The sequence below is a fragment of the Empedobacter sp. ULE_I140 genome (assembly GCF_053482575.1).
This window is the reverse complement of the sequence record NZ_JBQMTX010000001.1, coordinates 2,364,529-2,422,199: the sequence shown is the minus strand read 5'-3', so window position 1 is coordinate 2,422,199 and position 57,671 is coordinate 2,364,529. Positions and strand designations below refer to the sequence as shown.

The window sequence follows — 57,671 nt, the reverse complement described above, 5'->3', positions numbered from 1 at the left end:
AAATCTGGTCGGATGTAATGTGTCCGTTCTGTTATATCGGAAAAAAACATTTTGAACAAGCTTTAACGCAAATTCCTTATCAAGATAAAATACAGGTTGAATGGAAAAGTTTTCAGTTAAATCCTGATTTATCAAAAACTGAAATTACTTCTGTCAATGATTATTTAATCAAAACAAAAGGAATTTCGGAAGAACAAGTTTCGGCAATGAATAATCAATTGGCTGAAATGGGAAAAGTTGTTGGAATTGATTTTCAACAACAAAATTCTAAAGTTGTCAATACGGGTGATGCTCACCGATTGATTCATTTTGCGCAAGCGAATGGAAAAGGTTCGGAAGCAGAAGAAAGACTTTTTAAAGCGTATTTTACAGAAGGTAAAAATGTAGCTGATTATGAAGTTTTGGCTGAATTGGGAGAAGAAATTGGTTTGAACAAAACCGAAGTTCTTGAAATGCTAAATTCTGATGCAAATGTTTTTGAAGTTGCTTCGGATATTTTAGATGCGCGTAATATAGGTGTTTCTGGCGTTCCGTTTTTCGTAATTGACCGTAAATATGCACTTTCTGGTGCTCAACCAGTCGAGTATTTCGTTTCTGCTTTGACACAAGCTTACGAAAAAGATCATTTGGACCAACCACAAAATGGTGCTTCTTGTGATGTAGACGGAAATTGTGATTAATACAATTTGCAAATAAATATAGAAAAGGACTTCAATTGAAGTCCTTTTTTTCGTTTTATATTGATTGATAATTTTCTAAAAATTGTACAATTTTTTCTGCTAATTGATTTTTATGAAAAGAGCTTTTCAAAGTTTTATATTCAATATCAGTCAACAGAAGATCATTCGTTCAATTTTAATTTTGGGCGAAGAATTCAACGACCAGCTTTTTGGGAATTAAATCCAAATAAATGGTATAGTAATCCTATTTCTTACACAGAAGGAAATCCTTTTATGCAACCAGCTTTTGTGTATAATTTCGAGTTAAGTTATGGATTCAAAGATTATTTACAAGCAAAAGTTTATTATCAAAATATACAAGATGATTTTGGTCAAATTGCCTTTCATCAAGAACAAGAATTGGATGGAAAATAGAGAAAAAACAAAAAATCTCAGAGCAAAATACTCTGAGATTTTTTTATGTCTAATTCTTCAATGCTTCAAAAATTTTATCTGCTATTTTAGGGTAATTACTTTCGTTTGTTAATATTTTTCGGTCATCGTCATTTGTCAAATAACCGATTTCAATCATAATAATTGGAACTTGTGAATCTCGTAATATTTTCGAATTTGTTTCAACAATTCCTAAGTTTTCAAAACCTAAAGAACTTATACTTGTTCCAATTTTTTCGCCAAGTATTTTACATTCTTCGAAAGTAGGATTCAATGGAGAAAGGTGAATTTCTGTTCCTTTTTTCGAATCTTTTACATTATAATTTGCGTGAATTGATAAAACCAAATCAGGTTTTATTTCATTAATCATTTTCGCACGACTTGTATTGATAATTTGTTCGTCACCTTTTCTCAATAATACAAAATCAATATCTGTAAAAGGATTTTTTTCTTGAATAATTTCTGCAATTTTCAGCGCAATATCTTTTTCCTGAAATTCATCTTTTTTTACGCCAGTATCTGTTCCTCCATGTCCAGCGTCCAAAAGGATTACGCGCTTTGTAGAAAGTGTTTTATTTTCGATAAAATTTGTTTGTGCAAAAAGACTTGTTGTTAAAATTAAACAAAAGATCTGTAATAGTTTTTTCATGGTTGTTCAGATTAAATTGACCAACTTTAAGCAATAATTGTGCTTATTTTTCTAAAAAAATGGTTAAAAAAACTTTTTTTAAAACAAACCTCGCGCTTTTATCTCTAAATATTTATTGATTAAGTTAATAGACAATTCTTGTGGTTCGCAGTAAATCGTTAAAATCCCGAATTGATGCAAACGATTTATGATTAATTCTTTGTCGTAATTAAACTTTTCGGCAATTGTTTGATCGTAAATATCAGTAGTAGTCTTTGCTTTCTGATGATTAAGTTTTTTCAATTCCGAATTTTTAAATAGAATCAAAACGACAACATGCGATTTTTTAATCAATTTCAGATATGGTAATTGACGTTCCAAACCATCAATTGTTTCAAAATTGGTATAAATAAATAAAAGCGATCGTTGCGTTAATTTTCGTTTGATATAGGCATACAATTGTCCAAAATCACTTTCCAAAAAATCAGTTTGTACATTGTATAATTTCTCCAAAATCAATTGCATTTGATGATTTTTTCTATCCGCAACAACGTGATCTTGAATTCTTTTATTAAATGTTATTAAACCTGCTTTTTCATTTTTTTGAAGTGAAATATTTGCGACAACTAAGCTAGAATTGATTGAATAATCCAACAATTTTAAACCATCAAAAGGCATTCGCATCGTTCTCCCTAAGTCAATTAACGAATAAACAGGCTGCGATTTTTCTTCCTGAAATTGATTGACCATCAGTCGATTTGCTTTTGCCGTTGCTTTCCAATTGATTAAACGATATTCGTCACCAATCGTATAATTTTTTATATTTTCAAATTCTGTATTTGTTCCAATTTTTCGAATCCTTTTCATTCCAAATTGATTCTGTAACTGAGCGGTAGAATATAATTGAAACTGTTTTAATTGCAAATAAGAAGGATAACAAGCAATCGAAATTGGTTCGTTTATTTTGATCTTTTTCTCAATCAATCCAAAAACAGAAATAAATACATTTGTTAATCCAAATTTATATGAACCTCGTTCTGTTGGTCGAATTTTGAAATCAAATTTAGTATTTTGACTACTTTTAAATCGTTTTCTAAACTGAAAATCTCTTAATTGTAATTGAACAGGAAACTCTTCTATAATCCTTACATTTAGAGGGAATTGATAATGATTTGTTACGAAAAGTTCCAATTCATTTTCATCACCATTTGAAAGTCGTTCTGGATAATTTCGAAGAACTTCAATGGAAGTTTTAGGAATATAAACCAAAAATATTTCGACAATAACACTGACGATAAAGACAAGTGTCAAAATCTTTGCAATAATGTAAATAGTAGATAGAAAAAATGCAATCACATAACAAAATGCAATGAATAATCCCGCATAAAAAAAGCGATTGGTAAGAAATAAGCTTCTGAAAAATTTCATTAACGAGGAATTTCTACGCGATCAATAATTTGCTGAATAATATGTTGTGTTGTAAAACCTTCCATCTCTTTTTCAGGAACCATCACAACGCGGTGTCCCAAAATTGTATGCGCAATTTGCTTGATATCTTCTGGAATCACAAAATCGCGTCCATTCACCGCTGCATTTGATTTTGCAGCATCTAAAATCGCGATAGAAGCACGTGGCGATGCACCCATATACAAGGTTTGATCGATTCTGGTTTGATGAACAATTGTCGCAATATACGTAATCAACGCTTCGTGTACGAAAACTGATTTTATGCGATCTTGGAACTCAATAATTTCATTTCCTGAAATTACTTTTTCTACCAACGTTTCTTTGTCAATATTTTTGCGTTCTTGTTGTTCTTTCAATAATTCAATTTCACTTTCTAACGAAGGATATTTGACATAAATCTTAAACATAAAACGATCCAATTGTGCTTCTGGTAAGCGATACGTTCCTTCTTGCTCGATTGGATTTTGAGTTGCAAAAACTAGAAAAGGAGCTTGTAAAGGATAAGTTGTTCCATCAACCGTCACTTGTTTTTCTGACATCGATTCGAATAAAGCCGCTTGAGTTTTTGCAGGCGAACGGTTAATCTCATCAATTAAAATAATATTCGAAAAAATTGGTCCTTTTTTGAACTCAAATTCATTGATTTTAGAATTTAAAATAGACGTTCCAATCACATCAGAAGGCATTAAATCTGGCGTAAACTGAATTCTACTAAAACCAGAATCTATCGTTTTTGCCAACAATTTTGCCATCATTGTTTTGGCAACTCCAGGCAAACCTTCTATCAGAGAATGTCCGTTAGAAAGCAAAGCCAAAATTAATTGATCGATAATATCATCTTGTCCGACAATTACCTTTTTCAATTCATTTTTTACAGTTTGCATTTTATGTTGTACATCCGAAAAATCGACTCTATTTTCGAATGGTTGATATGTATTTTCGCTCATTAGATATTTGCTTTTTGTTTATAGTTTTCGATGATTTGATACACAATTTTCAAATCGTGTTCATTTGGTTGATTTTTTTGATAAATATTTTTCAGAATCGTGAATTTTTCAAGACATTCTTCTTGGCTCAAATTTGCTTTTTGTGCAACAATTTCAATGAATTGTTTGTTTGTAATATCGTCTGTTTCGATTAAAAATGTTTTTCTCAATTTGTATAAAAAATAATCGATTTTCTTTGAAACAATGTCTTTTACTTCGCCATTTTCTTGGTATAAAGAGGAAATTGTCTTAGCAAATTCGACGGTATGATTTTCTTCTTTGGTATAAATTGGAATGATGCGTTGTTCGCGTTTGCTTCTAAAAATTAAAAAGAAGAAAAGTAAAACCAATAACGTAATCCAAGCAGCTTTTAGAGCTGGTTCGCTCATTATGAAACGCATCATTGATGAACTTCCTGCATAAGTTTTCGAGGTATTGTACCAAAAAATAGTTTTCCCTTTCAGTGGTTCTAAAACTGATTTAGCATAGAAATAACTGTCCTCATTTAACAAATAATAATTGGTAAAATAAAGCGGTTCTGCGTGATATAAATAATAACCTTTATAATTTTTTGGTTTGATTTTTAAATAATTTGGGTAAGCCTTATCTTTATAAGTAATTGTTCCAAAAATTTCAGAATCATTTGTGATATCGCTAAAATAGTGATGTTCGATTTCTTTTTTCTTCTTTATTTTGAACAATTTATTTGTTCTAAGTTCAAAATTATCATTAATATTTATTGTCTGATTGTACAAGATATTCTCTTCAGATTCCGTAGAATCAGTTGTTGGCGTATCTGTAGAATACGTTTCTTCGTTAATATCTTCTTTTCCATTTGTGTCATCACCAAAATTGTCATAATAATCTGCAATCATCACAATTCCACCATTTTCGGCAATTTTGCTCAATAAATTTTTAGAAACTGTATCAAAATAAATTTCAGAACCGAGCACAACAACTGCATAATCTTTTGCTTTTTTAGGATCAATTTTTAATTCAGAAAGTTTTTCCAAATCTTTCATTTTCCCATTAGATAACTTCCCAAGTTCTTCGTGCATAATAAATAATCCGTACGGATCTTTACTATTTTGATAAAGGCTTACATTCCATGATTTAGGAAGCTTATAACGAAGTTTTGAGAAAGAAAATATAAAAATTCCGATCAATAAAATAGCGCCTAATAGAATACCTAATTTCTTTTTCATGAGGCTAAATATTGGTTAAACTGATTGAAATTTGTCTTGAATTCGTGGTATTTATTTTCATCAATTTTAAATTCTCCAAACCAAACTTGATTGAAAATTTTAGTATTTTGATTGAATAAAATCTTTGATTTTTCGTCTTTTATTTGATTGATAAATTGTTGATTTGTTTTCTTCGGATCCCATTCAATCCAACCTTTTTTATCTAAATTTTGTAGATTTTGATAATGCAAATAACGAATTGCTAAAGCAAAATTTTGTTCTGTTTCTGCTTTATTGATTAATGAATTCAAATTAACTTCGGCTAAATTTTCTTCGATAAAATCAAAATCAGATTCGTCATATAATTTTTTCGAATTTCGTTTAAGAATTCCACCATTTTTGTAAATACGTGTGGCAAGAAAAATTAAGAATAATCCAATTACAAAATAGAAAATGATTTCCCAAGGTAAATAAGAGAGAAATCTAAAAATACCTTCGATTATTTTTGAGAAAAAGCCAGGTTCGAATTCTTTTTTAGGTTTTGGAACATCATTATAATCAAATTCTTTTCCAGCATATTTTTCTTTGAATGCTTTAAATTCTGCTGTTTTTTCTTGTGCAAAAACAACGAATTGAATTAATAATAATGTAAATGTAAAAAATAGTCTAAATTGTTTCATTCGATTCTAAAGTTTGATTGAACGAAAAAGTTTTTTGTCTATTTTTTTGAATCGGATAAATGATGTAATACCAAATAATTAAGATTAATGAAAGGATTATTACCAATAAACTCAATACAATATTAACATCATATAAACGCGTAATAAAACCTTCGATAAATCCAGCTATAATAAACATTGGAACAGTGCTTAATAAAATCATTACCGCTTCTTTTGCTTTGATTGTGAGTGATTTTTTTCGCGATAAAGTTTTTGGAAACATAAAGCCATTTCCAAGCATTAATCCGCAAGCTCCAGCAATAATAATCACCGAAATTTCGATTGTTCCATGCATCCAAATTGCTGACATTGCCTTTCCCAAAACGCCTTCTTTGAAAAACATATAATGAAATGCACCTAACATAATTCCGTTCGAAAATAGAATATATCCTGATCCAATACTGAAAAATAATCCTAATGTAAAAGCAAAAAAAGCAACACGAATATTGTTGATGGTTATAGCTAATGTAGAGCCAGTCTGACTTCCTGATTTGTAAATTGCTGCAGGATCACCTTTTTTGATGTTCATTAACGTTTCGTCTACATATTGATTTCCTAAAATTAATCGTGTAAAATCTGGATCGAAATGCGATGATAAAACGCCAATTAAAACCGCTAAGGCAAAAATTAAGAATGAATACAACAACATTTTGTGATTTTTGTAGACTACATTTGGCACATCTTCTTTGAAAAATTGCACAAATTGATTCCCAGAAGTTCGTTGATCTTTGTAAATTGACTGATGCGCAAATAAAGCTAACTCGTTCAAATAATCTTTTGTCTTACTTTTTGGGTAATAAGTTTGAGCAAACGCCAAATCATTTGTAATTTCGATGTAGTTTTTTGCTAAAATATCTGGATGAACATCAATTTTATTTTTCAAATTATGTTCAATATCAGACCATTTAGACTTATTTTTATCAATAAAATGCGCTTCTCTCATTGTAGAGTAGTTGTTAGTGAACCAAATATATGAATAAACTTTTAGTCAATACACCTCAAAAAGTGCAAATTGCTTATAATATTGCACCACTTGGAAAACGTTTGCTTGCGTATATCATCGATATGATTATCCGAATCATATTAGTCTACGGTATGTATTATTTCTCTGAGTTTATTCCGAATAGAGACGAATGGTTTCGTATGGGAATTTATAGTATAATAGGTTTTATATTTTTACTTTATCCGTTGGTTCTCGAGATTTTAATGAAAGGGCAAACAATTGGAAAATGGATTATGAAAATTCGTGTAATACGAATGGACGGAAATCGTGCCAATAATTTTGATTATTTCTTGCGTTGGGTAATTGGAAGTGTCGAATTGTTTTTATTTACTGGACTTATCGCGTTGATAACGATGATTATAAATAAAAATGGTCAACGTTTAGGTGATATTGTTGCGAATACATGTTTGATTGATTTGAATCCGAAATTAGCTTTATCACAAACTATTTTCGCTGAAGTTTCTGAAACCTATAAAATTCGTTTTCCCGAAGTTTATCGCCTGTCTGATCGTGATATTAATATTGTAAAAGAAAATTTTACGTCTGCATTAAACAATAATAATTATGATATTTTATTAAAATTAACGCGAAAACTGGAGGAAATAATGGAGGTGAAAAGTGATGGTTTAGGAAATATTGATTTTATTCAAGTGGTGATTCAGGATCATTATCATTACCACAAAGACAAGTAAACAGTATCTTTGCAAAAAATAAAGAATAAAATGAATTGTCCTTGTTGTTCTGGAAAAGTATATGCAACTTGTTGCGAACCTTTTCATTTGAATATTGAATTGCCAAAAACTCCCGAAGAGTTGATGCGTTCTCGTTACGCTGCTTTTGCAATGGTTTTGCCTGAATATTTAGTTGATACAACACATTCTTCTACGCAAAAAGATAATGATTTTAGTGATATCGAAGATTGGGCAAAATCGAATAAATGGTTAAAGTTAGAAATTGTTTTTGCTAAAGATAATAAAGTTCGATTTAGAGCTTATTACCAAGACAAACAAGGTGAAATCTACGAACATGATGAACTTTCTAGGTTTGTGCAAGAGAATGGCAAATGGTTTTATGTAGATGGCGAGTTTTATTGATTTTTAAAAATAAATTCAGAAAATATTATTTCAAGCGAAGTCTAGAAATTAAAAAAAATGGATATTTTTTTTGAGCAATTACTTTTACAATTCCTTCAATTTATCCTGAATTTCTGTATCATAAATTTCTAAAAAACGTTCGTCATAAGGATAAGTATCTTTGAATCCTTTCTTAATCAAAACTAAGCTTTTATTGTAATTTATTTTTGCAGAATCTTTCCAACTTTATTTTTGAAAGAAAAGTAAAGTATTGAAGCGAGAATTATCACTACAACAATAGTTAAATAGATAAAATAATTAATGTATTTCATTCTATCTAAGATATGTAAACTTTTTGCATAAAAAAACTCAATCCATTGAATTGAGTTTTTTGTTTTCTATTTAAAATATTGTTCTGCTTCTAACACGCTTTCTGGTCGACCTACGTCGATTAAAATTCCGCCAGAATGATCAAAACCAATGATAGATTCAGTTTTCATCAAGTCCATATAAACTTTCATGATAGAAAATTTACCTTTCTCTGTAATTTTATCAAATAGAGTAGGAGAAATAACATGAATTCCACTAAAAGCTAAATCTTTGCAATTGTCTAAAGAATCTACAGCTTTTATTTCTTCTTCTGTTTTCAGATTTCGCCAACCTTTTAATTCATTTTGTTCATTGAAAAATAGTTTACGAGATGAATTTCGATCAGAAACTGCTAACGTTACTAACGCTTTGTTTTCTTGATGTGCTTTGATAAATTTAGCAAGATTTAGATCTGTTAAAATGTCCACATTCATCACCAAAAAATCTTCCTCGAAATTAGCTTTTGCTTTAACCAAACCACCACCAGTTTCAAGAACTTGATCTGTTTCATCTGAAATAGTAATTTCAATTCCGAAATAATTATTATCTTCTAAAAACTCAATGATTTGATCTGCAAAATGATGCACGTTAATCACGATTTCATTAATTCCGAAAGATTTCAAATATTCTATATTTCGTTGCAAAAGAGGTTTTCCATTTACAACTGCTAAAGCTTTGGGATGGTTGTCAGTAAATGGTTTTAAACGAGTCCCAAGACCCGCTGCAAAAATCATTGCTTTCATATTAATACGCCTCGTTTATCCAATTTTTTTCTTCTTGCACAATATGATGTAACGTAACTTGCGCTTCTGGAAATTTCTCTTGAATATGTTTTGCAGTCGCATCAGCAGAATAAACTGATCGATGTTGTCCGCCTGTGCAACCAAAATTAATTTCTAAATTCTCGAAACCTCGTTGCAAATAATCTTCGATCGAAATGTCAATAATTTGAAAAACACCTTCTAAAAAAACTGCAATTTTAGTTTCTGTTTTCAAGTATTTTTTAACCTCTTCGTCGCGCCCTGTTTGTGTTTTATATGCCTGAATTCGACCTGGATTTAGAATTCCACGACAATCAAAAACGAAACCACCACCATTTCCAGTTGGATCGGTTGGAATTCCTTTTTTATACGAAAAACTACGAACGTTGATGTTTAATTTAGCCATTTATTTTATGATTTATGCGTTCTAACGTTTCTGGAAGAACAAGGATTTTTATAATATGTTTTAATTCTGGATAATTTTGTAATATAGGATAATCGATTATTGATTCTAAGTTTTTAAGCCCAAATGAAATACTTTCTAAAAAGTGTTTTTTACGTTCAATAATTCCTCTCAAACCATAGGTTCCTAAAACTTGTAAAAGTCGAGCAACTACACAATATTCGTACGATTGACGAAAATCTATTGGAACTAAAGTTGGAATTTGTTTGGTTAATTCTTGGTAATAAAATTCGTATAATTCTTTTTTAAATTCAAATGGTAAATTGGCTTTTGCTTGCCAAATTAACGAAACCAAATCATAGACAACAGGTCCATATAAACCGCCTTGATAATCGATAAAATAAGGTTCGTTTTGATGAATCATAATGTTGCGCGTTTGGAAATCTCTGAACACAAAACCTTGTGGCGAAAGTTTATCAAATTGAGACGCAAAACGATCAAAATCTTTGATTAATTTTCCTGCATTGTAATCAATTCCTAAGACATCTAAAAAGTAAAAATTAAACTGAAATAAATCTCTTAAAATTAATGTTTTATCTAATTTTGGATACGAAAAAGTATGATTAAAATCGATTTTAGTTGCACCTTGAATTTGAGCAATTGCTAATTTTTCTAATGTCTTAAAATAATAAGGTTTTGCTTTTTCGAAATCATTCAAGACAATATTCATCAGTGTTTCGTCTCCTAAATCTGTTTGAACATAGGTTGCAAAATCTTCTGAAACTGAAACAATTTCTGGAATATTATTGATGACTTTTTTTAAATCTAAAGAGAACTGAATAAATACTTTATTTTCTTCAATATTAGAGCTTTCAGCCAAAATATACGACTGATTTTGATCAAAAAATCTCGAATATACTCGAGCTGAACCTCCTCCTGAAAGTTGAGTTAAACTTTCAATTGCTTTTTGAGTAAAGTTTTCTTGCAAAAATTGAGCTGTAGTATCGTTCATCAGAATATTTTGCGAAAGTTACGCATATCAAAAATGATTTAAAAATATTTGTTTGCTGTAACTTTTTTCAAAATGCTGCATCTATTTAGTAAAAGAGAAACTAATATGAAAAAAATAGCACTTATTATCGCAATGATTTCGTTACAATCATGTATTACAGTAAAAGTTAATGCAGATGTTGATTCGAATAATTTTTATAGAAAAGTGGATAATCCAAATATCAAATCGCAAGGAACTTTTTTTGACAAAGGAGTGGGGGATTCGAAATGGTCGAATTCGAATGGTGATAATTGGACAAAAGCGAAGTTTGAAGATGCTTCTGGAACGAGTTATATCAAGCTAAATGTTTCGAAAAGTTTAACTGCTAATTTTCATTCGAATATTAAATTAGAAGGCGAAATGATTTTTGAAATTGTAGATCAAAATAATGAAGTAGTGTTTAATCGTCAACTTACAAATTCGAAAGAAGAAAATTTTACAGTTGATTTAGCAAAAGGTGATTATCAAGTTCGTTGGAATTCTACGAATGCAACTGGAAGTTATTTTTTGGAATGGAAACAAGATAAATAACATAAATTTTAGCATATTTTTTGGTCGATCGATTACTTTTTTGATGTATTTTTAGAAAGATTTTAAATAAGTAATTATGTCTTTAATAGATGATTTGAAATGGCGTTACGCTACAAAAAAATATGATCCGTCTTTAATTGTTGAAGAAGAAGACGTTAAAAAAATTGTTGAAGCAGCTCGTTTAGCACCAACTTCATCAGGTTTGCAACAGTTCAGAATTTTAGTTATTAAAAATAAAGAATTGCAACAAAAAATTGTTCCAATTGCCTATGATCAGCAAGCGATTGTAGATTGTTCGCATTTATTGGTTTTTGTAGCTTGGGATCGTTATACAGAAGATCGTATTGATGCAATTTACGATTATACAACGGATGAGAGAGATTTGCCAAGAGGTCGTTTTGGTTCGTATACAGATAAATTGAAAGGAATTTATTTGCCTCAAACTTCTGAAGAAAATTTTGCACATACAGCTCGTCAAGCATACATTGGATTAGGTTTTGCTCTTGCTCAAGCAGCAGAATTGAAAATTGATAGTACGCCAATGGAAGGTTTTGATAATGCTGAATTGGATGATTTGCTTGATTTGAAAGAAAAAGGAATGCGAAGCGTTTTAATGCTTCCTTTGGGATACAGAGACAGTGAAGATTGGCTAGCGCCAATGAAAAAAGTTAGAAATCCGATGAAGGATTTTGCTACGAAATTATATGAATAACAAAAAAGCTTTCTCAATTTTGAGAAAGCTTTTTTATTGAATCTATTTTTACAATCCCAACATTTTTGGACCTTGTTCAAAAACAACATCAACTGGAATGTTTTTTGTTTTCAAGACATCTAAATCTTTTTGTAAATCGTCGTGAATAATTCCTTTATCAGCATATAATTTTTTTACACCATCATAATCTCCATTTCCTTGAAGTGTCAAAATTAATTCTGATAAACCATTCATTGCTTTTTCCATTTTAGCTACATTTACTCTGTAACGTCCATTTGTAGTTTTTTCGAAAGCTCCATTTTCAGCAAAATAGTTAAACGCAATCATGTTTGCTTGTCCGTGTGCAGAACTTGCTCCAAAACGAACTGAACGTAAGATTCCAGCCAAGAAAGTCACAAAATAATCTTCTTGTGTTCCTGTCAATTCACCTTTTTTCAACAATTGATTCACCATATACAAACCAAGAATATCAGCTTTTCCTTCTTCTAAAGCTGAATTAGCTTCTTTTAAAGCATCGCGGACAGAACCTTTTTCATTTACTGTATTTTTGATTCCTAAACCATGCGCCACTTCGTGAAACATCACATTAGAAAAGAATGCATCAAATTTGATGTTTTTCTGTTGGCTTTCATCAATCAAAGCAGTTGCAATTGGGGCAAGAATTTTATCAAATTTCGCTTTCATAGCATTTTTTAATTGCAAACGGCGCGTTCCTTTTTCTAGTTGAACTTTTTCATCATTTGGTAAATTAATCGCAATTGTTTTTCCAGCAGCGTTACAATCTCCCGCATAATACACCACATCATACGCATTAAGATCCGAATCAGTTCCAGGAATTTCTTTTTTGTAATTTGCAGAAACAGGTAAATTCTTCTGTAATTCTGGTAAATATTGAACGAATTTTGCCAATTTTTTCGACCATTCAATATCTTTTACTAAAATATATGCAGAATATGAAGTTTTATATCCAAACAATTGATCTTCGTAATTTTCAATCGGACCAACCACCATATCAATATTTGCATTTTTCATATCCATCCAAGCCAAATCACTTGCATAAAAATCATCGCTTATCAAAGCTGCAGCACGTAATTTTAAATATTTTTTAAGCCCAGCATCTTCTGCTAATTCTGATGCTTTTGTTAAATATTCAGCGGCTTTCGATAATTGATTTTTGAAATTTTCGTGGTATGGAATCGAATATAATTTTCCTTCACGATTACGACGAATAATTGAGTAAGGAGATTTACCATCTTTGATATTTGCTTGTTCAAATTCCTCTTTCGTCATATCAATTGGATAGAAAGTTGCACCAGCAGGTTTTGCTCCAATACCGTTTATAAAAGGCGTTTCGTTATTCAATCTATCCCAAGGACCGTAGTTTATTTTTGCATATTCTTTGGCTTCACCTTTCGTTTCGTCCATCAAATCTATTTTAGCACCATAAGCTTGTTGCCAAAATAAATCGTCCATAATATCTGCCGTTTTGAACATCAAACGTAAAATCTCTTTTTCGTTTTTTGTTAAATGCGAAATATCTGTTGTTAATGGAACTTGAGCATAATATTGAAAAGCGTAATCTTTTGTCATTTCTATTGAGGTTTGAGTTGATTCTGCTGCTGTTTTTTGAGTTGAACAAGAGCTTAAAACTCCAGCAAAAGCAATCATTCCTAAGAATATTGATGATTTTTTCATTTTGAATGTTTTGGTAAATTTACAACGAAGAATCAAACTAAAAATCATTCTTATTTTTTTTATCCATAAAAATATAATTTAAAATAACCAAGAATCCTGACTCCTAATCCAAAAATTAAAAAGCTTTAGAATGCAATTGTAAGAAGTTAGAGATAGAGCTTTTTTCTTATTCAGATTATCACAAATTTTTGCATTGCTCCCAAGTTTTGATATTAATTCAATAAAAAAATCTCAACTTCTATTGAAATTGAGATTTAATATGGGTGAATGATGGGTCTCGAACCCACGACCTCCGGAACCACAATCCGGCGCTCTAACCAACTGAGCTACAATCACCATTTGGTTTGAATTTTTTTTGAAACTAATTCTAAAGTTTTTAGGGTGAATGATGGGTCTCGAACCCACGACCTCCGGAACCACAATCCGGCGCTCTAACCAACTGAGCTACAATCACCATTTGGTTTGAATTTCTTTTGAAACTAATTCTAAAGTTTTAGGGTGAATGATGGGTCTCGAACCCACGACCTCCGGAACCACAATCCGGCGCTCTAACCAACTGAGCTACAATCACCATTTTTATTGCGAAATTAACTTTTATTTAATCTCTCAATTGGACTGCAAATATAGCCTATTAATCGGTACTTGCAAATAATTTTGACAAAAAAATAAAGGTTTTTTACACCTTTATTTCTAAATTAAAGAATCTAAATTATTTACGCCAATATAACTTCGCGAAATAAATCCTTCTCCACCTTCAGTTCCGATTAATCTTCCTAAATCATATGCACGATATCGGATAGAATCTGTAAAATTCTTCGATGAAATTGGTGTTTGAGGTTCGCTCGAATTTGGATCAAAAAATTGCGTTTTATACGCCATGCAAGCTTCCACTTTTGTATCAACAAAACCAGAAATATCAATTACAAAATGAGGTTCTAAAGGCAACCATTGAATGTAGTGGAAGTGCTTTTTTGGACGCCAAGCTGGTAATCCATTATCAATTTTTGGTAAACCCGATAAGAAAATAGCAGTATTCACTAAATCTGAACCTTTTCCATGATCTGGATGGCGATCGTGAGGTGCATTACTCAAAATAATATCAGGTTGATATTTGCGAATGATTTCGACAATTTTCAATTGATTTTCTTTATCATTCAAGAAAAAACCATCAGGAATTCCAAGATTTTCTCTTACAGCAACTCCCAAAATGTTTTTGGCATCATTTGCTTCTACACGGCGCGTTTCATCAGTACCACGAGTTCCCAATTCTCCTTTTGTTAAATCGAGAATACCAACTGTTTTACCGTTTTTAATTTCTTTTGCAAGTGTTCCTCCACATCCCAATTCTACGTCATCAGGATGAGCTCCAATTGCAAGAATATCTAACTTCATTTACTATTTATTTAACCAATCTATTATTTCTTTTGAATCTGGAGTTACTTTTGATGGATAAGAAGCCTCTAAAGTTCCGTCTTCGTTAATCAAAAATTTCGTAAAATTCCATTTTACATCATTATCAGATTTTCCGTTCAATGATTTTTTTGTTAAGAATTTGAAAATTTCATTTTGATTTTTTCCAATTACATCACTTTTTGACATCAAAGGAAAAGTTACGCCATAATTTAATTTACAAAAACTTGCAATTTCTTCATTGTTGTCAAATTCCTGACCTCCAAAATTGTCTGAAGGAAATCCAACAATAACTAAACCTTGATCTTTATATTATTGATACAATTTTTCTAAAGCATCATATTGAGGTGTGTAACCACATTTTGAAGCTGTGTTAAGAATTAAGATTTTCTTTCCTTTCAAATCCGCGAAATTAAAATCGTCATCATTGATATCTTTGAATGTATAATCGTAAATTTTGTTCACTTTTTGAGGTGTTTTTGTTGTTTGATGAATGGTTTGCTTTTTAGAAACTTTCTTAGTTTCTTGCGCATTACAAGCTATAAATAGCCCTAAAAATCCGATGAATAAATATTTCATTGCGTACTATTTTAAACAAATTTAAAAAAAATGTTATGATTTGTAAGTTAAAGTAGGTTAAAATAAAAAAGCTCATCTTTGGATGAGCTTTTTTATTTTATAATATTTAAAGAAATTAATTTTTTGATTTTACGTGGTAAACTTTGTTTTGGAAATACCAAGCTGCAATAGATAAAACTAACATTGCGACTGCTGTTGCAGGAACCCAGAATGGAATTGGAATTGGATCTCCGGCTGCGTATGAGTGTAATCCAGATAAGTAATAGTTAACGCCAAAATACGTCATAATTACTGTCCAAACAGCCCACATTGCTGCAACATTGAAGGCAAATTTCCCTCTCAATCCTGGAACTAAACGCATATGTAAAACAACTGCATAAACAATTACAGAAACGAAAGCCCAAGTTTCTTTTGGATCCCAAGACCAGTAACGTCCCCAAGATTCGTTTGCCCACATACCTCCTAAGAATGTACCAACGGTAAGTAAGAAAATACCAATTGTTAATGACATTTCAGAAACGTAAGTCATTTCTTTTAGCGAAATTTCAATCTTTTTATTTGGTTTAATCATCATGATAATTAATGAGAAAACTCCTAAAATAGCACTTAATCCAAAGAAACCATAAGATGAAACGATAATCGCAACGTGTACAATTAACCAATATGATTTTAGTACAGGAACAAGTGGTGTAATTTGTGGATCTAACATAGAACCTCCGTGTGCAAATCCCATCATAATTACAGCAACCATAGCTCCTGTTGTTGGAATAAATGCGTTTCGGTTTTTGTATAATAACAATCCAGCTAAAACACTAATCCATGAAATAAATACAATGGCTTCGTAACCATTAGACCAAGGTGCGTGTCCAGTTAAATACCAACGAACACCAAGTCCTGCGGCTTGTACGATAAAGACAATAAATATTAATCCCAAACAAACATTGATAATTCGATGAAGTGCTTTGCTTTCTGAAAATAACTGAATGAAGGATAAAATCATTAAAACTCCACCAACCATACAATAAGCAATCATCACCCAAAAGAAAACGTTGTATTTGTTGTATAACACTTCTATCTCAACTTTTGTTGGAGAAGGCACAACATTTTTACCCCATTTTTGTTGGTATTTATCGATATAATCTACCGCATTATCTGCAGGCGTCCAATTACCATTTTCTAATCCTTTCGAAACCATGTTAAAATAAACACTAATCATTCCAAGTGCCATTGTATCGATTTCTACAGGATTTTCTTGTGTTTGATAAATCCAAGAAGTCCAACGCTCTGAAGGATCATTCTGAACTGGAATTATTTTTAATTGATATCCTTTTGCAGTTTGATCTAAAATATTGAAACGCTCTGTAACCTTAATTACTTCCTCATCAAATTTAGAACGCTCTGAAGGTTTTCTTGAGAATGCCTCGTTATAGGCTTTATCTAATTTAAAACGAGTCGTTTTTGGATCGATCAAATTCATTAAAGATGTGTAACCATCTTCGTTTGCGCTTGTAATTTTCTTTAAACGATCTCCTCCTTTATCTCCAACTTCAATCATCGGAGCATTTACCCAATAAGCAGGGTCTAATTGCAAAGAAATAAACCATTTATTGGCAGATAATCCGTGGAATTTATCTTTTTTATAAACTTTTCTAAGGATTTCTAAAGCTTGTGTATTAAGAGGTTTTATACGTCCTTCGATATCTTGTGTAAGTAAATGACCAAATTTATCAGCGTGTTCGTCAGGAATTTTTACATTCTTCGCTAATTCATCTCCATCAGCCATTTTTGTAGAAAAACTACCAATGTGCTCTGATGAATGAACGTTCCCTTTTTCCGAATCAGTCTGAATTTTTTGATGTCCATTTTTTCCTCCATCAGTAGTACTTGGATTTTGAGCAAATGCTAATCCAGAAAGTAAAAATAATGGAAGTAAAATATTTACTTTTTTGGTATGTAAACTTTTTAATAGAGAGTTTAATTGCGTAAAACGAGTTCCTTTCCAGAATAATGAAACAAACATTCCTCCAAATAATAAGAAGTATCCTAAATAGGTAATGTTAGTCCCCCACCAGTCTTGGTTAACTTGTAAAATAGTTCCGTCTTCCGTTGGAAAATAACTCGATTGGAAGAAACGGTAACCTTTATAATCCATTACATTGTTCATATAAATGTGATGTTTTGTTTCTTTTCCCTCGTCGATAACTGTAATGTTAGATTCGAAAGAAGAAGGATTTGTAGAACCAGGATAACGATCTAAAATAAAGTCATCTAAACGAATGCTAAATGGAACTTTTACTAATTTAGAACCGTAACCTAACGAAATATTCATTCCGTCAATTTGTACATCAGCAGAATAATTTGTGACACCCTTTCCACCAACAATTGTCACTGTATCGCGTTTATCACCAACAATAACTTCGGCTCTAATTGCACCAGGTAGATTCTTTTCTTCTGCTTTAAATTTAGAACCTTGTCTATATAAAACTTCACCTTTGAAAGCCGGATTTGGAACTACAAATTGCGCTCCGTTGATTGTATATAACGAACGTAGTTTTAATGGAGCAGGAACATTAAATTCAACTTTTCCAGCACCTTCTTGCAATTTTTGCATGTCTGTAATTTGTCCAACTTGTTGTCCAGCCATTTGTACATATTCTCCTTCGAAAGGCGATTTGATAACCAAATTTTCTCCTTCTCCAGTAATTTGTACCGCACCATCTTGCGGTCTATTGTACGAAACTAAAGTTCCATTAACACTTTTTATTTCACCATTTCTGATGAAAACAGAATTACGTCCAGCTTGTCCAACTGTCACGATTTCTAAAACATTAATTCCTTCTTTTTTTCTTACAACCGTATCTAAAGCATGAGGTACGTAATCAAAAGTTTTTAATTTAATGACTTTATCTTTGAACTGATATTCACCTTCAAAGTGTCTACGGAACAAAGAACTTGTACTATCTTTTCTGTCAAAATACGTCATATTGTATTGATGATTGTCATACGCCAAACGTTGTGTACCATCATCAACCATCATCTTGAAATAAGATTTGTACGATGTAATTTCGTTACTTGTTCCTCCTTCTGGAATAGGCATTTCACCCTCGAAACTGATGTAACGAGTAATTCCTCCTCCAATAAAAATAAACAAAAATGCTAAGTGGAAAACCAATAAAGGCAATTTTTCCTTTGACCATAATCGGTATCGTTTGATATTCATTAAGAACAAAACGATCAACCAAATCATTAATACCTCAAACCACTTTGCCTCGTAAATAACAGCTTTTGCAGTAGCCGTATCGTAGTCATTTTCAATGAAAGTGGCATAACCCATGGCGATTGCGTAGATGAATAGCAAGACCGTCATGGTTCTGGTAGAAAATAGATATTTTTCTAATTTACTCATTACTTATAATTGATTTACAAAAATAGGTGAGTTTATCAGATAAAGCATTAAAACTTAAATGATTTTTATTAGAATCAATGAGTTAATAGAATGTTAAATATGTTGTGCCAAAATTGATTTTAAATGTTTAAAAAACACACTGTTAATCAGAAATGTTTATAACAAAGTATTTTATTCAAAAATAATTTGTTAAGAAAATATTTAGAAATATCAAAAACATATCTTAAAAGGAACAATTTTTGTTAAAGCTCAATAACCAATTATAATGATATGAAAAAATTAACTCAAATTTTATGTGCTGGAGCTTTCATTTTTGCTTTAGCAAGTTGTCATAACAGCAAGGCTGTTGCATACCAAAAAGATAATGGTACAGGCGGTTATACCGAAGAAAAGGTGAACAATGATACCTATATTGTTAGTTTTGATGGAAACGAATACAATAAAAAAGACAAAACGTTTGACTATGCTTTGTTGAGAGCAGCAGAAATTGGTCAGCGTAATAATTTTGATTATTTTGCAATTTTAAGTACGGTGAACGATAAAGTTTTGGAAAAAAGTAACAGCTATACAAAGTTAGATAATAATGATACGTGGCTGAAAGTACAATATTTCAAAAACAGTAAACCGATAAAATTTCAAACGGTTTATGAACCAGCTGTTGTAATAAAAGATTTGCATAAAAAATATAAAATTAAATAAGAATACAAACCACTCATTTGAGTGGTTTTTTATTTTTGAATAATTTAACATTTTCGATGACACAATGTGGCGTTTTAACTTCTCAACTTTGTATTATGTTCGCATTGATAGATTGTAATAATTTTTACGCCAGTTGCCATCGTGTTTTTCAACCGAAGCTTCTTCATCAGCCAATTGTAGTATTGTCTAATAATGATGGTTGTGTAATTTCGCGTTCTGCCGAAGCAAAGTTAGCTGGAATTCCAATGAGTGCGCCTGCGCATCAATTTCAACGTATTTTTGAACAGAAAAAAATCAAAGTTTTTTCGTCAAATTATCAATTATATGCGGATATGAGCAATCGTGTAATGTCGATTTTATCGTTGTATTCGCCTGATCAGGAAATTTATTCGATAGACGAATGTTTCTTAAAATTGAATGGATTTGATCGTTTTGATTTGAAAAATTACGGATTAGAAATCAAATCTAAAATATATCAATTTACAAAATTGCCAGTTTGTGTAGGAATTGCTCCAACAAAATCCTTGGCGAAATTAGCGAATCATATTGCGAAAAAATTTCCAGAAGTTCATCAAGGGGTTTATATTATTCAGACTCAAGAACAAATCCATAAAGCGTTAAAATGGTTAAATATTGAAGATGTTTGGGGAATTGGTCGACGAATGTCGCGACGTTTGAGAATGATCGGTGTCAATAAAGCGTTGGATTTTGTACAATTAAAAGATGATTTTCTTCGGAAAGAATTTTCGATAGTAGGTTTGCGTTTGAAAAAAGATTTGTTAGGTGAAGCGGTGTTAGATTTAGAAGCGATTTCGGCAAAGAAAAGTATTGCAACGACGCGTAGTTTTGAAGAATATACCAACGATTTTGAATATGTAAAAGAGCGTGTTGCTACTTTTGCGGTTTCGTGTGCAGAGAAACTTCGGAAACAGAATTCTTCTTGCAATTTGGTTACAGTTTTTATTCAGACCAATAATTTTGATAGAAATAAACCACAATATTACCGTACAATTTCGGTCCATTTACCTTACGAATCGAATTCAAGTATAACGTTGTCCAAATTTGCAATTAAAGCGTTTGAGCAAATTTATAAAGATGGTTATGAGTACAAAAAGGCTGGAGTAGTGGTGTCTGGAATTGTTTCGTCAGATCAAAAACAATTATCGCTTTTTGAAGAAGAAAATCCAAATCACCCAGATTTGATGAAAGTCATCGATTTGTTGAACAAAAAATTTGGTGCGGCAAAAATAAAATTAGCTTCGCAAGATTTGAATAAAACGTGGAAAATGCGTCAAAATAATTTATCACCTTGTTATACAACCAAGTGGAAAGATTTGTTGGTGGTGTATTAAACGATAGAAAAAATGAATGGAGAGATAAAAATGTTAGACAAAGAACTCAACCTTTTTGTTATAAATACAGATGGTGAGAAAAAATATATTCCGAATTTTGGTCATGTAAATGCTGGATTTCCTTCACCTGCAGAAGATTTTGTGGACGATAGAATAAGTTTGGACGAACGTTATTTAACGCATCCCGAATCTACTTTTTTGATTGTCGTTGGTGGAGATTCGATGTATCCTGTTTATCAAAAAAATGATATTTTGGTGATTCGGACAGATCTTATTCCGTTGCATCACGATGATATTATTGTTTCTGTTAATAATGAAGATTATACGTTGAAACGCTTTGATAAAATAAACAATAAACTGATTGCGATAAATCTAAATTACAAAGATTGTGTTCAAATACACGAAAATGATGAGGTGGTTATTTTAGGAGTTGTTGGTGTTTTGGTACGAGAAATAACGAATAGAATTTAAATCTTTGTTGTAACTTTTTTATAAAACATGCATCTTAATAGTAAAGATATGATGTTACGAGAAAATTTATTTTATTGTGTTTTGCAGTGATGTTGGTGCAATCTTGTATTACAATTTCAACTGTTTCGAATGTGTCAACGAATGCGTCAAGATATTTGAGTATTGATGGAATTTATAAAACAGAAGGAACAACATATTCAGCAACAAAAGTGATTAGACGAAATAATAATCAAATCGTTTTGGACTTTACACAAATGCAAGGAGAAGTTTATTATTTCTTGAAAACAAATCAAGATATAGAACTTGAATTAGATTATGAAGTGAAACAAAAAAATGGTTTAATGGATTTTTCGATTGTAGATTATACAGGAAAAGAATTAACTCAAATAGGTAGTGCTTCGAAAGGAAAAATGAATAAAAAAGAATCTATTCATTTAGAATCTTATAAAAGTTATAGAATCAATTTTAAAGGAGATGATTTTAAAGGAAAAGTATCTGTTCAGTTAAATAATAAATAAATAAGGTCGAGTTTTACTCGACCTTATTTATTTTATTGAAATGCTCCAATTGTAGGAGTTGTTCCTCGAGGTTGTCCGTTATAATCTAACGGATATTGTTGCGCAAAAGATATTTTTCCTTTCCCTTTAGCAGGTGATTCATTTTTCACAGCTAATTTATTTGCGAAATAATTTGTATTCTCAAACATCGGATCTAACGTAATACTTGCCAAGAAATTTGGCGCAGTTGTCACATTTAATACTGAAGTATCCGCATTGTGAATAACATTGGTGTCAAATAAATAATTGAAAGCCGCACCATCTTTTTTATCCAATAAAATAGCATTTGGCGTGCGTTCATTATATATAATACAATTTCCGAACGTTGCTTTTGTCAAAGCCGAAACATTTTTATCATTGTTTTCGTTACTCAAGAAAAGCGAATAAGCTGGACCAGCACTTGTCGCAAAATTGTAATAATTGGCAAAAGTAGAATGATAAAATTCGTACGAACCACCATATTCTATTGCTAAAGTTGCCAAATTACTATTATTCATCACCAAGTTGTAACCTGTAATTGTAGCGTTTGTTGCTAAAATTCCATACGATTGATTATTAACAATTTTAGCATTACTAATATCTAATTTCGAATTATTTACGTGTAAACCAGTATCTGCACCAATAATTTTTGCATAATTGATTTTTGATGTACTATTTGGAGCTAGTTCGATTTTGTTCCATTGATCAGGAATCGAATCGTATTTATTATCATGACGAGCTGAACGAAATTTCACTTCTTCATTCAAAGCTCCATTTACAGTAAGTTTTGCATTGTTTCCAACTGTTAAACTTGCTCCTTTTTTGAAATAAACTTTTGCACCTTTATCAATTGTTAAATCACTTGTAATAGTTAAATTTCCGTCAATTACTTGGGCTTCGTCCATATTCCAATTTGCAGAAGAAATTGTAGCATCTTTTGTATGAATTTTAGCTTTTTCTATCCAAGAAAGTAACTTGATTTTTTTAGAAGAATTGGTTGTTTTAAAGTTAATTTCGTCATCGTAAAGCGGATTAAGAGGCGCTTCTTGAGCATTTACTTCAACAAAAATAAATAAACTATCCTTTTTGCGAATCGGCACATTTTCGAAACTTGTTCCTGCTTTTCCGTCTACATTTATATTGAAAAATGAATTATTTCCACGTGTCAAATATATTTTTGGAATCACGCGATCATCATTCTCAGGATTATAAATTTTAAGCAGATAGGTTTCAGATTTAGAGAAATTATATACGGTATCTACGGAAACGGTATCTTTGCTAAAGCGCAATTCAGAACTAATTGGATCATAGTCAAAATCATCGCGACAAGATTGAAAACCAATCAAAGAAGCAATACCAAGTCCGGCGATTAATGTTTTTACGTTCATAAAATTATGATTCATTATATAAGTTTAAACAGCAAATAATAGGTTTTATTGTAGATGGACAAAGATAAAAAATAGATTTTTATGAATAGATTCACCAAAAATATTTGTACGAATTACTAAAATGTTTATATTTGCACCACGAAAAATGTGTACAAGAAGTGCAGGTTTAATTTTAAGAAGCCCATTACACTCGAAATTAAATTTGCTTAATGTATTGTTTTAAATGTTTTTTCAATAAAATTGATTGTAACATTCTGTAAATAATATTATCTTTGCACTCCAATAAAGTTAACAAAGAAGATTAAAAAAATGAAAAAAGATATCCACCCAACAAATTACCGTTTGGTAGCATTCAAAGATATGTCTAACGAAGATGTGTTCATCACAAAATCTTGTGCTGATACTAAAGATACATTAGTTGTTGACGGAGTAGAGTACCCATTAATCAAAATGGAGATTTCTTCTACATCTCACCCATTTTACACAGGTAAAACTAAATTGGTTGATACTGCAGGACGTATCGACAAATTCAGAAGCAAATACGCTAAAAAAGGATAAGAATAGGCAACTATTTGCAATCTTTAAAATATATCAAAAACCTACAAGAATTTCTTGTAGGTTTTTTTAGTTTAATCAGGTTTTAATTATAAATTTGTAACGTTATATTAACACAAAAAATAGTTAACTCACATGTCTTTATTCGACAATACACAGTTTGCTTTCGAATCGAAATCAGATAAAGATTTAAAGAAAGCGTATTACTTATACAAGTTAATCGGAAGCCCCGCATTGACAAGTTTTGGAACTAAGTTTTTTAATTTACCATTTGCGGTAGATATCCCATTCGTAAAACCTGTAATTCGTGAAACAATCTACAAACAATTTGTAGGAGGAGAAACGGCAGAACAAGGTGTGGTTGTCGCAAATGAATTATTTAAATATCACGTAAGTTCTATTTTAGATTATTCTATCGAAGGATTAACAGAAGAAAAACAATTTGACGAAGTTCGTGACGTTATGTTACACTTGGTTGATTTAGCAAAATCTAATCAATCAATTCCATTTGTAGTATTTAAACCAACTGCATTTGGTCGAATCGAATTATTTGAAAAAGTAGGGAAGAAACAAACGTTAACTGCAGAAGAAGAAAAATCTTGGGCTAATATTCGTCAACGTTTCGAGGCAGTATGTCAAAAAGGATATGATTTGGATGTTAATATCATGGTAGATGCAGAAGAAACTTGGATGCAAGGTTCTGCAGATGATTTGACTGACGAAATGATGGTGAAATATAACACAAAACGTGCATTAGTTTGGAATACGTTGCAAATGTATCGTCATGATCGTTTGGCTTATTTGAAAGAAATGCATGCAAAAGCAGAGCGCGAAGGATATTTCTTAGGATTCAAAATTGTGCGTGGAGCATATATGGAGAAAGAGCGTGCACGTGCGCAAGCCGAAGGTTATCCATCTCCAATTCAACCAAACAAAGAAGCTTCGGATAGAGATTATAATCTAGCGTTAGAATTTATTGCTTCTCATCACGAGCGTTTTGGTTTATTCGCAGGTTCGCACAACGAAGAAAGTTGCGAATTGTTAATCAAATTGATGAACGAAAACGGAATTGAGAAAAATAATCCAAATTTCTGGTTTGGACAATTATTTGGAATGAGTGATAATATTTCATTCAACTTGGCGCATTTAGGATACAATATTGCAAAATATTTACCTTACGGGCCAATCAAAGAAGTAATGCCTTACTTGGTTCGTCGAGCACAAGAAAACACTTCTGTTGCAGGACAAACAGGACGCGAATTGATGCTGATTGAAAAAGAATTAGAGCGTCGTAAAAAATCGAAATAATCGTATTTTATATAAAGCAAAAATCCACTCAATTTGAGTGGATTTTTTGATTAATTATTATTTTTCTTGATTCTAATCTTGCCTTTATGTTCATGATACATCATACAAGTTGCTTTATTTTCTAACTCTTTGCATGTTTTTTCAAAATCATAAATAACACTCACGGTTTCACCTTCTTTTTTGTCTGAAAATATTTCATTGTTACAAACCAAATAATCCTCTTTGTCATCAACACGAATGTAAGTTCCTGTACAATCTCTCACAATCGTTCCAGTAAATAATCGATCGTGTTTAATACTTGTACTGCAAGAAGATAGGGCTAAGGTAAGGAGAGTAGTTAATGAGAAAAGTAGTTTCATATTTTGATAAATTAATAATCATAAATATAAAGTTTTTTATAGTGTAAATAAATAGAGTTTAACTATATTTTAAAAACTTTTTTTATTAAAATTTAGAATAACCAACATCATCGAATCTTGTAAGGAAGTCACTTGATGAATAACTTTTGGAGGAAGAATATATTCGTCAAATTCTTTTAAATTGACAATCTCAATTTTTGAATCAATTTCTATTTCACCTTTCAGCATTAAAATTTTTGCATTTACAGGTAATTGATGATCGATTAATTTCAAACTTTTTTTTAGTCCAAAAGCAACAACACGCGTATCATCATTTCTGAAAATGATTTTTATAATTGGTTTTTCCGATTCCGAAATCTGATCTAAAATGGCATGTAACATAATGATAGTTTTTGAATTCTCTTAAAATTAGTATTAATTCTTCAAACTATCTGAAAATGAAATATTAATAATTTGTGAAATTTTAAGCAATTGTAATCTTCATTCTTAACACAAAAAAATGTTTAACTTGCGTTTTTAATCATATAAAATGACAACGAATTATTTTGCCGAAATTATTTTACCACTTTCATTAAATGGAACATTTACATACCATCTTTCTGAAATTGATTTACAGCAAATTAAAGTTGGTCAGCGTGTTTCCGTGCCTTTCGGAACGCAAAAATTATATACAGGAATTGTACATTCTATTCATCAAAATGCGCCAGAATTATACAAAACAAAGGCGATTCATGCTTTTTTGGATGATGAACCTTTGGTGACGCAAACGCAAATTAATTTTTGGGAATGGATGGCGAATTATTATATGTGTTCACTGGGCGATGTTTTTCGAAATGCTTTTCCTTCTGCATTAAAATTAGAATCTCAAACTTTTGTTCGATTAATTAATCCAAATTATGAAACAATTGAAGAGCTAAATGATTATGAATTCTTAGTTTTTGAAGCGTTGAAATTGCGTGAAATCATTTCAGTTGAAGAAGCAGCTTTAATTGTAGACGAGAAATCAGCAATTCCAACACTTAAATTATTAATTGATAAAGGAATTATTCGGTTAGATGAAAAACTGAACGAAAAATATACGCCAAAAATTGATAATTATGTCCGATTACATCCAGATTTAAAAGGAAATGAAACTGCCTTTATCGAGATTTTAAATCAATTAAATAAAGCACCAAAACAGCGCGAAACCTTGTTGCAATTGATTACGTTAGAAACGCAATCGCAAGAAAAACCGCTAAAAGTTGCAGATTTTATAAAACAAGGTGCGACAAATGCTGTACTTAAATCTTTAGCAGAAAAAGGAGCAGTTGAAATTTATCAACATCAAACTTCTCGTGTAGATGAAGATGAGAAAGAAGTTGCTGAAATTGCTGAATTGACCTTGAAACAAATTGCAGCTTTAAATCAAATTAAAGAAGATTTTAAGGATAAATCAACCGTTTTATTACATGGTGTAACATCAAGTGGAAAGACAGAAATTTATCTAAAATTGATGGAACAAGTAATTGCGAAAGGAAATAAAGTGTTGTACTTATTACCAGAAATTTCTGTGACAACTCAAATTGTTCATCGAATCAAAAAACATTTTGGAGAAAGAGTAGGAGTTTATCATTCGAAATTCAATCAAAATGAACGTGTAGAATTGTGGCAGAAAACCTTGAATGGCGATTTTGATATTATCATTGGTCCACGAACAGCGTTGTATTTGCCTTTTGATAATTTAGGAATGATTATCGTGGATGAAGAGCACGAATCTTCTTATAAACAAATGGATGTAAAACCATTTTTTCATGCGCGCGATATGGCGATGTTGCTTGGAGGAATGATGAATGCGAAGGTTTTATTAGGTTCAGCGACACCTTCGGCTGAAAGTTATTATAATGCGAAAAATAAAAAATATGGTTATGTCGAATTAACTGAACGTTTTGGGAGTATAAAATTGCCCGAAATTAATTTGATTGACCTCAAAAAAGCGCAAAAGGAAAAAGAAATTACAGAAGATATTTCGCATACACTTCGTGATGAAATTTTCAATCAATTGCATCAAAAAAAGCAAGTCATTTTATTTCAGAATCGTCGTGGATATGCGCCAATTATGGAATGTAATACGTGTGGTCATACGCCCGAATGTCCAAATTGTGATGTCAGTTTAACATATCATAAATTCTCGAATCAACTAAAATGTCATTATTGTGGTTATGCACAAGCAAAACCTTTGCGTTGCCCGAGTTGTGGTTCGTACGAATTGAATACAAAAGGTTTGGGAACAGAACAGATAGAACAGCAAGTTCAAACAATTTTTCCTGAAGCAAAAGTTCGAAGAATGGATGTCGATTCGATGCGAGGGAAATTTGCGTACGAAAAATTGATCGAAGATTTTGAGAACAAAGAAATTGATATTTTAATTGGAACGCAAATGATTACAAAAGGTTTTGATTTTGGAAATGTTAATTTTGTTGGTGTTATTCGAGCAGATTCTTTGTTAAATTTTCCTGATTTTAGAGCGCACGAAAAAGCGTTTCAATTGTTAACGCAAGTTTCTGGTCGTGCAGGTCGTCGTCAAGAACAAGGAAAAGTATTGATTCAATCTTTTCAGCCAGAACATCAGATTTTGCAAAATGTCACAACCTACAGTTATGCACCAACGATGAAAGATATTTTGTATGAGCGAAAAGAATTTTTGTATCCTCCTTATTCACGGTTAATCAAGTTGCGTTTCAAGCATAAAAATAAAGAGCGTTTGGATAAAACGGCGGCTCAATTAGTCGTTTTGCTTAAACCAAGTTTTGATGCAAAATGTTTACTTGGTCCAGAAACGCCTTCGATTGGAAGAATCAATAATTTATATATTACAGATGTGATGATTAAAATTAGACCAAATCAATCACCTCAAAAAGTAAAAGATTTAATTCAAGCAAAAATAGATCAATTGCATACAATTGCAGCTTTTCGTTCGGTACGAATTGATGTTGATGTTGATCCAGTTTAAAATAAAAACCTCCCAAAAGTTAACTTTTGGGAGGTTTTCTTGTTAAGATTCTAAACTTCTTAAATATTGTTGTTGCAAAGATCTACGTCTGCCTTTCATAAATAAGAAAAGGTTTAGCATCAACATTATTCCTAAATAAATGGCGAAACTACCAATTTTTGTACTTAATTTTACAATCAAATCTTCGGTTGTTGCGATAGAAGTCATGTAAACAATTAGCATGGCAAAACCGATATTCAAAAGATAAAAACCAATTTTGAATAATGAATTTGTTGCGCTTGCAATATCTTCTTTTTGATGGAAAATATCGTACATAAATATTTTTCCATTTTTGAATAAAACGTTAGAAACTGCGATTGTCATTAATATTGCCACTGGTAAGTAAACCAAATATGCAATTAGATTGTAATTTGTCATAATTTGCTGTGTTTAAGTGTTTATTTTTTTGCTTTTTCTTGCGATATAAATAATTGATAAATTAATAAAATGTAATATTCCGAGGATTAATAATATAAATCCAATTTTGTAGGACAATGAAGAAAACATGATGGTAATGGAGTCAACTTGTTCCCAGTTTTGTAAACTTATTGCCGAAAAACCTAAATTGACCAAATAGTATCCAATCAATAAAAGATTATTAATCGATTGACAAACAGAATGATTATCGATTAAGTTTGTCAAGTACACAAAACCAATTTTATACACTTTCCAACCAATAAAAATGGTGATGTAGAAAGTAATAATCAGATAAATGATATACGAAATAATATTATACATATTGAATTTTCAATAATTTTTGAAATTTGTGATTCAAAAAAATACGAATTGATTATTTTATCAAATTCGTGATTTTTCCTACCAACCAATGCTCATCAGATTTGATAGCAAGGTCCATTATATTATTGATTTTTGTCGAAACAGAAGATAAATCTTGTAATAATTTTGCAAATTCTTTTGCATCATCAGATTGATCGTCGATGTTTTTTAATGATTCTAAAAAATCAATTACCGGCTCTATTTCACGCTTTCTGCGTTCTTTTGTAATTTGTTTGAATAAATACCAAACATCTTTATCGGCAACAAAATATTCTTTACGTTCTCCTTTTATCAATTCTTTTCTTACAATTCCCCAATCCATCAAAGCACGCAAATTCATATTTGCATTTCCGCGAGAAATTTGTAATTCCTCCATAATTTGATCTGTAGAAATAGGTTCATTATACGTTAATAATAATGCATGAACTTGTGCCATAGTACGATTTATTCCCCAGTTAACAGCGAAAGTTCCCCAAGTTTGAACAAATTTTTCTTTTGATTCTTCTAATTTCATTGCAATTATTATTTACACAAATATATATAAATTTCTATACTTTCAAAAATTATTGAAAATTAATTTTGAAAAATATTTTAGCGCTATTTATAAGATAAATCTTAAACTTGCTTGTAACATTTTTCTTATAATTTCGACTTATCTGTTATCTTTATTGAAATTTACAACAATCTATGATATCTATTCGAGATTTAAATAAATCCTACATAATGGGAAAAAACAAACTTCACGTACTCAAAGGAATTAACCTTGAGATTACGGAAGGCGAATTTGTTGCGATTATGGGATCTTCGGGTTCGGGGAAATCAACTTTATTGAATATCATTGGAATGTTGGACGAGCATGATACAGGTATTTATGAATTGGACGGTGTTAGAATTGAGAAGTTAAACGAAACTAAAGCGGCTAATTATCGAAACAAATTTTTAGGATTTATTTTTCAATCTTATAATTTAATTAGTTTCAAAAATGTATTAGAAAATGTAGCGTTACCGTTGTATTATCAAAAAGTAAAACGATCGGATCGAAATAAAATAGCGCTTAGTTATCTGGAAAGAGTGGGGTTGGAGCCTTGGGCTACTCATATGCCAAATGAACTTTCGGGTGGACAAAAACAACGTGTTGCAATTGCGCGTGCATTGGCTGCAAAACCAAAATTGTTATTGGCGGATGAGCCTACAGGAGCGCTGGATACAAAGACTTCGCAAGAAGTAATGCACCTGATTCAAGAAATTAATGACGAAGGTAAAACAATTGTAATGGTGACGCATGAAGATGATATTGCAAATATGTGTAAACGTATTGTTCGTCTTAAAGATGGTGTAATTGTAAGTGACGAAAAAGTAGAACAAGTAAGAGTTTAATGATTTTCGAATCTCAAACTTCGTAAATCATAAATCAAAGAATCTTAAATATAAAATATGTTTGATACAGACCGTTGGAGCGAAATATGGTCGTCCATTGCAAGTAATAAATTGCGTACAGCATTGTCGGGTTTGACAATCGCTTTGGCGCTTTTTGTGTTTATTACATTGTATGGATTGGGAAATGGTTTGCAGAACGGGTTTCAACAAGAATTTTTCAAAGCAAATTCATTAAATATTACCGTTAACGGAGGTACAACAACAGAACCTTACAATGGTTTCAAACAAGGACGTACAATTGAATTGGATGTAAAAGATTTTGATTTTATTAAACATTCTTTTCCAGATGAAATAAAATCGATTGTAAGTACAATTTCGAAAAGTGATACGATTAGAAATGAAGCTAATTCAGGAAGTTATTCAATTACTGGAGTTTATCCAGAATATGAATCAATGATTAATGAAAATGTAACGCTTGGTCGATTTATCAATAAAAAAGATATGGAGAATCAGTCCAAATCAATTGTTATTGGACGATTGGTTGCGCAAGATTTTTTTCCAAATCAGATTGCGATTGGTAAGTATTTGCAATTAGGTTCAAGTATGTATCAAGTGGTTGGTGTTTTCGAAAGTAAAGATGGTGGTGATAATGCCGAGCGTGCTTTGTATGCACCTTTTACAACGTTTAGAACGATTTATGCTACAGATAAAGTATCATCGATTATTGTAACACCAAAAGATGGAATGGCTTTGGCTGACATTTCTAAACTTGCAAATGCAATTGAATATAATATAAAAGGTCGACATAATGTTGCACCTTCTGATTATGGTGGAATTTGGGTGCGAAATGCGGCTGATGCAATGGAAGATACCAATCAATTTTTCTTGATTCTGACAATTATTGTATTTGTAATTGGTGGAGGAAGTTTGATTGCAGGAATCGTAAGTATCGGAAATATTATGGTGTTTAGTGTAAAAGAGCGTACCAAAGAAATTGGTATTCGAAAAGCTTTAGGCGCAACACCAGCCAATGTTTTGGGACTGATTTTACAAGAAGCAATTATGATTACAATTATTTTCGGAGCAATAGGAATTGCTTTAGCGGCACTTGTTGTAGAAAATATTGGAGATAGCTTAGAAGAATATTTTATTTATAATCCAGGTGTAGAAACTAATTCGTTGGTAATGGCTTGTATTATTTTATTTGTTGCAGGAACAGTTTCTGGATTAATTCCAGCTTTGAATGCAGCACGTATTAAACCTATTGATGCTTTAAGAGACGAATAATGAACTTTATAAAATTTGTTTTTGATCCAGATGCTTGGAGCGAAGTCTACGCGGCGATTCGCAAAAATAAATTGCGCACTATTTTGACAATGATTGGTGTTGCATGGGGAATGTTCTTATTTGTATTATTGTTAGGAGTAACACGCGGTTTGCAAAATGGTTTTGACCGTAATTTGGCAAATGCCGCAACCAATTCATTATTTGTTTGGGGAGGGACAACATCGATGCCATATCAAGGATTTCAAAAAGGTCGCACAATTGAATTGAAAATGAGTGATGTTCGTCAAATTCAGGCTCGTTTTCCTCAAATTTCGTTGTTAGCTCCTCGAAACTCGAAACCAAATTCAATATTAACTTACGGAACAAAATATAATTTTTACACGGTTAATGGAGATTATCCAGATCAAAACCGAATGTTTGGGAAAGATATTATTCAAGGTCGTTTTATCAATGAAGATGATATCAAAACTGAATCGAAAGTTTGTGTAATTGGAATTGAAGTTGCCGAACAATTTTTTGGTGATAAACCGAAACCTTTAGGGAAAGAAATCAGAATTAGCGATAGTTATTATACAATTGTCGGCGTTTACGACACACCTTCTTCGCCTGTAGAGAGTAAAGATCAAGTGTTTATTCCGTTTACAACATTTCAAAAAATATACAATCAAGGAGAAACGATTCAATATTTAAGTTTGAGTTTACCTAATAATTATGATATTGTAGCATTCGAAAAAGAATTAAAAACATATCTGAAACAGATTAAAAATATTTCTCCAGATGACGACCAAGGAATTGGAGGTTTTAATTTAGGTGAAATGCTTGGGAAGATTATGAAATTCGTAAAAGGGATGCAGTTCCTAGCGATTGTTGTAGGAGGGATGACATTGTTTTCCGGGGTTATTGCGATTGCAAGTATATTATTGATTACAGTTTCAGAACGTACAAAAGAATTTGGAATTCGAAGAGCATTAGGTGCAATTCCTGCTCAAATTCGAGGACAAATTTTGTTAGAATCAGTAGTTTTAACATTAATTGCAGGTTTAGGCGGAATTATTTTTGCAGCACTTTTACTAATGGTTCTCAACGAAATTATCATTCCATCAAATAAAAACATACCTTTATATAATGCGTCAATCGATTTGTTTACACTTTTTACAGCTTTAGCAGTGATGGTGATTATGGCAACTTTAGCGGGATTGATTCCTGCTCAACGAGCAATTCAAATCAAACCTATTGATGCTTTGAGAGATGAATAACTAAAACTTAACAGATATAAAAGAATGAAAAAAATTCTAAAGATTTTGATGATTGTCGTTTTTATCGGTGCTGTAATCGGTGTGATTGTGTATTTCGGTAAAAAGAATAGCCAAGACAATGAAGTTTATGAAACGACAACGCCTTTTATGGGAAATATCGAGGTGAAAGCTGTTGCAACTGGTGAAGTAAAACCGTTGGAAACAATTGAAATTAAGCCAAATATTTCGGGTGTTATAAAATCGATTAATGTTGCAGAAGGACAATATGTAGAGCGTGGTCAGTTGATTTGTGAACTGAAAGTTGTTCCAAATGTTCAGTCGTTAAATGCAGCTCGTCAGTCTATTCAAGCGGCTCAAATTACGGTCGATCAAGAACGTCGTAATTTCAATCGAACATCAACTTTATATAATCAAGGTGTTTTGCCTCGTGCAGATTATGACAATGCAAATGCGACATATAAGTCAGCTCAACAACAATTAAAAGCTGCCGAAAACGATTACAAAGTTGCGCAAACGGGTATTGCTCCTGGTTTGGAAGCTTATGCAACAACACGTATTACAGCAACTACTTCGGGAATGATTTTAGATATTCCTGTTGAGGTTGGGAATATGGTGCAAGAGATTAATAATTTCTCTACAGGTACTACTATTGCTACGATGGCTGATGTTAAGAAAATGATTTTCCAAGGAAAAGTTGACGAAGCTGAGGTTGGTAAATTAAAAGAAGGAATGAAAATTAATGTATCGATTGGTGCAATTCCGAACAAAACTTTTACAGCGATTCTTGATTTTATTTCGCCTCAAGGAGTTGCAACGAATGGAGTAGTTCAGTTCGAGATTAAAGCACCAGTTCAATTAGATTCAGATAACTTTATTCGTGCGGGATATTCTGCAAATGCTGAGGTTGTAACGCAGGAAGCAAAAAATGTATTGTTGGTAAAATCAGCGCATGTTCGTTACGACGAAAACCAAAAACCATATGTTGAGATTCTTACTTCTGGTAAAGGACAAGATGCAAAATACGAAAAGAAATACATCACTCTTGGAATTACAGACGGAGTGAATGTTCAAGTAAAATCTGGCTTGAAAAAAACAGATAAAATCAAAATTTGGAATACCGATTTGGAAAAAGATAAAAACGGTAACGGTCCACATTAATAAGATACAAAAGGAGAATAAAGCGTTCTCCTTTTTTTGATTCTGTCACTCCGATTTTATCAAAAAGCTTTTTTATAGAAACTTAATTATGATGTCATCAGCATCGTATCCATTATATTATTAACTATACTGAATAACTCATTCTCGCTTTGCGACAATTCCTCCCGAATAGTTAACTCAAAAGTATCCATTTTACTTTTCTTTTTGGTAAGAAAAGCAAAACGTCTAATCATTTTATGAAGTTAAAAGGCATTCTTGAGTAATTAACAAGTTTAATTTTCCTGTCGTTTCGAGCTTGTCGAGAAATCTATCCCGTTATAATTTAGTTTTTAAAAAGAGCTTTTCTCGTCAAAAATCTAATATCTCAGTTCTCATATCTAAACATTTCAAAAAATATTTTCCATTGTACCAATAACTTAAGGAAAGAATGTAAAATAAAAGTAAAGTATGTTTGGAAAAACGAATAATCCAGCCGTATATTTGCAATCCCAATACGAAAGACGAGTAGTATTGTAGTTGACATAAGGACTTATATAGCGACAAAAATTATTTAAAAATAAATTTGCGAGTTTAGAAATAAGCATTACCTTTGCAATCCGATTCAGAAAGGGGGGGGTGGGAGTAAAAGTAAGAATTGACTTATTGAAATAAAAGCTTTAAAATTTATCAAAATAAAATTTGTTAGTTAAAAAAATAAGTATTACCTTTGCAACCGCAAATACCGAGAGGGTTTGCTAAGATGAGAAGTTCATTTGAAATTATAAAATATACAGAAGAAAAAAATAGCCGAATAAAACGAAGTCAATCCTTTAATAATAGAGCTATAGGAAATTCGAAGTTGTAAAAACATAGGTAGCAATACCAAAAGAAAAATTACAATGGAGAGTTTGATCCTGGCTCAGGATGAACGCTAGCGGGAGGCTTAACACATGCAAGCCGAGGGGTATAGTTCTTTCGGGAACTAGAGACCGGCGCACGGGTGCGTAACGCGTATGCAACTTGCCCTACTGAAAAGGATAGCCCTTCGAAAGGAGGATTAATACTTTATAACAGATTTAATGGCATCATTAGATTTTGAAAGATTTATCGCAGTAGGATAGGCATGCGTAAGATTAGTTAGTTGGTGAGGTAACGGCTCACCAAGACGATGATCTTTAGGGGGCCTGAGAGGGTGAACCCCCACACTGGTACTGAGACACGGACCAGACTCCTACGGGAGGCAGCAGTGAGGAATATTGGACAATGGGTGGAAGCCTGATCCAGCCATCCCGCGTGTAGGATGACGGCCTTATGGGTTGTAAACTACTTTTATCTGGGGATAAACCTACTTACGTGTAAGTAGCTGAAGGTACCAGAAGAATAAGCACCGGCTAACTCCGTGCCAGCAGCCGCGGTAATACGGAGGGTGCAAGCGTTATCCGGATTTATTGGGTTTAAAGGGTCCGTAGGCGGATTAATCAGTCAGTGGTGAAATCTCATAGCTTAACTATGAAACTGCCATTGATACTGTTAGTCTTGAGTGATGTTGAAGTTGCTGGAATGTGTAGTGTAGCGGTGAAATGCTTAGATATTACGCAGAACACCAATTGCGAAGGCAGGTGACTAAACATTAACTGACGCTGATGGACGAAAGCGTGGGGAGCGAACAGGATTAGATACCCTGGTAGTCCACGCCGTAAACGATGGATACTTGCTGTTGGGCTTTCGGGTTCAGTGGCTAAGCGAAAGTTATAAGTATCCCACCTGGGGAGTACGTTCGCAAGAATGAAACTCAAAGGAATTGACGGGGGCCCGCACAAGCGGTGGAGCATGTGGTTTAATTCGATGATACGCGAGGAACCTTACCAAGGCTTAAATGCAATTTGACAGAACTAGAAATAGTTTTTTCTTCGGACAGAATGCAAGGTGCTGCATGGCTGTCGTCAGCTCGTGCCGTGAGGTGTTAGGTTAAGTCCTGCAACGAGCGCAACCCCTATCATTAGTTGCCAGCGTTTAAAGACGGGGACTCTAATGAGACTGCCGGTGCAAACCGCGAGGAAGGTGGGGACGACGTCAAGTCATCACGGCCCTTACGTCTTGGGCTACACACGTGCTACAATGGTAAGTACAGAGGGCAGCTACTTGGCAACAAGATGCGAATCTCAAAAACTTATCTCAGTTCGGATTGGAGTCTGCAACTCGACTCTATGAAGCTGGAATCGCTAGTAATCGCATATCAGCCATGATGCGGTGAATACGTTCCCGGGCCTTGTACACACCGCCCGTCAAGCCATGGAAGCTGGGGGTACCTGAAGTCGGTGACCGTAATAGGAGCTGCCTAGGGTAAAACTGGTAACTAGGGCTAAGTCGTAACAAGGTAGCCGTACCGGAAGGTGCGGCTGGAACATCTCATATTTAGAGAACGACGAATTTTCTTCTATTGTAAGAAGATTGATTTTGATTCGGCTTTTTATTCTGTAGTATTTAATATATAGTTAGAGATAGAGGTTAAGATAAAGTAAAAGATTAAGGAATAAAAACTTATTACTTATAACTTAAGACTTACAACTAACAAAAGACCACTCTTTAAGAGTATTAAAGAGTCTCATAGCTCAGCTGGTTAGAGCGCTACACTGATAATGTAGAGGTCGGCAGTTCGAGTCTGCCTGAGACTACTAAAAACGAATTTCGGTTAACGAATTTCGAAATACGACAAAGAGGGGGATTAGCTCAGCTGGCTAGAGCGCTTGCCTTGCACGCAAGAGGTCATCGGTTCGACTCCGATATTCTCCACGAAGCGATAAACGAATCTCGAAGTTCGAAATTCGTCTAAAGCAGAAGAGTTCATTGACATTATTAGAAACAGATTATAATTTATTTATAATCGCATACAATCAAAAACAAACAGATTTAGAAATAAATCAAAGTTTTATAAAGGTATACAATTAATCAAGAAAACGAGTAAGATTAACATAACCGCTCATAATATGACGGTTAAATCGAGAAAAAAGTTACAAAGGGCGTACGGCGGATGCCTAGGCTTTGAGAGGCGATGAAGGACGTGATAAGCTGCGATAAGCTACGGGGAGCGGCACATACGCATTAATCCGTAGATTTCCGAATGGGACAACCCGGCATGTTGAAGGCATGTCACCCAGCAATGGGAGCGAACGTTGGGAACTGAAACATCTAAGTACCAATAGGAAAAGAAATCAATTGAGATTCCGTAAGTAGTGGCGAGCGAACGCGGATTAGCCCTAAAGACTTAATAAGGATAATAGAATAACCTGGAAAGGTTAACCGTAGAGGGTGATAGTCCCGTAAATGAAATTTTTATTAAGTTGATAACGAGTAAGGCGGAACACGAGAAATTCTGTCCGAATATGGGAGGACCATCTTCCAAGGCTAAATACTCCTCAAAGACCGATAGTGAACTAGTACTGTGAAGGAAAGGTGAAAAGCATTTCGAATAGAAAGTTGAAATAGAACCTGAAACCGTACGCCTACAAGCGGTCGGAGCACGTAAGTGTGACGGCGTGCCTTTTGCATAATGAGCCTACGAGTTAATGTTGCTGGCAAGGTTAAGCACTTCAGGTGCGGAGCCGTAGCGAAAGCGAGTCTGAATAGGGCGCTATAGTCAGTAGTATTAGACGCGAAACCTTGTGATCTACCCATGGGCAGGTTGAAGCTTTGGTAACACAAAGTGGAGGACCGAACCGGTTGACGTTGAAAAGTCTTCGGATGACCTGTGGGTAGGGGTGAAAGGCCAATCAAACTGGGAAATAGCTCGTACTCCCCGAAATGCATTTAGGTGCAGCGTTTAGTAAAGTATATTAGAGGTAGAGCTACTGATTGGATGCGGGGGCTTCACCGCCTACCAATTCCTGACAAACTCCGAATGCTAATATATGTTTCTAGGCAGTGAGGGCATGGGTGCTAAGGTCCATGTCCGAGAGGGAAAGAACCCAGACCATCAGCTAAGGTCCCCAAATATATGCTAAGTTGAAAAAACGCGGTTGGATTGCATAGACAGCTAGGATGTTAGCTTGGAAGCAGCTATTCATTTAACGAGTGCGTAACAGCTCACTAGTCGAGCGATCCGGCATGGATAATAATCGGGCATAAGCATATTACCGAAGCTATGGATTAGTACATTAGTACTACTGGTAGGGGAGCATTCTAACGGCGCAGAAGTCACCTGGTAATGGGTGGTGGAGCTTTTAGAAAAGAAAATGTAGGCATGAGTAACGATAAAATAAGTGAGAAACTTATTCGCCGTAAGACTAAGGATTCCTCAGCTATGCTAATCAGCTGAGGGTTAGTCGGGACCTAACACGAACCCTAACGGGGTAGTGGATGGCAAACGGGTTAATATTCCCGTACCTGCACTCAATAAAAGTGACGAATGATTGTAGGAGGTGCGTACTGACGGAATAGTACGTTGAACCTACGTAAAGTAGGGATAGTACACGAAGACTTCGGTTAGAGTGATAATCCTCTGAAAATTGTTCCAAGAAATAGCGAGATGTGCAGCCCGTACCGTAAACCGACACAGGTGGTCGAGGAGAGTATCCTAAGGCGCTCGAGCGATTCATGGTTAAGGAATTAGGCAAAATAGACCTGTAACTTCGGGAGAAAGGTCGCTGACAGCAATGTCAGCCTCAGTAAAAAGGCCCAGGCGACTGTTTATCAAAAACACAGGACTCTGCAAAATAGAAATATGACGTATAGGGTCTGACACCTGCCCGGTGCTGGAAGGTTAAGGAAGGAGCTTAGAGGTAACTCGAAGGTTTTGACTGAAGCCCCAGTAAACGGCGGCCGTAACTATAACGGTCCTAAGGTAGCGAAATTCCTTGTCGGGTAAGTTCCGACCTGCACGAATGGTGTAACGATCTGGGCACTGTCTCAACCATGATCTCGGTGAAATTGTAGTATCGGTGAAGATGCCGGTTAATCGCAACGGGACGAAAAGACCCTGTGAACCTTTACTATAGCTTTGTATTGACTTCGGGTAAATAATGTGTAGGATAGGTGGGAGACTATGAAGCAGTATCGCTAGGTATTGTGGAGTCATTGTTGAAATACCACCCTTTATTTACTTGGAGCCTAACTTCTTTATGGAAGGACAGTGCATGGTGGGTAGTTTGACTGGGGTGGTCGCCTCCAAAAGAGTAACGGAGGCTTTCAAAGGTACCCTCAGCACGCTTGGTAACCGTGCGTAGAGTGTAATGGCATAAGGGTGCTTGACTGTGAGACCAACAAGTCGATCAGGTGCGAAAGCAGGACATAGTGATCCGGTGGTTCCGTATGGAAGGGCCATCGCTCAAAGGATAAAAGGTACTCCGGGGATAACAGGCTAGTCTCCCCCAAGAGCTCACATCGACGGGGAGGTTCGGCACCTCGATGTCGGCTCGTCACATCCTGGGGCTGGAGAAGGTCCCAAGGGTTGGGCTGTTCGCCCATTAAAGTGGCACGCGAGCTGGGTTCAGAACGTCGTGAGACAGTTCGGTCTCTATCTGTTGTGATCGTTAGAAGTTTGAGCGGAGTTGACTCTAGTACGAGAGGACCGTGTTGAACAAACCTCTGGTGTATCAGTTGTGCCGCCAGGTGCACCGCTGAGTAGCTACGTTTGGAAGAGATAAGCACTGAAAGCATATAAGTGCGAAACTCGCCGCAAGATAAGACTTCTTTAAAGGGTCGTTGTAGACTACAACGTTGATAGGCTATAGATGTAAAGGCAGTGATGTCATAGTCGAGTAGTACTAATTACCCATAGACTTTTTCTAAAAAAGTAGAACGAATCAAAGCTAATGATAGCAATATCAAAAATTAAAAAGATTAAATACTAAGATTGATTTAATCGTCATAGAGAAGGTTAGTTAATCTTATTTGGATTAATAATGTAATACCAAAGATTGTGTGAAGGCTTTAAGCTTAATGCATAGAGCTTCTAATAATGTCAAGATATAATAGGAACTAAACCTATACAAAAATATTAGGGTGACTATAGCTGCAGGGCTCACCTCTTCCCATTCCGAACAGAGAAGTTAAGCCTGCCTGCGCCGATGGTACTGTTACTTACGGGAGAGTAGGTCGTCGCCAGTTTTTATCAAAAGCCTCAAGTGAACAACTTGAGGCTTTTTTATCGAATCATCAGGATGTAAACCTGATTAAAAATACAAAAAATATTAGGGTGATTATTACGAAAGGGCTCACCTCTTCCCATTCCGAACAGAGAAGTTAAGCCTTTCAGTGCCGATGGTACTGCTATTGCGGGAGAGTAGGTCATCGCCAGTTTTTATTTAAACTTCAAGATTTAGTTCTTGAGGTTTTTTTATGTTTTAAACTTTTAGTTAGCTAGAAAGTATTATGATAATTTTTACACCATTCAACTAAATAAGAATAAGTTTCATTCTTATTCTACGATTAACAAATTAAAAGAGAGCTTGATGATTTTAAAACAAAAAAGTTCGGAATATCACAAGATGTAATTATGTTAAATGAATATTTTCTAATTTGACTTTAATTGCTTAGTAATAGTCTCAGTTACTTTTTGATAATTTCGGTTAAAGTGATGATTACCACCCAAATAAATTATGTTTTTATTGGTTAAAGTAATTTTATTGTAGGGATAATTTTTTCCATAATCACTTAAAATAATAGATAAATGTAAGTTAGGTAATTGATTAATTTCTGGAATTGTATTCCATTTTCCGCTTACGTTTTCAAAAATTAAATTTTTGTAATGAATCTCAAGATCAGCAGTTTCATACGGATCTAAAAGAATAAGTTGATGAATTCGATCTTTGGTTTTTGTCGGAAGCTCATTGATAATAAATGGAATCGCATCAGCACCAAAAGAATAACCGATAAATACAACTTTTTGATTTTTGTGATTTTTGAACTTTTCTTCTAAAAATTGACTTAATATTTCAGCCGTTTTTTTAGGATCTCTTTCATTCCAAAAATAAACTTTAGAATTTAAAGCATAAATATCATAGCCTTTCTGATAAAGATTTTTACAAATTGATTTTGAAAAAGGTCCTAATCCAGCATCTCCACTTAAATAAAACAAGATAGGTTTAGTGTCATTTTTATTCTCCCATATTTTAAGCGGTAAAGGATCTTTGATATCCACATCATCTCCTTTTGTACGTACGATATACAAACCAATTGTAGTGATAATCAATCCAAATAATATGAGATTTTTAGTTTTCATCTTGAGGTTTCATAACTCTATTTAACGCTTGTGGAAGTTGAATAAGTTCCACTTCATTATCATAAATGATGTATTTGTTGATCCAATAATTGGCGTATTTTTCTTTGAAATCGCGCATTGTTTGATATTGTTTAAACGTCCCAATTCGTTGATAAGCAAATTTCATGAGTTGCTCGGCAATATTATTTGGTTTATCTAAACCAGCCAGAGGAGTTAAACCAATGTTGATATATTTCTTTTGATTTGCTTTGGCGCGATTAATTAATGCAATTATCACCGCATCCATACTACCATTTGGCGAATTGACAGTTCTTCGAAATAAATCGTAAGTCATCTCATCTTTTGCATAATCTGGAATAACATTCAGAAATGTAACCACTTTATTTTCTTCATTTCTCAGCGTAATAATCGTTTGATTTTTTAATATTCCTCTGTCAAATTTACCTTCTGCAAATACAATTTCTTTTTTATCAAATTCTTTTAACCATTCATTTGAGACAGATTCAATTTCATTTAAAAATTCTTCTGTCAAAGGAGGCAAAATAACTTCTGTTTTAAAACCTTTTTTCTCTAAAGTATTCAATGCATTTCGCATCGATTTACGTTCTTTACCTTGAAGATTAAAGGAATCAACTTCAATAATTCCTTCTTGACCAATTAATAAATATTGTTTTTTTAAATTTCTGAAATCAATTAAATAGTTTTCCGAAACTCGATAATAAGCAGTTTTCAAACCTTTTGTTTTGCAATAGTTCTCGAATTCTGAAATTAAATCTGATTTATGCTTTGCATCACATACAACATTATCCAAAACAATAGCAAAATTTAAACCGATTTTATACGCGACAAAACCATCAATATTTGAAGAAAAATAAAGAGTTTTATCATCCATTAATTTAAAATAATCTAATGCTGAATTACCATATTTTTCGACGATTTCTTCTGCTTCTTCATAATCCTGAATACCTTTTGTGTTATAATTTTTAGCTCTAAAAAATGCTAAAATCAATAATATCCAAGAACTAAATCCAAAAAAGATATTGATGTCTTTAAAATCTTCGGCAAAGGTTGTTCTCGGAACTAAATTGTTTTCGCTGAATAATAAGAAGTTTTGAAATGTATAATAAAAAGCTTGATTCCAAGAGAAATCTACACCAAAATGACGTTTATCAATGAAATAAAAACTTAAAACATTGAAAATAAAAATTGCAAAAAATGCCATTAAAAAAATAGAGAATCCTTGTCTTAATCGTTTCAAATTTGTTTTCAATGGATATTGATTCCTGCTGTAAATTAATAGCACGATTGTGAAAAATGCGAATCCAGCTTCTTCGTAATCCAATGCTTTGAATATATTTCCAAAAAATGAAAGTATGGCAAATATTAAAGCAAAAATCCATGCAGATTTTAATCCTTTGATGAGATAAGATGAAGTAATCAATAAAGCAATTCCGACAAATAGAATCATCAATTTTGAAAGATGCATGAATTCGATTGGTAAATACAATTTTTCGAAATGCAAACGTTCTGCAAGAGGAGGAGTGATGACTGAAATTATATTAATCATTCCTAATGTAAAAATCATAACAGCAGGAAAAATTCGTGCAAATAGTTTTCTTCCACGCCACATAAAACTCAAACATCCAAAACCTAAAGGCAGCCAAAATTCGAAAACGCGGTACAATAAAGTTGTAGCTAAACCTTGGTTATGAGAATAGCCGAATTGTGTTAAAATATACACCATCGTAAATTCTACAGCACCCAAACCTCTCAAAAAAGGCGAAATAATCATCAATAAAACAGAAATCGTATAAGCCAAAGCTGCTGCATCAAAAGTGGGTTGAATACCTAACGCTAACATTGCGATGTAGACGTGTAAAATCCCAGTAATTTCGATGATTGTTGAAATTAGAATTGTGAGATTAATATTTTTCCTGTCTAAAGAAGCTTCAAAAATTGGATTGATTTCTTCCGTAATCTTTGGAAATTTATTTTCTATAATTTGATAGAATTTATTTTTGGTTTTGAATGAGTTATAAATGAAATAAACTAGAATTAAAATTATGCCCAAAATGACTAATGATATCCACGAATCATTAAAATATTTGTTGACGTAAATACTATAAATAATGATAGGAACGCCAATGATGAAAACCGTTAATAATCCAATAAAACCATAAATAGAACTTGCCTGAATGATTTTATTTGTTTCAAATTGTTGCTTTTTGATTTGTTTGGGTAAATAAGCCAAAGAACTAATTCCGCCCGCTGGTAGAAAAACACTGATAAAATTTCGTTTGAGAAATAAATTGACAGCGTCCCAAAATTTAAGAGGTAAACCAACTGCTTTGAAACTTGTGATATACATTGCAGCTTGCAGCGAAATATAGAGAATCGTTATTCCGAAACCGATCAATAGCCAAATAGGTTTTGCGCTTTGAATACTCGGAATAATTTGCATCATTTCTTTGCGTTCGCTTCTGAAAAATACAAATGCGAGTAATAAAATAAGTATTGCTAAAACTTGTTGCCAAGGTATTTTTACATATTTTATAGATTTTGGAAACCTCATGTTTGTATGACATTGTTTAGTTCTATTAATTTATCAAAAAATTAAATATCAAAACTTATGATTTGCTTAAAAATAACTTATATTGAAAATAAAAATAAGATATGGAGACTGGATTAAATTTACGTCAAGCTATTTTGAATGATGCAGATAGAATTTGGGAAATTTTGCAACAAGCAATTGAGAAAAGAAAAGAGGAGGGAAGTAATCAATGGCAAAATGGTTATCCAAATCTAGATGTTGTAAAAAATGATATCTCAAATGGTTTTGGTTATATAATTGAGAATGTTGATAATCTAATCATAGGATATGTTGCAATTATTGATGAGATAGAACCTGCTTATACAGCAATTGAAGGAAAATGGATGAATGATGATCCATATATTGTCATACATCGATTGGCTGTTGCACAAGATGTTAAGATAAAAGGTTTAGGAACTTGGACGATGGATGAAATTGAAAAAATAGCAATTATAAAGAAAATACAGAATATAAAAGTTGATACCAACTTTGATAATATTGGAATGTTGCGTGTTTTTGAAAAGTTAGGTTATCATTATTGTGGCGAAGTTTATTTTGATGGAAGCCCAAGAAAAGCTTTTCAGAAAATTATTCAGAATTTAACATAATTGAATATTTTAGATAGAATTTAGAAAAACTAAATAATCAAATTGATAAAAAGATTCCTTTTTTGGAATCTTTTTTTATGAATTTGTATAGGGCAACTATGTTTAAAGTGTAAAATTAATATTTTAACCCCTAATTTTTATAGGGTGTAATTAAAAATAAATGATTTTATTTAAAAATAATCTAATTTTGATAGGGTTAAAATTAAAAACTTATGAAAGTTGGATTAAAATGGAAAGTAGCTTTTGCAATTATAACACTAGTTGCATTAGCTGGATTATTTTGGAAACCAGTTGTAGATATTCCAAATACAGGAGAATTCCTTAGCGAAGAAAATATTGTAAATTCAGATGTCGCCTGGATTTTAGCAGCTGCAGGATTGGTGTTATTGATGACGCCAGGTTTATCATTTTTTTATGGAGGAATGGTGGGGAAACGAAATGTTATTTCTACCATGTTGCAAAGTTTTATTGCCTTAGGTGTGATTTCGATTTTGTGGGTTGTAGTTGGGTTTTCACTGTCTTTTGGTGAATCAATCGGTTTTACAATAAATGGAGAACATTACGGAATTATTGGTAATCCATTAAGTTATCCATTTTTTAATCATGTCGGGGCATTTCCACACAAAGACATGGCATCTACAATTCCATTTGTCTTATTTGCATTGTTTCAAATGAAATTTGCAGTCATTACACCAGCGCTTGTAACAGGTTCTTTTGCTGAAAGAGTGCGTTTTATTTCATATTTGTTATTTATGATTTTGTTTAGTTTAATCATTTACACACCGCTTTGTCATATGGTTTGGCATCCAGAAGGTTTATTGAATAAATATTTTGGCGTAAAAGATTTTGCTGGAGGAACTGTTGTTCATATGAGTGCAGGATTTGCAGCATTAGCAGGAGCTTTGGTGATAGGTAAACGTAAAAACAGAGAACACAAACCTGCAAATATTCCATTTGTTATGCTTGGAACAGGAATGTTATGGTTCGGATGGTTTGGTTTCAATGCTGGTTCAGCTTTGGGAGCAAATGCCACAGCAGCTTTAGCTTTCGGAACAACAACAATTGCTTCTGCTTCTGGAATGATGACATGGATACTTTTTGATAGAATTAATGGTCGTAGCGTTTCTGCTATGGGAGCATGTATAGGGGCTGTAGTTGGATTAGTAGCAATCACTCCAGCTTGTGGATTTGTTACAATTCCTGAAAGTATATTTTTTGGCTTTATTACTGCTATTGTCTCAAATGTAATGGTTCATTGGAAAGTATTAAAACGAGTTGACGATACTTTAGATGTTTTTGCATGTCATGGTGTCGGAGGAATAATGGGAATGATTTTGACAGCTATTTTTGCACATGGTGAAAATGCGAGTTTGTTACATGGCGGGGTGGATGTGTTTGCACATCATATGATTGCTTTGTTGTTTGTCTCGTTATTTACTTTTTTCGGTGCGATTGCTTTATTTTATATTACGGATAAAATGATTCACTTACGTGTGAGTGATAGAGCAGAGTTCGAAGGATTAGATTTGTCGCAACACGAGGAAAGTTTACATTAATTAAACAATGATATTATAAAAAAATCCGACTACTTTTTGTAGTCGGATTTTCAATTTATACTAATCCAGCACGCTTTAATAAAGCATCTGCTGTTGGTTTATGACCTCTAAATTCTTCGTACAATTTCATCGGTTCTACTGTTCCTCCAGATGATAAAAGTTTATAGAATTTTTGAGCTGTTTCTGGATTGAAAATTCCAGTTTCTTGGAAGAATGCAAAGGCATCTGCATCCAAAACTTCTGCCCATTTATATGAATAATAACCAGATGAATATCCACCTTGAAAAATATGAGAGAAGGATGTACTCATCATATTTTTATCAATTTCTGGATACAACTCTGTTTGTTTGAAAGTTTCTTTTTCAAATTGTTGTAAATCATTGATTTCAGCCAAATCATTCGCATGATAAGCCATATCCAATAATCCAAAACTCAATTGACGAACAGTTTGATAACCTTCCATAAAACTTGAAGAAGCTTTTACTTTTTCAATTAATTCTTGCGGAATAATTTCTCCTGTTTGATAATGTTTTGCAAATAATTTTAAAGCTTCTGGTTCGTAACAAAAGTTTTCGTAAAATTGAGAGGGTAATTCAACAAAATCCCAATAAACATTTGTTCCAGAAAGACTTTCGTACGTTGTATTTGGTAACATTCCGTGTAGCGCATGTCCAAATTCGTGGAACAATGTTGTCACTTCCTGAAATGTCAATAATGACGGGGTGTCTTTCGTTGGTTTTGTAAAATTACAAACAATCGAAACGTGCGGACGTTTGGTATTTCCATTCACATTAGAGGCTTCTCTGTAACTTGTCATCCAAGCACCAGGGCGTTTTCTTGCACGCGGGAAAAAGTCTGCATACAATAAACTTAAGAACGCTCCATTTTTATCTAGAACTTCATAAGTTGTTACTTCATCGTTGTATTTATCAATATTATGAATTTCTTTAAATGTAATTCCATATAATTTTGTCGCCACATCAAAAGCTCCTTGAATCACATTTTCTAACTGAAAATAAGGTTTCAATTCTTCGTCAGAAAGACTGAATTTTTTCTGTTTTAGTTTTTCAGCATAGTACGCATGATCCCAACGTTGCAATGTTTCAATCCCATCAGTTTCTTTTGCAAATGCAGTTAATTCCTCAATTTCTTTTTCCGCAAATGGTTTTGCTTTCGTTAATAAATCATTCAAGAAATCTAAAACAGTTGTTGGTGTTTTTGCCATACGTTCTTCCAAAACATAATCAGCATGCGTTTTATAACCTAATATTTTAGCACGTTCGTGACGAAGTTTTACGATATTTTTGACATTTTCTTCGTTATTAAATTCATTATTTTGATAAGCTTTTACACCATTTGCTCTAAACAATTTTTCTCTTAATTCACGGTTTTCTGCGTATTGCATAAATGGAATATAGCTTGGTGCTTGCAACGTAATCAACCAACCTTCGTGATTTTTTTGTTCTGCATCGGCTTTTGCTTGATCAATAGCATATTGAGGTAAACCTTTCAAATCATTTTCATCAGTAATAATCAATTCGTATGCATTTGTTTCAGCCAAAACATTTTGTCCAAATTGCAACGATAACATCGAAAGCTGTTTGTCTATTTCGCGTAATTTATTTTTGTCTTCTTCGTTTAGGTTTGCACCATTTCTAGAAAAACCTTTGTATTTTTTTTCTAATAAATAAGCTTGTTCATCGGTTAAAATCAACGATTCCTTTTGATTATAAACGATTTTAATTCGTTCAAATAAATCTTGATTTAAGCGAACATCATTTCCAAATTCAGATAATAAAGGCGAAACTTCTTGTGCAATTTCTTGAATTTCATCATTCGTTTCAGCAGAATTAAGGTTGAAGAAAATAGAAGAAATTCGTCCTAATTTTTCACCAGAAAGTTCCATTGCTTCAATTGTATTTGCAAAAGTTGGCGCTTCAGGATTCGCAGTAATTGCATCTATTTCTGCTTTCGCCTCTTCAATTGCTTGGATAAAAGCAGGTTTGTAATCTTCATTTTTGATTTTAGAAAAAGGAGCACTTTCAAAAGGTGTTTCAAATTTTTCTAATAACGGATTTGTCATTTATAGTGTATTTTTTTAGTTAAAATATATTTGTTTGAACTCTTTCAAATTCTAATCCAAATGTAAGAAATCTGACAAATCGTCAAATTTAATGTGTGATTAATTTGGAGTTATTTACATTTGTTTTAAAAGTAATCAATTATGAGTTTAGCCTTAATATTCAATCAAAAATCAACAGAAGAATGGCAAAGAAATTTACAAGAATTGTTGCCAGATACGAAAGTTGAAGTTTATCCAAATATCTCAAATCTAGAAGATGTAGAATTTATTGCAACTTGGAAACCGCACAAAAATTATGTGGCTGAATTTCCAAATCTAAAAGTTGTACAATCTGTTGGAGCAGGAATTGACCATTTGTTGCATACCAAAATTCCAGATTCAATAAAGGTAACACGTATTGTTGATCCTGCTTTGAAGCAAGAAATGTTTGAGCATGTTTTGGCTTGTGTTATGACTTCAATGAAAAATCTATTGACGTATTATAAAGATCAAGTTCGTAAAGAGTGGAAGCCTACTATTTATCAAAATATCAAGGAAACAACTATTACTATTTTAGGATTAGGTGAAATCGGAAAGTTAGTAGCAGAGCAATTTGTTGCGTTAGGTTTTCAAGTCAAAGGTTGGTCGAATTCGCCAAAAAATATAAATGGAGTAGAATCTTTTTCTGGAAAAGAAGGCTTGAATGCTGCGATTTCTAAAACTAATTTTATTGTCAATATTTTGCCTTTGACAGATGATACAGAAGGTATTTTGAATAAAGACTTTTTTAAAGAATGTTCAGTTCATGCAGTTTTGATTAATGTTGGTCGTGGAGCACATTTGGTCGAAAAGGATTTATTAATTGCAATCGAAGAAAAAAAAATAAAAGAGGCTTATTTAGATGTTTTTGTAGAAGAACCTTTACCTGAAAATCACCCTTTTTGGACGAATGAAAATATTTATGTAACACCTCATATTGCGAGTGTTACAAATGCAACAACTGCTCTAAAACAAGTTGCAGATAACTATAACAGAATGAAAAATAACGAAGCTTTATTGAATGAAGTTTCATTAGAAAGAGGTTATTAGATATACCAAAATGACGTAAGATTTTGTTAAAAAGACGCATTTATGTTTTTACTTGTCAAAAAAATCTTTTAACATTGTATTTGAAAAAATAAAAGCTAAAAATGAGTGATTATATTCAACTTTATTCAATTGATAATATTTTAAGAACTTACAAAGAAGAAGCAACTGATCGTCGGTTAGCAATCTTTGACGTAGGTCCTGAGAACAATTATTATTTTGTAAAACGAAAACCTTATAAGTTTACGTCGCTTGGGTTGATTTTAATCACAGCAGGAACATGTGAAATCACGGTGAATTTAGAACCAACATTAATCAAACGTGACGATATTATTGTGGTTCTTCCAGGTCAGTTGTTCGAGATTATAGAGCATTCGGCTGATTTTGCTGTTCAAGCAATCTTCATTGATTCAGATCTGATTATTGAAGCTGGTTTTCACGTGAAATCCAATAATTTAGTAGAATTTTTATCGTCCAAATATCCTAAAATCATTTCTTTAGATAAAAAGATTGTACGTGATATGCGCTACAATCTGAATAAGATTAGTAAATATACCATCAAGAATGAAAATATCTTTGCAAAAGATTTGGTTTTACATCACTTTTCAGTGTTGATGTATGAGATGGGAAATTACTACAACCAAGCTGTAACGGCAAAAAGTACAACGAAAGAAGTCAGAAAGGAGGAATTGGCTAAGCAGTTTTTGTATTTAGTTTCAACTCATTTTCGTCGTCAGCGTAATGTACAATTTTATGCAGATGAAATGTTTATTAGTCGTAAACATTTGACTAAAATTATTGTCGAAGTCTTTAATAAATCACCCAAACAAATCATTGCTGAAGCCATTGTATTAGAGGCAAAAGTCTTGCTAAAGAACCCAAAAAATAGTGTTTCTGATGTTGTGACAGAATTAAATTTTATAGATACCTCAGTTTTTAGTAAATTTTTCAAAAATTATGCCGGTGTTTCTCCAAGAACTTTCATAGCTTCTAATTAATAATTGATGTAAATCAATGTAAATGTGAAAACTTTCTAAAAACGTCTTTCTGACATATTATTACGTTTATTTTGCTAACTAATTTGTTAAAATGGATAGACCTTTGTTGCTCAAATTTTAATTGATGCGTCTTTTAGTAGATAATCGATACATGAAATTTGAATGAAAAGAATTTTATGGTGGTAGATTTTACAAAAAAAATATTTGCACATATTTCAGCAATCGGTGGTTATGTGCCAGAGAATAAACGAACTAATTTCGATTTAGAAAAGATTACAGACACTTCTGATGAATGGATTGTAAAAAGAACGGGAATTAAAGAACGTCGTATTTTAGAGGAAGGTTTAGCGACTTCTGATATGGCGGTTAGTGCAATTCAGAATTTAATTGATACATACAAAAAAGACATCAAAGATGTTGATGCGTTGATTGTTGCGACTTCTACACCAGATATGTTGATGCCTGCTACTGCGAATATTGTGTGCGAAAAGTTAGGAATAGAGAATGTTTGGGCATTTGATATGAATGCAGCTTGTTCTGGATTTTTATACGCGTTGGACATGGGTGCTTCATTGGTTGAAAGCAAACGTTACAAAAATGTTTTGGTCATTGGTGCTGATAAAATTAGTGCGTATGTAGACATCAAAGATCGTTCGACAAATATTTTGTTTGGAGATGGAGCTGGAGTAGTTTGGTTAGAGCCTACAAATGAAGAAGGAATTTTGGATGCTTTGTTACAGAGTAATGGAACTGGAAAAGAATTCTTGAATATAGAAGGAGGTGGTTCTTTGTATCCAGCGAGTTCACAGTTGTTGGTTGATGAGAAGCGTTACATTAGACAAGATGGAAAAATTGTATTCAAAAATGCAATTCAATCAATGAGTGATACGTGTGTCAATGTTTTGAAACGCAACGATTTTTCTGTAGAAGATGTAAATTGGTTGGTTCCGCATCAAGCGAATAAACGAATTATTGACGCTGTTGGTAATGAAATTAATATTGAAGAAGGTAAAACTTTAATCAATATTGAGAATTACGGAAACACAATTGCAGCGACAATTCCGTTATGTATTTGGGAAAATACAGCAAAATTAAAGAAAGGAGATTTATTGATGTTGACAGCCTTTGGAGCAGGTTTCTCTTGGGGAGCAAGCTTATTGCGTTGGACAATTTAATCAATAAAAATCATATATTTTTGTTCATAAAGAACGGCAAGAAATTGTCGTTCTTTTTTTATTGTAAACTATTAAATTCTTCACCACACTTCTTGCATTTGAACACGTTTTTGTAGTAAATTGGGTAAACCCAAAATATGATAGAAGATAATAAAGAAAGTAAACCTTTTCCACCTTTCATTGACTTGTAATTGCTGTAATACTCATTACTTCCACACTTAGGGCAAACAAGAATTTCATCCAAATTATTGGTATAATTTGAAGTATCAATTTCTTCTAAAACTTTCATAGCACAATCAGTATCTTCTTTCTTAATTTTTACTTTCACGCCACCAATGGCATTCGACAAAAACTGATTCATCCCAACCGAATGTTCATCAATAACAAAAGCATCAATTTGTTCACTCTCTAATTTTGAACGTAAAATATGTGCTTCAATAGGGCTTTCAAATGTTTTTAATGTAATAAGTTCCATGCTAATTGTGTTAAATATTCAATTCAATATCCGATATAAAATTAGTTCTTTTTATCTTAATGTCTTAAATTTTTTAGTAGATGAAAAATGTAATTCAATGTTTATTTTTAATTGTATTGATGATGAATACGACAAATGCGCAAAACCTAAAACAAGTTGCTTATAAAGATGGTTCGCAAAAATTGAACGGTTTAGTAACTGATAATACGACAAAGAAAAGTCCAGGAGTTTTGATTTTACCGGCTTGGAAAGGAGCTGATAACGAAGCAAAACAAGCTGCAATAGATTTAGCAAAAGAAGGCTATATTGCGTTTGTTGCGGATATTTATGGAGAAGGAAACAATCCGAAAGATAATGCGGAAGCGGCTAAAATAGCAGGAAAATACAAGTCTGATTATGCAGCTTATCAAAAACGAATTGATTTGGCGTTGAAAGAGTTAATCAAAGCTGGTGCAGATCCAAGTAAAATTGCTGTAATTGGTTATTGTTTTGGAGGAACAGGCGCATTAGAAGCTGCTCGTGTGCAATTAGCTGTTGTTGGCGTTGTTTCTATTCATGGTGGATTAGCAAAAGATTCGGCTCGAAAAAATATTCCTCTTAAAACAAAAGTTTTGATTGAACATCCTGCTGAAGATGAATCTGTAAAACCCGAAGATATTTCGAATTTAGTAATTGAAATGAACGAAGGAAAAACAGATTGGCAAATGATAACTTACGCAAATTCAAAACACACGTTTACCAATCCAGAATCACCTGATTATAATAAAGTAATGGCAGATAGAGCTTGGGAACATACATTATTGTTTTTAGAAGAAGTATTGAAATAAAACCGTCAATTCGAATGAGATTCTTTTTAGAATTTTGTATCGAGAATAAGGTTTTAGAAGATAAAATTTATCTTAATTCTAATAAAAACCGTAATATGTAAATCTACTGAATAAACAATTGTATCATTTCATACCAAAAAGCAGCTGTAAAAAAGCCTACAATAATACTGATACCAATAATCAAATTGGTTAGTTTGGTATTGAGTTTAAATTGTTCCGCAATAATACTCGATGTCACTAATGTAGGCATAGCAGCTTCAAAAATAGAGATTTTAGCCACATCACCTTTTATTCCAATTACGATGGCTAAAAGCATTACAACTGCAGGCGCAATCATTAATTTGTAAACCATAGACATCGAAATTTGTGACCATAATTTTCTCCAACCATTAAACTTTAATTGCAATCCAACCGAAAATAAAGCCAATGGACCTACGGTTGCAGCTAATTTGTCGAAGAATGGTTCGGCAGGAGATAAGTCGATAAATTGAGATAAAATCAATGCACTAATACAACCCAAAAATGGTGGGAAAGTAAATAATCGTTTCAAGATAAATTTAGAATCTATTGCTCCAGATCCATTACTTCCGCCTTTTAACGCAGAAACTATTCCGATGGTTGACAAGCACAAAAACATGGTTTGATCACAAATAATCGCAATACTCAAATACTTTTCTCCATAAAATGCTGAGATCAAAGGGAAGCCAATAAAAGATGTATTGCTATAGCCGCTTGCCAATTCCAATGTTCTTCTCGAACGCTCCGAATAGCCTTTTGCTTTGCTGTAGAATTTCATGTAAAACAAACTTCCAACGGCAATAATGACAGTCGAAAAGATAGGGAATAGCATCTCTTGCGACCATTCTACTTTTGGTAAATACTTAAACGAGACTGCTGGTAAAGCCAAATATAAGATCCACGTATTGATCCCTTTATGTGCATCAGGATGTATAGATTTTGTTGCTTTAAACACCATTCCGGCGATTATGCAGACTGCGATTAATATAAAGTTTACCATTTTTAGATATTTGGAATGCAAAGTTACAATCCCATTTTTTTTTACCCTTAAGATATCACTTTTTATTCAATGCTTATTTTTTATAAAATGGCAAGATTAGATATATTTAATTTATTATTATTGAAAATTACTTTTGAATAACAATTTTCATTTTCCAAAATAGCTGTAAATGGAGTAGGAGTTATTGTATCAGTTGTAGGAAACCAAGTTGTTTTAATAAAGTAATTTGGTAATAATATTTTCCCTTCATCTGAGCCGTTTGTACCAAAAATTTCAAAATCTCCTTTCCAGAATTTAGATGTTGTTTTCTCTTCTAATAATTGATTGGTAGCCTCAATATCAGTTGTAGGTAAACCAATTTCAGAAATTCCTAAAATAGAATGTTGATCAAATTCTACATCATTCTCATAAGCTAAATTATAATGTGTAATCATTTCAGCAAGATTTCTACTTCCGTCATAGAAATAAAAAGATTGTGCATTCCAATTTTCGAAGTTTGCAATATGTTGATCGGCATCGGTGTTTAGGATTTTAGTTTTATTTTGTATCCAATTAAATGCCTTTTCGAATTGATTTTTACAAACTAAAAAACTGAAATGATAAATATGTTCTTCATCCGATTTTATAAAAGTTAATCTTGTCCAACCAGCTTGTAAGCTAAACTGATTTTCTGTTTCTTCAATTAACTCAAAAGCTAAAATAGTTGTATAAAATGATTTCGTTTTTTCTAACTCATTTGTAAACAATTGTAATTCTCTTATTTTCATTCTGCGATTTTTTATAAAAGTAAATCAACAAAAAAGAAGAAAATAACAAGTTGAATTGATTTAATTAATTGCGTTATAAGAAAACTGTTTAATCTACTTCATACTTCAATAAGGCGAGATATGGATTACCTTTTAACTCAAGAACTTTTGCAAAAGCAGGTTCAGTTTTGTAACCATTCTTTTTAAGTTCGATGACTTTGTTTTTGAATGATTCGTCAAATTTTTCAAGTAGTTTCGCCTCAATGAGCATATGTCGATAGGCATTTTGTTCGGTTGGAATCTTATTCTCTAAATAAATCTCAATTTCAAACGTATCAATTCTAAAATTACACGTCAAACAAGTTTCGTTATTGTTTGTTAATTGATCGATTTTGAATTCAATATGATGAGAAAAATTCTTTGATAAATGATTTGCGGCCTTTTCAAAATTAGACGTTTCACCAATAATATCAATGTCACTATTTTCAATATTGATTTCAATCGGAATTGTACCTACGACAATAGGTTTGTATGTGTCAAGTTTTTCTAAAATTTGATGATTGCGCAACAAATGAAACACATTGTGTTGTATTTCATTTCCGTGTTCTAAATAATCAATGGTAAGAAAATCTTGCATCATTTTATTCTCATCATAGTCACCAAAGAAGTAGCAGCGTGGGTTTCTTTGTTAGTAGTTTCATCAACCACAAAAATCTCTGTGCGTATGGTGCTTATCTTTTTTCCGCCTTTTATCACATAGGCTTTTGATAGTAAATAATCACCCAAAGCAGGTCGCAAATAATTCACCTTTAACTCAACTGTTACCACGTAGCAATCGTCGTCATAGTGAGAAACAGCAGCATAACCAGATGAAACATCAACCAAAGAAGCAATCATAGCACCATTAAACATTCCGTGCTTACGTGTCATCATTTCTTGTTTTGGAATCTTAATCGAAACATAGTCCGTTTCGCATTCGATAAGTGATGCGTTATAAAATTTTAAGGTTTCCGAACGATTAAAACTTGCTTCTACTAATTCTCTTTTTTCTGGCGTCATATAAAATTGCTTTCAACAAATATAGAGATTTGTCGAAAGCAATTTCAGTTATGCAGTTACGTTATTCAAGTTTTCTTCTCTGATAATTGTATTATGATGCGACAAAATTACTTTATCCAAACCGCGGTAATAATTCCCTTTGTCGACGGTAATCAATAAATTATTTTTCGGAATTTTATTGATAATCTTATCGTTCGGGAAATGTTGTTTCGAGTTTTTGAAGGTAATAAATACATCATCTTCAGTTAGATTTTTGACATCATCTTCCGAAATAATATCAATCAATTCATAAGGTAAATAAAGTTGATCGAAGATATAATGAAACGTTTTAAGGCGTTTTCCGTTCAATTCTTTGCTATGTTGCAAAAAATTTCTCAATCTATGTACAACAGCGTAGAAATTCCCTACCAAAGGCGGTTTGGGAATATTACGCTCGAACAAGCAACCATCAATCAAACTAAGCGGAAGTTTAATATTCAATTCATCTGTTTTTACATTGTATAGATGACGATAATCCAAACCTCTTCTCTTGAATTCTTCGACAATATGATCTTTTAGCGCAGGAACTATAATAGGTAATTGTTGGTTGATAAAATCGACCAATTTTTCATCTGATATAGGAGCTAAATTAAGCTCAGAAATGTTTTGTGACATACAATAAATAGTTAAAATAAAACAATTATTGTATTTCGATAATAGGGGATTTTTCGTTGTTTTTGGATGAACTCCCGTATTGTTTTACCACCGTGGAGACTCCTCTCGGTTGGTATCGTTTTCTACGATTCGAAATACGATGTAAAACTACATAAAAAATTGAATATGTAGTAATGTATTCTGATAATTTTATTTTAAAACAATTATTTAGAATAATATTCTAAATAGGATTTTGTTTCGAGAATAAAGTTTTAAATAATTACTTGATTTGTTTTTTAATATTCTACCACATAGATACATCGTAATATTAGTTCACTTATTCTTTTTTCAATTTATCTCTATTCATCAATATTGTTAAATCTATGTCTCTATGTGGTTGTAATTTTTATGTTCTGAATTAGATAGGACCCTGAAACGAGTTTAGGGTGACAAGACTTTTATACTTCTGTATAAAAAAGAATATAACGAACCCGTTATGTATTCTGATAATTTTATCAATAAAACCCGTCAATTCGAGTGAAATTCTTTTAGAATTTTGTATCGAGAATAAAGTTTTAGAAGATAAAATTCTATTCTCGATACAATTTTTATTCATTACATTTCTAAAAATCACTCGAATTGACGAATTTTTATTCAAATTATATAATAGGCTATAACTAATAAAATAAAGATTGTCAAGTTGAATTTATTTCAACTTCTCATCAAAAAAACTCCTCTATAATCTCCTCAAGTAGGTATTTTTTACCTATTGTCATTCTGAATGAATCGTTAACGGAAATGAAGAATCTAAACGAATAAGTTTAAAAAACAATATAAACTAATAAATACATGGATTGTCAAGCTGAATTCATTTCAGCTTCTCATTAAGAAAACATCACCATAATCTCCTCAAGAAGATATTTCGAATTCGTTATTAAAAATAGAGATTTAGAAAATTTTACAAATAATTAAGAGAAATTTAATTGTTTGCCGAAAATTA

General features: G+C 32.5%; 50 protein-coding genes, 5 tRNA genes, 4 rRNA genes, 1 pseudogene and 1 riboswitch (1 of these 61 running past the window's edge). Of the genes and pseudogenes, 29 read left to right on the top strand and 31 right to left on the bottom strand.

Translation table 11 applies throughout. The features are described from left to right. Window positions 1-680, top strand: partial view of a DsbA family oxidoreductase gene (locus ACTS9J_RS11560; protein ID WP_286495857.1) — the 3' portion only. It extends 10 nt beyond the left edge of the window; 680 of the gene's 690 nt are visible here — the last part of the coding sequence; its start codon lies off the left edge, out of view; its stop codon occupies window positions 678-680. Between the two features lie 60 nt (window positions 681-740). Further along, the gene (locus tag ACTS9J_RS11555; protein WP_185144102.1) at window positions 741-1,094 is read left to right on the top strand and encodes a TonB-dependent receptor domain-containing protein; all 354 of its coding nucleotides are present in this window, start codon (window positions 741-743) and stop codon (window positions 1,092-1,094) included. A 49-nt stretch (window positions 1,095-1,143) separates the two neighbouring features. On the opposite strand, the gene ACTS9J_RS11550 is transcribed toward ACTS9J_RS11555, so the two are convergent. The 6 genes from ACTS9J_RS11550 to ACTS9J_RS11525 all read right to left on the bottom strand — a co-directional run bounded on the left by ACTS9J_RS11550 (window position 1,144) and on the right by ACTS9J_RS11525 (window position 7,039). Then, entirely contained in the window at window positions 1,144-1,761 is a 618-nt protein-coding gene (locus ACTS9J_RS11550) for an N-acetylmuramoyl-L-alanine amidase (protein ID WP_125349084.1), read from the bottom strand. 78 nt (window positions 1,762-1,839) lie between these two features. After that, window positions 1,840-3,168, bottom strand: coding sequence for a DUF58 domain-containing protein (locus ACTS9J_RS11545; protein WP_448353262.1), 1,329 nt, complete (start codon window positions 3,166-3,168; stop codon window positions 1,840-1,842). After that, on the bottom strand, window positions 3,168-4,154 hold the full coding sequence (locus ACTS9J_RS11540) for an AAA family ATPase (RefSeq protein ID WP_286495856.1): 987 nt from the start codon (window positions 4,152-4,154) through the stop codon (window positions 3,168-3,170). Before ACTS9J_RS11540 ends, ACTS9J_RS11545 begins: the two co-directional genes overlap by 1 nt. After that, the gene (locus tag ACTS9J_RS11535) at window positions 4,154-5,398 is read right to left on the bottom strand and encodes a hypothetical protein (RefSeq protein WP_286495855.1); all 1,245 of its coding nucleotides are present in this window, start codon (window positions 5,396-5,398) and stop codon (window positions 4,154-4,156) included. Before ACTS9J_RS11535 ends, ACTS9J_RS11540 begins: the two co-directional genes overlap by 1 nt. Further along, a complete protein-coding gene (locus ACTS9J_RS11530; RefSeq protein ID WP_280036848.1) occupies window positions 5,395-6,057 on the bottom strand; it encodes a hypothetical protein in 663 nt (220 codons plus the stop codon). The genes ACTS9J_RS11535 and ACTS9J_RS11530 overlap by 4 nt, the downstream gene beginning before the upstream one ends. After that, window positions 6,044-7,039, bottom strand: coding sequence for a stage II sporulation protein M (locus tag ACTS9J_RS11525; protein WP_219034685.1), 996 nt, complete (start codon window positions 7,037-7,039; stop codon window positions 6,044-6,046). The genes ACTS9J_RS11530 and ACTS9J_RS11525 overlap by 14 nt, the downstream gene beginning before the upstream one ends. A 29-nt stretch (window positions 7,040-7,068) precedes the next feature. Here ACTS9J_RS11525 and ACTS9J_RS11520 point away from each other — a divergent pair, with 29 nt between their 5' ends. Next, window positions 7,069-7,791: an RDD family protein gene (locus ACTS9J_RS11520; RefSeq protein ID WP_448353261.1), complete on the top strand. Its 723-nt coding sequence runs from the start codon at window positions 7,069-7,071 to the stop codon at window positions 7,789-7,791. Window positions 7,792-7,821: 30 nt separating this feature from the next. Then, on the top strand, window positions 7,822-8,193 hold the full coding sequence (locus ACTS9J_RS11515) for a YchJ family protein (RefSeq protein ID WP_219034687.1): 372 nt from the start codon (window positions 7,822-7,824) through the stop codon (window positions 8,191-8,193). Between the two features lie 377 nt (window positions 8,194-8,570). Here ACTS9J_RS11515 and ACTS9J_RS11510 read toward each other — a convergent pair whose 3' ends face one another. From ACTS9J_RS11510 to ACTS9J_RS11500, 3 genes are read right to left on the bottom strand one after another with little or no spacing between them, the layout of a single operon-like run. Then, the gene (locus ACTS9J_RS11510; RefSeq protein ID WP_219034688.1) at window positions 8,571-9,284 is read right to left on the bottom strand and encodes a nucleotidyltransferase family protein; all 714 of its coding nucleotides are present in this window, start codon (window positions 9,282-9,284) and stop codon (window positions 8,571-8,573) included. Window position 9,285: 1 nt separating this feature from the next. Continuing rightward, on the bottom strand, window positions 9,286-9,708 hold the full coding sequence (locus ACTS9J_RS11505; protein ID WP_219034689.1) for a RapZ C-terminal domain-containing protein: 423 nt from the start codon (window positions 9,706-9,708) through the stop codon (window positions 9,286-9,288). Further along, window positions 9,701-10,717 (bottom strand): aminoglycoside phosphotransferase family protein, encoded by a 1,017-nt coding sequence (locus ACTS9J_RS11500; protein ID WP_219034690.1) that lies wholly within the window; start codon window positions 10,715-10,717, stop codon window positions 9,701-9,703. The genes ACTS9J_RS11505 and ACTS9J_RS11500 overlap by 8 nt, the downstream gene beginning before the upstream one ends. Before the next feature lie 105 nt (window positions 10,718-10,822). Here ACTS9J_RS11500 and ACTS9J_RS11495 point away from each other — a divergent pair, with 105 nt between their 5' ends. Continuing rightward, the gene (locus ACTS9J_RS11495) at window positions 10,823-11,287 is read left to right on the top strand and encodes a hypothetical protein (protein ID WP_147279970.1); all 465 of its coding nucleotides are present in this window, start codon (window positions 10,823-10,825) and stop codon (window positions 11,285-11,287) included. Window positions 11,288-11,363: 76 nt separating this feature from the next. Further along, window positions 11,364-11,999, top strand: a complete 636-nt coding sequence (locus ACTS9J_RS11490) for an NAD(P)H-dependent oxidoreductase (protein ID WP_114999737.1) — start codon at window positions 11,364-11,366, stop codon at window positions 11,997-11,999. Between the two features lie 48 nt (window positions 12,000-12,047). Here the strand turns inward: ACTS9J_RS11490 and ACTS9J_RS11485 are convergent, their stop codons facing one another. The 7 genes and pseudogenes from ACTS9J_RS11485 to ccsA all read right to left on the bottom strand — a co-directional run bounded on the left by ACTS9J_RS11485 (window position 12,048) and on the right by ccsA (window position 19,089). Next, window positions 12,048-13,694, bottom strand: coding sequence for a dipeptidyl-peptidase 3 family protein (locus ACTS9J_RS11485; RefSeq protein ID WP_125349098.1), 1,647 nt, complete (start codon window positions 13,692-13,694; stop codon window positions 12,048-12,050). Between the two features lie 261 nt (window positions 13,695-13,955). After that, window positions 13,956-14,031: transfer RNA gene (locus ACTS9J_RS11480), tRNA-His, on the bottom strand. A gap of 42 nt (window positions 14,032-14,073) precedes the next feature. Beyond that, window positions 14,074-14,149 (bottom strand) — tRNA-His (locus tag ACTS9J_RS11475). A gap of 41 nt (window positions 14,150-14,190) precedes the next feature. Next, window positions 14,191-14,266, bottom strand: a tRNA-His gene (locus ACTS9J_RS11470). 118 nt (window positions 14,267-14,384) lie between these two features. Further along, window positions 14,385-15,086, bottom strand: coding sequence for a bacillithiol biosynthesis deacetylase BshB1 (bshB1, locus tag ACTS9J_RS11465; RefSeq protein WP_125349099.1), 702 nt, complete (start codon window positions 15,084-15,086; stop codon window positions 14,385-14,387). A gap of 3 nt (window positions 15,087-15,089) precedes the next feature. Further along, a pseudogene (locus ACTS9J_RS11460) lies at window positions 15,090-15,683 on the bottom strand (glutathione peroxidase). A gap of 115 nt (window positions 15,684-15,798) precedes the next feature. After that, complete coding sequence (gene ccsA / locus ACTS9J_RS11455; protein ID WP_125349100.1) at window positions 15,799-19,089, bottom strand: cytochrome c biogenesis protein; 3,291 nt, start codon at window positions 19,087-19,089, stop codon at window positions 15,799-15,801. Window positions 19,090-19,359: 270 nt separating this feature from the next. On the opposite strand from ccsA, the gene ACTS9J_RS11450 reads away from it, so the two are divergent. From ACTS9J_RS11450 to ACTS9J_RS11435, 4 genes are all read left to right on the top strand, one after another. After that, window positions 19,360-19,788: a CC0125/CC1285 family lipoprotein gene (locus tag ACTS9J_RS11450; RefSeq protein WP_180906237.1), complete on the top strand. Its 429-nt coding sequence runs from the start codon at window positions 19,360-19,362 to the stop codon at window positions 19,786-19,788. 17 nt (window positions 19,789-19,805) lie between these two features. Further along, window positions 19,806-21,140 carry a Y-family DNA polymerase gene (locus tag ACTS9J_RS11445; RefSeq protein WP_448353260.1) on the top strand — a complete coding sequence of 445 codons (1,335 nt, stop codon included), beginning with the start codon at window positions 19,806-19,808 and terminating at the stop codon, window positions 21,138-21,140. Between the two features lie 12 nt (window positions 21,141-21,152). Beyond that, the gene (locus ACTS9J_RS11440) at window positions 21,153-21,611 is read left to right on the top strand and encodes a LexA family protein (RefSeq protein WP_115001214.1); all 459 of its coding nucleotides are present in this window, start codon (window positions 21,153-21,155) and stop codon (window positions 21,609-21,611) included. A gap of 89 nt (window positions 21,612-21,700) precedes the next feature. Beyond that, window positions 21,701-22,129, top strand: coding sequence for a hypothetical protein (locus ACTS9J_RS11435; protein WP_448353259.1), 429 nt, complete (start codon window positions 21,701-21,703; stop codon window positions 22,127-22,129). Window positions 22,130-22,161: 32 nt separating this feature from the next. On the opposite strand, the gene ACTS9J_RS11430 is transcribed toward ACTS9J_RS11435, so the two are convergent. Further along, the gene (locus ACTS9J_RS11430; protein WP_257468169.1) at window positions 22,162-23,550 is read right to left on the bottom strand and encodes a hypothetical protein; all 1,389 of its coding nucleotides are present in this window, start codon (window positions 23,548-23,550) and stop codon (window positions 22,162-22,164) included. Between the two features lie 294 nt (window positions 23,551-23,844). On the opposite strand from ACTS9J_RS11430, the gene ACTS9J_RS11425 reads away from it, so the two are divergent. After that, window positions 23,845-24,093 (top strand): type B 50S ribosomal protein L31, encoded by a 249-nt coding sequence (locus ACTS9J_RS11425; protein WP_038335685.1) that lies wholly within the window; start codon window positions 23,845-23,847, stop codon window positions 24,091-24,093. A gap of 132 nt (window positions 24,094-24,225) precedes the next feature. Next, window positions 24,226-25,398, top strand: a complete 1,173-nt coding sequence (locus ACTS9J_RS11420; RefSeq protein ID WP_115001213.1) for a proline dehydrogenase family protein — start codon at window positions 24,226-24,228, stop codon at window positions 25,396-25,398. A gap of 50 nt (window positions 25,399-25,448) precedes the next feature. Here ACTS9J_RS11420 and ACTS9J_RS11415 read toward each other — a convergent pair whose 3' ends face one another. Then, window positions 25,449-25,757, bottom strand: a complete 309-nt coding sequence (locus tag ACTS9J_RS11415) for a hypothetical protein (protein WP_115001211.1) — start codon at window positions 25,755-25,757, stop codon at window positions 25,449-25,451. 69 nt (window positions 25,758-25,826) lie between these two features. Then, the gene (locus ACTS9J_RS11410) at window positions 25,827-26,138 is read right to left on the bottom strand and encodes a hypothetical protein (RefSeq protein ID WP_115001209.1); all 312 of its coding nucleotides are present in this window, start codon (window positions 26,136-26,138) and stop codon (window positions 25,827-25,829) included. 148 nt (window positions 26,139-26,286) lie between these two features. Between ACTS9J_RS11410 and priA the strand changes: the two genes are divergently transcribed. Beyond that, a complete protein-coding gene (priA, locus tag ACTS9J_RS11405) occupies window positions 26,287-28,746 on the top strand; it encodes a replication restart helicase PriA (RefSeq protein ID WP_286496372.1) in 2,460 nt (819 codons plus the stop codon). Window positions 28,747-28,788: 42 nt separating this feature from the next. On the opposite strand, the gene ACTS9J_RS11400 is transcribed toward priA, so the two are convergent. Genes ACTS9J_RS11400 through ACTS9J_RS11390 form a run of 3 tightly spaced genes read right to left on the bottom strand, consistent with a single transcriptional unit; the run spans window position 28,789 to window position 30,076 of the window. Next, on the bottom strand, window positions 28,789-29,163 hold the full coding sequence (locus ACTS9J_RS11400; protein WP_125349102.1) for a hypothetical protein: 375 nt from the start codon (window positions 29,161-29,163) through the stop codon (window positions 28,789-28,791). A gap of 12 nt (window positions 29,164-29,175) precedes the next feature. Next, entirely contained in the window at window positions 29,176-29,523 is a 348-nt protein-coding gene (locus ACTS9J_RS11395) for a hypothetical protein (protein ID WP_115001203.1), read from the bottom strand. A 52-nt stretch (window positions 29,524-29,575) separates the two neighbouring features. Next, window positions 29,576-30,076, bottom strand: a complete 501-nt coding sequence (locus ACTS9J_RS11390; protein WP_038335692.1) for a GbsR/MarR family transcriptional regulator — start codon at window positions 30,074-30,076, stop codon at window positions 29,576-29,578. Window positions 30,077-30,249: 173 nt separating this feature from the next. Between ACTS9J_RS11390 and ACTS9J_RS11385 the strand changes: the two genes are divergently transcribed. The 10 genes from ACTS9J_RS11385 to rrf (ACTS9J_RS11340) all read left to right on the top strand — a co-directional run bounded on the left by ACTS9J_RS11385 (window position 30,250) and on the right by rrf (ACTS9J_RS11340) (window position 40,916). Further along, the gene (locus ACTS9J_RS11385) at window positions 30,250-30,939 is read left to right on the top strand and encodes an ABC transporter ATP-binding protein (RefSeq protein WP_038335693.1); all 690 of its coding nucleotides are present in this window, start codon (window positions 30,250-30,252) and stop codon (window positions 30,937-30,939) included. A gap of 57 nt (window positions 30,940-30,996) precedes the next feature. After that, window positions 30,997-32,226, top strand: coding sequence for an ABC transporter permease (locus ACTS9J_RS11380; RefSeq protein ID WP_038335694.1), 1,230 nt, complete (start codon window positions 30,997-30,999; stop codon window positions 32,224-32,226). Further along, window positions 32,226-33,482: an ABC transporter permease gene (locus ACTS9J_RS11375; RefSeq protein WP_038335695.1), complete on the top strand. Its 1,257-nt coding sequence runs from the start codon at window positions 32,226-32,228 to the stop codon at window positions 33,480-33,482. The genes ACTS9J_RS11380 and ACTS9J_RS11375 overlap by 1 nt, the downstream gene beginning before the upstream one ends. Before the next feature lie 24 nt (window positions 33,483-33,506). Continuing rightward, a complete protein-coding gene (locus ACTS9J_RS11370; RefSeq protein ID WP_291061751.1) occupies window positions 33,507-34,640 on the top strand; it encodes an efflux RND transporter periplasmic adaptor subunit in 1,134 nt (377 codons plus the stop codon). An 875-nt stretch (window positions 34,641-35,515) separates the two neighbouring features. Continuing rightward, window positions 35,516-37,034, top strand: a 16S ribosomal RNA gene (locus tag ACTS9J_RS11365). 186 nt (window positions 37,035-37,220) lie between these two features. Next, window positions 37,221-37,294 (top strand) — tRNA-Ile (locus tag ACTS9J_RS11360). Between the two features lie 44 nt (window positions 37,295-37,338). Next, a tRNA-Ala gene (locus ACTS9J_RS11355) sits at window positions 37,339-37,412 on the top strand. A gap of 211 nt (window positions 37,413-37,623) precedes the next feature. Beyond that, window positions 37,624-40,405, top strand: a 23S ribosomal RNA gene (locus ACTS9J_RS11350). 210 nt (window positions 40,406-40,615) lie between these two features. Continuing rightward, a 5S ribosomal RNA gene (gene rrf, locus ACTS9J_RS11345) occupies window positions 40,616-40,724 on the top strand. A gap of 84 nt (window positions 40,725-40,808) precedes the next feature. After that, a 5S ribosomal RNA gene (rrf, locus tag ACTS9J_RS11340) occupies window positions 40,809-40,916 on the top strand. The 16S, 23S and 5S rRNA genes sit together here with 2 tRNA genes alongside, the layout of an rRNA operon. A gap of 214 nt (window positions 40,917-41,130) precedes the next feature. Here the strand turns inward: rrf (ACTS9J_RS11340) and ACTS9J_RS11335 are convergent. Both ACTS9J_RS11335 and ACTS9J_RS11330 read right to left on the bottom strand, forming a co-directional pair. Beyond that, window positions 41,131-41,838 carry a virulence factor gene (locus tag ACTS9J_RS11335; RefSeq protein ID WP_219035223.1) on the bottom strand — a complete coding sequence of 236 codons (708 nt, stop codon included), beginning with the start codon at window positions 41,836-41,838 and terminating at the stop codon, window positions 41,131-41,133. After that, window positions 41,828-44,410 (bottom strand): flippase-like domain-containing protein, encoded by a 2,583-nt coding sequence (locus ACTS9J_RS11330; protein ID WP_448353258.1) that lies wholly within the window; start codon window positions 44,408-44,410, stop codon window positions 41,828-41,830. The genes ACTS9J_RS11335 and ACTS9J_RS11330 overlap by 11 nt, the downstream gene beginning before the upstream one ends. Before the next feature lie 101 nt (window positions 44,411-44,511). Here ACTS9J_RS11330 and ACTS9J_RS11325 point away from each other — a divergent pair, with 101 nt between their 5' ends. After that, complete coding sequence (locus ACTS9J_RS11325; protein WP_115001191.1) at window positions 44,512-45,036, top strand: GNAT family N-acetyltransferase; 525 nt, start codon at window positions 44,512-44,514, stop codon at window positions 45,034-45,036. Between the two features lie 212 nt (window positions 45,037-45,248). Then, the gene (locus ACTS9J_RS11320; protein ID WP_115001189.1) at window positions 45,249-46,592 is read left to right on the top strand and encodes an ammonium transporter; all 1,344 of its coding nucleotides are present in this window, start codon (window positions 45,249-45,251) and stop codon (window positions 46,590-46,592) included. 55 nt (window positions 46,593-46,647) lie between these two features. On the opposite strand, the gene ACTS9J_RS11315 is transcribed toward ACTS9J_RS11320, so the two are convergent. Then, on the bottom strand, window positions 46,648-48,675 hold the full coding sequence (locus tag ACTS9J_RS11315) for a M3 family metallopeptidase (protein ID WP_448353257.1): 2,028 nt from the start codon (window positions 48,673-48,675) through the stop codon (window positions 46,648-46,650). A gap of 141 nt (window positions 48,676-48,816) precedes the next feature. Between ACTS9J_RS11315 and ACTS9J_RS11310 the strand changes: the two genes are divergently transcribed. The 3 genes from ACTS9J_RS11310 to ACTS9J_RS11300 all read left to right on the top strand — a co-directional run bounded on the left by ACTS9J_RS11310 (window position 48,817) and on the right by ACTS9J_RS11300 (window position 51,913). Further along, the gene (locus ACTS9J_RS11310) at window positions 48,817-49,743 is read left to right on the top strand and encodes a 2-hydroxyacid dehydrogenase (RefSeq protein ID WP_448353256.1); all 927 of its coding nucleotides are present in this window, start codon (window positions 48,817-48,819) and stop codon (window positions 49,741-49,743) included. Window positions 49,744-49,844: 101 nt separating this feature from the next. After that, on the top strand, window positions 49,845-50,738 hold the full coding sequence (locus ACTS9J_RS11305; protein ID WP_221856399.1) for a helix-turn-helix domain-containing protein: 894 nt from the start codon (window positions 49,845-49,847) through the stop codon (window positions 50,736-50,738). 176 nt (window positions 50,739-50,914) lie between these two features. Further along, the gene (locus ACTS9J_RS11300) at window positions 50,915-51,913 is read left to right on the top strand and encodes a beta-ketoacyl-ACP synthase III (protein WP_313095778.1); all 999 of its coding nucleotides are present in this window, start codon (window positions 50,915-50,917) and stop codon (window positions 51,911-51,913) included. A 58-nt stretch (window positions 51,914-51,971) separates the two neighbouring features. Here the strand turns inward: ACTS9J_RS11300 and ACTS9J_RS11295 are convergent, their stop codons facing one another. Continuing rightward, the gene (locus ACTS9J_RS11295; RefSeq protein WP_448353255.1) at window positions 51,972-52,388 is read right to left on the bottom strand and encodes a putative signal transducing protein; all 417 of its coding nucleotides are present in this window, start codon (window positions 52,386-52,388) and stop codon (window positions 51,972-51,974) included. Between the two features lie 80 nt (window positions 52,389-52,468). On the opposite strand from ACTS9J_RS11295, the gene ACTS9J_RS11290 reads away from it, so the two are divergent. Continuing rightward, window positions 52,469-53,215 (top strand): dienelactone hydrolase family protein, encoded by a 747-nt coding sequence (locus tag ACTS9J_RS11290; RefSeq protein ID WP_291047268.1) that lies wholly within the window; start codon window positions 52,469-52,471, stop codon window positions 53,213-53,215. Between the two features lie 103 nt (window positions 53,216-53,318). Here ACTS9J_RS11290 and ACTS9J_RS11285 read toward each other — a convergent pair whose 3' ends face one another. The 5 genes from ACTS9J_RS11285 to ACTS9J_RS11265 form a co-directional block, all read right to left on the bottom strand. Beyond that, complete coding sequence (locus ACTS9J_RS11285; protein WP_038337191.1) at window positions 53,319-54,233, bottom strand: AEC family transporter; 915 nt, start codon at window positions 54,231-54,233, stop codon at window positions 53,319-53,321. 80 nt (window positions 54,234-54,313) lie between these two features. Continuing rightward, window positions 54,314-55,000: a VOC family protein gene (locus ACTS9J_RS11280; RefSeq protein WP_286485595.1), complete on the bottom strand. Its 687-nt coding sequence runs from the start codon at window positions 54,998-55,000 to the stop codon at window positions 54,314-54,316. 88 nt (window positions 55,001-55,088) lie between these two features. Then, entirely contained in the window at window positions 55,089-55,616 is a 528-nt protein-coding gene (locus tag ACTS9J_RS11275; protein WP_448353254.1) for a DUF4269 domain-containing protein, read from the bottom strand. Then, window positions 55,616-56,038 (bottom strand): PaaI family thioesterase, encoded by a 423-nt coding sequence (locus ACTS9J_RS11270; RefSeq protein ID WP_038337190.1) that lies wholly within the window; start codon window positions 56,036-56,038, stop codon window positions 55,616-55,618. The genes ACTS9J_RS11275 and ACTS9J_RS11270 overlap by 1 nt, the downstream gene beginning before the upstream one ends. Window positions 56,039-56,086: 48 nt before the next feature. After that, window positions 56,087-56,692 carry a hypothetical protein gene (locus ACTS9J_RS11265; RefSeq protein WP_448353253.1) on the bottom strand — a complete coding sequence of 202 codons (606 nt, stop codon included), beginning with the start codon at window positions 56,690-56,692 and terminating at the stop codon, window positions 56,087-56,089. 48 nt (window positions 56,693-56,740) lie between these two features. Beyond that, window positions 56,741-56,835: riboswitch (SAM-I-IV-variant riboswitch) on the bottom strand. Window positions 56,836-57,671 lie beyond the last annotated feature (836 nt).

Excerpts from the sequence above, each read along its gene's own strand:
- ACTS9J_RS11310 (WP_448353256.1), top strand. The coding sequence starts at position 48,817 with ATGAGTTTAGCCTTAATATTCAATCAAAAATCAACAGAAGAATGGCAA.
- ACTS9J_RS11295 (WP_448353255.1), bottom strand. The coding sequence starts at position 52,388 with ATGGAACTTATTACATTAAAAACATTTGAAAGCCCTATTGAAGCACAT.
- ACTS9J_RS11550 (WP_125349084.1), bottom strand. The coding sequence starts at position 1,761 with ATGAAAAAACTATTACAGATCTTTTGTTTAATTTTAACAACAAGTCTT.
- ACTS9J_RS11375 (WP_038335695.1), top strand. The coding sequence starts at position 32,226 with ATGAACTTTATAAAATTTGTTTTTGATCCAGATGCTTGGAGCGAAGTC.
- priA (WP_286496372.1), top strand. The coding sequence starts at position 26,287 with ATGACAACGAATTATTTTGCCGAAATTATTTTACCACTTTCATTAAAT.
- ACTS9J_RS11400 (WP_125349102.1), bottom strand. The coding sequence starts at position 29,163 with ATGACAAATTACAATCTAATTGCATATTTGGTTTACTTACCAGTGGCA.
- ACTS9J_RS11330 (WP_448353258.1), bottom strand. The coding sequence starts at position 44,410 with ATGAGGTTTCCAAAATCTATAAAATATGTAAAAATACCTTGGCAACAA.
- ACTS9J_RS11380 (WP_038335694.1), top strand. The coding sequence starts at position 30,997 with ATGTTTGATACAGACCGTTGGAGCGAAATATGGTCGTCCATTGCAAGT.
- ACTS9J_RS11520 (WP_448353261.1), top strand. The coding sequence starts at position 7,069 with ATGAATAAACTTTTAGTCAATACACCTCAAAAAGTGCAAATTGCTTAT.
- ACTS9J_RS11305 (WP_221856399.1), top strand. The coding sequence starts at position 49,845 with ATGAGTGATTATATTCAACTTTATTCAATTGATAATATTTTAAGAACT.
- ACTS9J_RS11530 (WP_280036848.1), bottom strand. The coding sequence starts at position 6,057 with ATGAAACAATTTAGACTATTTTTTACATTTACATTATTATTAATTCAA.
- ACTS9J_RS11535 (WP_286495855.1), bottom strand. The coding sequence starts at position 5,398 with ATGAAAAAGAAATTAGGTATTCTATTAGGCGCTATTTTATTGATCGGA.
- ACTS9J_RS11425 (WP_038335685.1), top strand. The coding sequence starts at position 23,845 with ATGAAAAAAGATATCCACCCAACAAATTACCGTTTGGTAGCATTCAAA.
- ACTS9J_RS11510 (WP_219034688.1), bottom strand. The coding sequence starts at position 9,284 with ATGAAAGCAATGATTTTTGCAGCGGGTCTTGGGACTCGTTTAAAACCA.
- ACTS9J_RS11485 (WP_125349098.1), bottom strand. The coding sequence starts at position 13,694 with ATGAAAAAATCATCAATATTCTTAGGAATGATTGCTTTTGCTGGAGTT.
- ACTS9J_RS11300 (WP_313095778.1), top strand. The coding sequence starts at position 50,915 with ATGGTGGTAGATTTTACAAAAAAAATATTTGCACATATTTCAGCAATC.
- ACTS9J_RS11270 (WP_038337190.1), bottom strand. The coding sequence starts at position 56,038 with ATGACGCCAGAAAAAAGAGAATTAGTAGAAGCAAGTTTTAATCGTTCG.
- ACTS9J_RS11430 (WP_257468169.1), bottom strand. The coding sequence starts at position 23,550 with ATGAATCATAATTTTATGAACGTAAAAACATTAATCGCCGGACTTGGT.
- ACTS9J_RS11290 (WP_291047268.1), top strand. The coding sequence starts at position 52,469 with ATGAAAAATGTAATTCAATGTTTATTTTTAATTGTATTGATGATGAAT.
- ccsA (WP_125349100.1), bottom strand. The coding sequence starts at position 19,089 with ATGAGTAAATTAGAAAAATATCTATTTTCTACCAGAACCATGACGGTC.
- ACTS9J_RS11440 (WP_115001214.1), top strand. The coding sequence starts at position 21,153 with ATGAATGGAGAGATAAAAATGTTAGACAAAGAACTCAACCTTTTTGTT.
- ACTS9J_RS11450 (WP_180906237.1), top strand. The coding sequence starts at position 19,360 with ATGAAAAAATTAACTCAAATTTTATGTGCTGGAGCTTTCATTTTTGCT.
- ACTS9J_RS11410 (WP_115001209.1), bottom strand. The coding sequence starts at position 26,138 with ATGTTACATGCCATTTTAGATCAGATTTCGGAATCGGAAAAACCAATT.
- ACTS9J_RS11515 (WP_219034687.1), top strand. The coding sequence starts at position 7,822 with ATGAATTGTCCTTGTTGTTCTGGAAAAGTATATGCAACTTGTTGCGAA.
- ACTS9J_RS11490 (WP_114999737.1), top strand. The coding sequence starts at position 11,364 with ATGTCTTTAATAGATGATTTGAAATGGCGTTACGCTACAAAAAAATAT.
- ACTS9J_RS11370 (WP_291061751.1), top strand. The coding sequence starts at position 33,507 with ATGAAAAAAATTCTAAAGATTTTGATGATTGTCGTTTTTATCGGTGCT.
- ACTS9J_RS11315 (WP_448353257.1), bottom strand. The coding sequence starts at position 48,675 with ATGACAAATCCGTTATTAGAAAAATTTGAAACACCTTTTGAAAGTGCT.
- ACTS9J_RS11390 (WP_038335692.1), bottom strand. The coding sequence starts at position 30,076 with ATGAAATTAGAAGAATCAAAAGAAAAATTTGTTCAAACTTGGGGAACT.
- ACTS9J_RS11420 (WP_115001213.1), top strand. The coding sequence starts at position 24,226 with ATGTCTTTATTCGACAATACACAGTTTGCTTTCGAATCGAAATCAGAT.
- ACTS9J_RS11275 (WP_448353254.1), bottom strand. The coding sequence starts at position 55,616 with ATGCAAGATTTTCTTACCATTGATTATTTAGAACACGGAAATGAAATA.
- ACTS9J_RS11545 (WP_448353262.1), bottom strand. The coding sequence starts at position 3,168 with ATGAAATTTTTCAGAAGCTTATTTCTTACCAATCGCTTTTTTTATGCG.
- ACTS9J_RS11395 (WP_115001203.1), bottom strand. The coding sequence starts at position 29,523 with ATGTATAATATTATTTCGTATATCATTTATCTGATTATTACTTTCTAC.
- ACTS9J_RS11540 (WP_286495856.1), bottom strand. The coding sequence starts at position 4,154 with ATGAGCGAAAATACATATCAACCATTCGAAAATAGAGTCGATTTTTCG.
- ACTS9J_RS11285 (WP_038337191.1), bottom strand. The coding sequence starts at position 54,233 with ATGGTAAACTTTATATTAATCGCAGTCTGCATAATCGCCGGAATGGTG.
- ACTS9J_RS11320 (WP_115001189.1), top strand. The coding sequence starts at position 45,249 with ATGAAAGTTGGATTAAAATGGAAAGTAGCTTTTGCAATTATAACACTA.
- ACTS9J_RS11415 (WP_115001211.1), bottom strand. The coding sequence starts at position 25,757 with ATGAAACTACTTTTCTCATTAACTACTCTCCTTACCTTAGCCCTATCT.
- bshB1 (WP_125349099.1), bottom strand. The coding sequence starts at position 15,086 with ATGAAGTTAGATATTCTTGCAATTGGAGCTCATCCTGATGACGTAGAA.
- ACTS9J_RS11500 (WP_219034690.1), bottom strand. The coding sequence starts at position 10,717 with ATGAACGATACTACAGCTCAATTTTTGCAAGAAAACTTTACTCAAAAA.
- ACTS9J_RS11495 (WP_147279970.1), top strand. The coding sequence starts at position 10,823 with ATGAAAAAAATAGCACTTATTATCGCAATGATTTCGTTACAATCATGT.
- ACTS9J_RS11265 (WP_448353253.1), bottom strand. The coding sequence starts at position 56,692 with ATGTCACAAAACATTTCTGAGCTTAATTTAGCTCCTATATCAGATGAA.
- ACTS9J_RS11525 (WP_219034685.1), bottom strand. The coding sequence starts at position 7,039 with ATGAGAGAAGCGCATTTTATTGATAAAAATAAGTCTAAATGGTCTGAT.
- ACTS9J_RS11335 (WP_219035223.1), bottom strand. The coding sequence starts at position 41,838 with ATGAAAACTAAAAATCTCATATTATTTGGATTGATTATCACTACAATT.
- ACTS9J_RS11325 (WP_115001191.1), top strand. The coding sequence starts at position 44,512 with ATGGAGACTGGATTAAATTTACGTCAAGCTATTTTGAATGATGCAGAT.
- ACTS9J_RS11505 (WP_219034689.1), bottom strand. The coding sequence starts at position 9,708 with ATGGCTAAATTAAACATCAACGTTCGTAGTTTTTCGTATAAAAAAGGA.
- ACTS9J_RS11280 (WP_286485595.1), bottom strand. The coding sequence starts at position 55,000 with ATGAAAATAAGAGAATTACAATTGTTTACAAATGAGTTAGAAAAAACG.
- ACTS9J_RS11385 (WP_038335693.1), top strand. The coding sequence starts at position 30,250 with ATGATATCTATTCGAGATTTAAATAAATCCTACATAATGGGAAAAAAC.
- ACTS9J_RS11435 (WP_448353259.1), top strand. The coding sequence starts at position 21,701 with ATGTTGGTGCAATCTTGTATTACAATTTCAACTGTTTCGAATGTGTCA.